At 43.8% G+C, this 57,671-nt stretch carries 52 protein-coding genes (2 of these 52 running past the window's edge); 21 read left to right on the top strand and 31 right to left on the bottom strand.

Annotated elements, in window-relative coordinates:
* The 3 genes in view from I8J31_RS01620 to I8J31_RS01610 are tightly spaced (each overlapping or abutting the next) and all read left to right on the top strand, a layout consistent with a single transcriptional unit that may run on beyond the window.
* Positions 1-52 carry the final stretch of an MFS transporter gene (locus I8J31_RS01620; RefSeq protein WP_199466440.1) on the top strand. It extends 1,202 nt beyond the left edge of the window, so 52 of the gene's 1,254 nt are visible here — the last part of the coding sequence; its start codon lies beyond the left edge, outside the window; its stop codon occupies positions 50-52.
* A complete protein-coding gene (locus tag I8J31_RS01615; protein ID WP_199466439.1) occupies positions 42-1,727 on the top strand; it encodes an ABC transporter ATP-binding protein in 1,686 nt (561 codons plus the stop codon). The genes I8J31_RS01620 and I8J31_RS01615 overlap by 11 nt, the downstream gene beginning before the upstream one ends.
* The gene (locus I8J31_RS01610; protein WP_199466438.1) at positions 1,728-3,425 is read left to right on the top strand and encodes an ABC transporter ATP-binding protein; all 1,698 of its coding nucleotides are present in this window, start codon (positions 1,728-1,730) and stop codon (positions 3,423-3,425) included.
* 121 nt (positions 3,426-3,546) lie between these two features.
* On the opposite strand, the gene I8J31_RS01605 is transcribed toward I8J31_RS01610, so the two are convergent.
* Complete coding sequence (locus I8J31_RS01605) at positions 3,547-4,395, bottom strand: SDR family oxidoreductase (protein ID WP_199466437.1); 849 nt, start codon at positions 4,393-4,395, stop codon at positions 3,547-3,549.
* A 95-nt stretch (positions 4,396-4,490) separates the two neighbouring features.
* Between I8J31_RS01605 and I8J31_RS01600 the strand changes: the two genes are divergently transcribed.
* The gene (locus tag I8J31_RS01600; protein WP_199466436.1) at positions 4,491-4,901 is read left to right on the top strand and encodes a winged helix-turn-helix transcriptional regulator; all 411 of its coding nucleotides are present in this window, start codon (positions 4,491-4,493) and stop codon (positions 4,899-4,901) included.
* Between the two features lie 18 nt (positions 4,902-4,919).
* Here the strand turns inward: I8J31_RS01600 and fhuB are convergent, their stop codons facing one another.
* The 13 genes from fhuB to def all read right to left on the bottom strand — a co-directional run bounded on the left by fhuB (position 4,920) and on the right by def (position 20,013).
* Positions 4,920-6,905, bottom strand: a complete 1,986-nt coding sequence (gene fhuB, locus I8J31_RS01595; protein WP_199466435.1) for a Fe(3+)-hydroxamate ABC transporter permease FhuB — start codon at positions 6,903-6,905, stop codon at positions 4,920-4,922.
* Entirely contained in the window at positions 6,902-7,837 is a 936-nt protein-coding gene (locus I8J31_RS01590) for an iron-siderophore ABC transporter substrate-binding protein (RefSeq protein ID WP_199466434.1), read from the bottom strand. The genes fhuB and I8J31_RS01590 overlap by 4 nt, the downstream gene beginning before the upstream one ends.
* Positions 7,831-8,598 carry an ABC transporter ATP-binding protein gene (locus I8J31_RS01585; RefSeq protein WP_199466433.1) on the bottom strand — a complete coding sequence of 256 codons (768 nt, stop codon included), beginning with the start codon at positions 8,596-8,598 and terminating at the stop codon, positions 7,831-7,833. The genes I8J31_RS01590 and I8J31_RS01585 overlap by 7 nt, the downstream gene beginning before the upstream one ends.
* A complete protein-coding gene (locus I8J31_RS01580; RefSeq protein ID WP_199466432.1) occupies positions 8,586-9,314 on the bottom strand; it encodes a siderophore ferric iron reductase in 729 nt (242 codons plus the stop codon). The genes I8J31_RS01585 and I8J31_RS01580 overlap by 13 nt, the downstream gene beginning before the upstream one ends.
* Before the next feature lie 18 nt (positions 9,315-9,332).
* Complete coding sequence (locus I8J31_RS01575) at positions 9,333-11,450, bottom strand: TonB-dependent siderophore receptor (RefSeq protein WP_199466431.1); 2,118 nt, start codon at positions 11,448-11,450, stop codon at positions 9,333-9,335.
* A 92-nt stretch (positions 11,451-11,542) separates the two neighbouring features.
* Positions 11,543-12,436: an AraC family transcriptional regulator gene (locus I8J31_RS01570; protein ID WP_199466430.1), complete on the bottom strand. Its 894-nt coding sequence runs from the start codon at positions 12,434-12,436 to the stop codon at positions 11,543-11,545.
* Between the two features lie 159 nt (positions 12,437-12,595).
* Positions 12,596-13,153 (bottom strand): D-glycero-beta-D-manno-heptose 1,7-bisphosphate 7-phosphatase, encoded by a 558-nt coding sequence (gene gmhB / locus I8J31_RS01565; protein WP_199466429.1) that lies wholly within the window; start codon positions 13,151-13,153, stop codon positions 12,596-12,598.
* A gap of 71 nt (positions 13,154-13,224) precedes the next feature.
* Entirely contained in the window at positions 13,225-13,698 is a 474-nt protein-coding gene (gene ybaK, locus I8J31_RS01560; RefSeq protein ID WP_199466428.1) for a Cys-tRNA(Pro) deacylase, read from the bottom strand.
* Positions 13,699-13,709: 11 nt separating this feature from the next.
* Entirely contained in the window at positions 13,710-15,158 is a 1,449-nt protein-coding gene (locus tag I8J31_RS01555) for a TrkH family potassium uptake protein (protein WP_199466427.1), read from the bottom strand.
* Positions 15,159-15,220: 62 nt separating this feature from the next.
* The gene (trkA, locus tag I8J31_RS01550; protein WP_199466426.1) at positions 15,221-16,594 is read right to left on the bottom strand and encodes a Trk system potassium transporter TrkA; all 1,374 of its coding nucleotides are present in this window, start codon (positions 16,592-16,594) and stop codon (positions 15,221-15,223) included.
* A gap of 456 nt (positions 16,595-17,050) precedes the next feature.
* Positions 17,051-18,403, bottom strand: coding sequence for a 16S rRNA (cytosine(967)-C(5))-methyltransferase RsmB (rsmB, locus tag I8J31_RS01545; protein ID WP_199466425.1), 1,353 nt, complete (start codon positions 18,401-18,403; stop codon positions 17,051-17,053).
* 10 nt (positions 18,404-18,413) lie between these two features.
* On the bottom strand, positions 18,414-19,406 hold the full coding sequence (gene fmt, locus I8J31_RS01540) for a methionyl-tRNA formyltransferase (RefSeq protein ID WP_199466424.1): 993 nt from the start codon (positions 19,404-19,406) through the stop codon (positions 18,414-18,416).
* A gap of 88 nt (positions 19,407-19,494) precedes the next feature.
* Positions 19,495-20,013, bottom strand: coding sequence for a peptide deformylase (def, locus tag I8J31_RS01535; RefSeq protein WP_199466423.1), 519 nt, complete (start codon positions 20,011-20,013; stop codon positions 19,495-19,497).
* Positions 20,014-20,359: 346 nt separating this feature from the next.
* On the opposite strand from def, the gene dprA reads away from it, so the two are divergent.
* Positions 20,360-21,670 carry a DNA-processing protein DprA gene (dprA, locus tag I8J31_RS01530; RefSeq protein WP_233402527.1) on the top strand — a complete coding sequence of 437 codons (1,311 nt, stop codon included), beginning with the start codon at positions 20,360-20,362 and terminating at the stop codon, positions 21,668-21,670.
* 7 nt (positions 21,671-21,677) lie between these two features.
* Here the strand turns inward: dprA and I8J31_RS01525 are convergent, their stop codons facing one another.
* On the bottom strand, positions 21,678-22,097 hold the full coding sequence (locus I8J31_RS01525; RefSeq protein WP_199466422.1) for an RNA-binding S4 domain-containing protein: 420 nt from the start codon (positions 22,095-22,097) through the stop codon (positions 21,678-21,680).
* A 46-nt stretch (positions 22,098-22,143) separates the two neighbouring features.
* Between I8J31_RS01525 and cysQ the strand changes: the two genes are divergently transcribed.
* Positions 22,144-22,983 (top strand): 3'(2'),5'-bisphosphate nucleotidase CysQ, encoded by an 840-nt coding sequence (gene cysQ / locus I8J31_RS01520; protein ID WP_199466421.1) that lies wholly within the window; start codon positions 22,144-22,146, stop codon positions 22,981-22,983.
* 39 nt (positions 22,984-23,022) lie between these two features.
* Here cysQ and I8J31_RS01515 read toward each other — a convergent pair whose 3' ends face one another.
* The 3 genes from I8J31_RS01515 to I8J31_RS01505 are packed head-to-tail and all read right to left on the bottom strand — an operon-like array spanning position 23,023 to position 24,377.
* On the bottom strand, positions 23,023-23,604 hold the full coding sequence (locus I8J31_RS01515; RefSeq protein WP_199466420.1) for a DUF4865 family protein: 582 nt from the start codon (positions 23,602-23,604) through the stop codon (positions 23,023-23,025).
* A 14-nt stretch (positions 23,605-23,618) separates the two neighbouring features.
* Positions 23,619-24,032, bottom strand: a complete 414-nt coding sequence (locus tag I8J31_RS01510) for a tautomerase family protein (RefSeq protein ID WP_199466419.1) — start codon at positions 24,030-24,032, stop codon at positions 23,619-23,621.
* Between the two features lie 9 nt (positions 24,033-24,041).
* Positions 24,042-24,377, bottom strand: a complete 336-nt coding sequence (locus I8J31_RS01505; RefSeq protein ID WP_199466418.1) for a carboxymuconolactone decarboxylase family protein — start codon at positions 24,375-24,377, stop codon at positions 24,042-24,044.
* Positions 24,378-24,522: 145 nt separating this feature from the next.
* On the opposite strand from I8J31_RS01505, the gene I8J31_RS01500 reads away from it, so the two are divergent.
* Positions 24,523-25,398, top strand: coding sequence for a LysR substrate-binding domain-containing protein (locus I8J31_RS01500; RefSeq protein ID WP_199466417.1), 876 nt, complete (start codon positions 24,523-24,525; stop codon positions 25,396-25,398).
* A 33-nt stretch (positions 25,399-25,431) separates the two neighbouring features.
* Here I8J31_RS01500 and I8J31_RS01495 read toward each other — a convergent pair whose 3' ends face one another.
* On the bottom strand, positions 25,432-26,022 hold the full coding sequence (locus I8J31_RS01495; RefSeq protein WP_199466416.1) for a TetR/AcrR family transcriptional regulator: 591 nt from the start codon (positions 26,020-26,022) through the stop codon (positions 25,432-25,434).
* A 126-nt stretch (positions 26,023-26,148) separates the two neighbouring features.
* On the opposite strand from I8J31_RS01495, the gene fabF reads away from it, so the two are divergent.
* Positions 26,149-27,417: a beta-ketoacyl-ACP synthase II gene (gene fabF, locus I8J31_RS01490; RefSeq protein WP_199466415.1), complete on the top strand. Its 1,269-nt coding sequence runs from the start codon at positions 26,149-26,151 to the stop codon at positions 27,415-27,417.
* Between the two features lie 105 nt (positions 27,418-27,522).
* Here the strand turns inward: fabF and I8J31_RS01485 are convergent, their stop codons facing one another.
* The 4 genes from I8J31_RS01485 to I8J31_RS01470 all read right to left on the bottom strand — a co-directional run bounded on the left by I8J31_RS01485 (position 27,523) and on the right by I8J31_RS01470 (position 32,804).
* Positions 27,523-28,845, bottom strand: a complete 1,323-nt coding sequence (locus I8J31_RS01485; RefSeq protein ID WP_199466414.1) for a TRAP transporter large permease — start codon at positions 28,843-28,845, stop codon at positions 27,523-27,525.
* Positions 28,845-29,396, bottom strand: a complete 552-nt coding sequence (locus tag I8J31_RS01480; protein ID WP_199466413.1) for a TRAP transporter small permease subunit — start codon at positions 29,394-29,396, stop codon at positions 28,845-28,847. Before I8J31_RS01480 ends, I8J31_RS01485 begins: the two co-directional genes overlap by 1 nt.
* Positions 29,397-29,484: 88 nt before the next feature.
* Positions 29,485-30,510, bottom strand: coding sequence for a TRAP transporter substrate-binding protein (locus I8J31_RS01475; protein WP_199466412.1), 1,026 nt, complete (start codon positions 30,508-30,510; stop codon positions 29,485-29,487).
* Between the two features lie 410 nt (positions 30,511-30,920).
* Positions 30,921-32,804 (bottom strand): methyl-accepting chemotaxis protein, encoded by a 1,884-nt coding sequence (locus I8J31_RS01470; protein WP_199466411.1) that lies wholly within the window; start codon positions 32,802-32,804, stop codon positions 30,921-30,923.
* A gap of 401 nt (positions 32,805-33,205) precedes the next feature.
* Between I8J31_RS01470 and I8J31_RS01465 the strand changes: the two genes are divergently transcribed.
* The 3 genes from I8J31_RS01465 to uxuA are packed head-to-tail and all read left to right on the top strand — an operon-like array spanning position 33,206 to position 36,863.
* Positions 33,206-34,144: a LysR family transcriptional regulator gene (locus I8J31_RS01465; RefSeq protein WP_199466410.1), complete on the top strand. Its 939-nt coding sequence runs from the start codon at positions 33,206-33,208 to the stop codon at positions 34,142-34,144.
* A gap of 33 nt (positions 34,145-34,177) precedes the next feature.
* A complete protein-coding gene (locus I8J31_RS01460) occupies positions 34,178-35,665 on the top strand; it encodes a mannitol dehydrogenase family protein (protein WP_233402526.1) in 1,488 nt (495 codons plus the stop codon).
* Positions 35,666-35,678: 13 nt separating this feature from the next.
* On the top strand, positions 35,679-36,863 hold the full coding sequence (uxuA, locus tag I8J31_RS01455; RefSeq protein WP_199466409.1) for a mannonate dehydratase: 1,185 nt from the start codon (positions 35,679-35,681) through the stop codon (positions 36,861-36,863).
* A 44-nt stretch (positions 36,864-36,907) separates the two neighbouring features.
* Here uxuA and I8J31_RS01450 read toward each other — a convergent pair whose 3' ends face one another.
* From I8J31_RS01450 to I8J31_RS01440, 3 genes are all read right to left on the bottom strand, one after another.
* A complete protein-coding gene (locus I8J31_RS01450; protein ID WP_199466408.1) occupies positions 36,908-37,858 on the bottom strand; it encodes a LysR substrate-binding domain-containing protein in 951 nt (316 codons plus the stop codon).
* 411 nt (positions 37,859-38,269) lie between these two features.
* The gene (gabT, locus tag I8J31_RS01445; RefSeq protein ID WP_199466407.1) at positions 38,270-39,547 is read right to left on the bottom strand and encodes a 4-aminobutyrate--2-oxoglutarate transaminase; all 1,278 of its coding nucleotides are present in this window, start codon (positions 39,545-39,547) and stop codon (positions 38,270-38,272) included.
* A gap of 84 nt (positions 39,548-39,631) precedes the next feature.
* Positions 39,632-41,098, bottom strand: a complete 1,467-nt coding sequence (locus I8J31_RS01440) for an NAD-dependent succinate-semialdehyde dehydrogenase (RefSeq protein WP_199466406.1) — start codon at positions 41,096-41,098, stop codon at positions 39,632-39,634.
* A gap of 382 nt (positions 41,099-41,480) precedes the next feature.
* Between I8J31_RS01440 and I8J31_RS01435 the strand changes: the two genes are divergently transcribed.
* Positions 41,481-42,149, top strand: a complete 669-nt coding sequence (locus tag I8J31_RS01435) for a GntR family transcriptional regulator (protein ID WP_199466405.1) — start codon at positions 41,481-41,483, stop codon at positions 42,147-42,149.
* Positions 42,150-42,261: 112 nt separating this feature from the next.
* Here I8J31_RS01435 and I8J31_RS01430 read toward each other — a convergent pair whose 3' ends face one another.
* The 3 genes from I8J31_RS01430 to I8J31_RS01420 are packed head-to-tail and all read right to left on the bottom strand — an operon-like array spanning position 42,262 to position 45,459.
* Positions 42,262-43,512 carry an NAD(P)/FAD-dependent oxidoreductase gene (locus I8J31_RS01430; RefSeq protein ID WP_199466404.1) on the bottom strand — a complete coding sequence of 417 codons (1,251 nt, stop codon included), beginning with the start codon at positions 43,510-43,512 and terminating at the stop codon, positions 42,262-42,264.
* A gap of 46 nt (positions 43,513-43,558) precedes the next feature.
* Positions 43,559-44,494, bottom strand: a complete 936-nt coding sequence (locus I8J31_RS01425; protein WP_199466403.1) for a 4-hydroxyproline epimerase — start codon at positions 44,492-44,494, stop codon at positions 43,559-43,561.
* Positions 44,482-45,459, bottom strand: a complete 978-nt coding sequence (locus tag I8J31_RS01420) for a dihydrodipicolinate synthase family protein (RefSeq protein WP_199466402.1) — start codon at positions 45,457-45,459, stop codon at positions 44,482-44,484. The genes I8J31_RS01425 and I8J31_RS01420 overlap by 13 nt, the downstream gene beginning before the upstream one ends.
* A 200-nt stretch (positions 45,460-45,659) precedes the next feature.
* On the opposite strand from I8J31_RS01420, the gene I8J31_RS01415 reads away from it, so the two are divergent.
* Positions 45,660-46,013 carry a hypothetical protein gene (locus I8J31_RS01415; protein ID WP_199466401.1) on the top strand — a complete coding sequence of 118 codons (354 nt, stop codon included), beginning with the start codon at positions 45,660-45,662 and terminating at the stop codon, positions 46,011-46,013.
* 85 nt (positions 46,014-46,098) lie between these two features.
* Here the strand turns inward: I8J31_RS01415 and lpdA are convergent, their stop codons facing one another.
* A complete protein-coding gene (lpdA, locus tag I8J31_RS01410) occupies positions 46,099-47,490 on the bottom strand; it encodes a dihydrolipoyl dehydrogenase (RefSeq protein ID WP_199466400.1) in 1,392 nt (463 codons plus the stop codon).
* A gap of 151 nt (positions 47,491-47,641) precedes the next feature.
* Here lpdA and I8J31_RS01405 point away from each other — a divergent pair, with 151 nt between their 5' ends.
* The 7 genes from I8J31_RS01405 to I8J31_RS01375 all read left to right on the top strand — a co-directional run bounded on the left by I8J31_RS01405 (position 47,642) and on the right by I8J31_RS01375 (position 55,539).
* Positions 47,642-48,205 (top strand): TetR/AcrR family transcriptional regulator, encoded by a 564-nt coding sequence (locus tag I8J31_RS01405; RefSeq protein WP_199466399.1) that lies wholly within the window; start codon positions 47,642-47,644, stop codon positions 48,203-48,205.
* A gap of 89 nt (positions 48,206-48,294) precedes the next feature.
* Positions 48,295-49,236: a lauroyl-Kdo(2)-lipid IV(A) myristoyltransferase gene (gene lpxM, locus I8J31_RS01400; protein WP_199466398.1), complete on the top strand. Its 942-nt coding sequence runs from the start codon at positions 48,295-48,297 to the stop codon at positions 49,234-49,236.
* A gap of 79 nt (positions 49,237-49,315) precedes the next feature.
* Entirely contained in the window at positions 49,316-50,251 is a 936-nt protein-coding gene (gene hemF, locus I8J31_RS01395) for an oxygen-dependent coproporphyrinogen oxidase (protein WP_199466397.1), read from the top strand.
* A gap of 28 nt (positions 50,252-50,279) precedes the next feature.
* Positions 50,280-51,089: a shikimate dehydrogenase gene (gene aroE / locus I8J31_RS01390; protein WP_199466396.1), complete on the top strand. Its 810-nt coding sequence runs from the start codon at positions 50,280-50,282 to the stop codon at positions 51,087-51,089.
* Positions 51,090-51,122: 33 nt separating this feature from the next.
* On the top strand, positions 51,123-52,280 hold the full coding sequence (locus I8J31_RS01385) for a GNAT family N-acetyltransferase (protein ID WP_199466395.1): 1,158 nt from the start codon (positions 51,123-51,125) through the stop codon (positions 52,278-52,280).
* A gap of 797 nt (positions 52,281-53,077) precedes the next feature.
* Positions 53,078-54,655 (top strand): AAA family ATPase, encoded by a 1,578-nt coding sequence (locus I8J31_RS01380; RefSeq protein WP_199466394.1) that lies wholly within the window; start codon positions 53,078-53,080, stop codon positions 54,653-54,655.
* Positions 54,652-55,539, top strand: a complete 888-nt coding sequence (locus tag I8J31_RS01375) for an HNH endonuclease (RefSeq protein WP_199466393.1) — start codon at positions 54,652-54,654, stop codon at positions 55,537-55,539. Before I8J31_RS01380 ends, I8J31_RS01375 begins: the two co-directional genes overlap by 4 nt.
* A 671-nt stretch (positions 55,540-56,210) precedes the next feature.
* Here the strand turns inward: I8J31_RS01375 and I8J31_RS01370 are convergent.
* A complete protein-coding gene (locus I8J31_RS01370) occupies positions 56,211-57,170 on the bottom strand; it encodes a helix-turn-helix transcriptional regulator (RefSeq protein ID WP_199466392.1) in 960 nt (319 codons plus the stop codon).
* A gap of 165 nt (positions 57,171-57,335) precedes the next feature.
* On the opposite strand from I8J31_RS01370, the gene I8J31_RS01365 reads away from it, so the two are divergent.
* Positions 57,336-57,671 carry the 5' portion of a glutathione S-transferase family protein gene (locus I8J31_RS01365; protein WP_199466391.1) on the top strand. The gene runs 333 nt beyond the window's last position, so only the first 336 of its 669 coding nucleotides appear in the window; the start codon lies at positions 57,336-57,338; its stop codon lies beyond the right edge, outside the window.

The raw sequence follows: 57,671 nt of genomic DNA, 5'->3' as shown, positions 1-57,671 counted from the left end.
TTACATTTTCAATGTAGTGAAAAGTATAGGGAATGGCATTAATGAGGCTTGAGGACATCAATACTCAAAGTACCTACGCTTTTTTATGGTCGCTGATTAAAACTGAACATAAAGCTTTCACCTTAGGACTGATAACTGCCATTCTTGCTTGTGGTGCTGAGGTGGCTGTTTATTTCATTGTCTTTTTTTCAGCCCAAGCGGTACTCGACAAAGATAGCCAAGAGTTGTTTTGGCTTGCCGGCGTTATAGGTCTGTTGATCATTAGCCGATTGGCGTTAATGAGTGGCGCTTATTGGCTGTGTCACCTTGCGGCTTATCGTATTGTACAAAGAGTGCGTGAGTTGTCCGTGCGTCAGCTAGCACGAGCGCCGTTGGCAGAATTAACTAAATGGCACCGATCTGATCTTGAAAAGCGGGTTCTTAGAGACAGTAACCGTTTGACCCTGTTGCTTGCCCATTATGGTGTAGAAACCCTGAGTCTATTACTGCAGCCTATTTTATTCATTGCCTTAATTGGTTGGTTAGATTGGCGCTTGGCGCTGGTGGCATTGGCGCCATTACCTATCGCCCTGTGGTTGCAGGTGCATATTATGAAAGCCTTTCCGGAACGCCAAGTCTTATACAATCAAAGCGTTGCACGCATAGACAAAGCGGTATTCGATTTTGTTCAAGGTGCTTCTGTTCTAAAGCAGTTCTTGAAGGATCAGGACTCTCTGCAGCAACTAGATACCGCTATTCACACACATCATGCCCTTCTACAGACCTACACTCGACAATTGATACAAGGCTGGACAAGCTTTACTACAGTATCACGATGTTCGGTATTTTTTGTCGTTCCTTTTGGTGGGTGGTTGTGGAGTGGACAACAAATCTCCGATATGGCATTTGGGTTAACAGTCATATTAAGCTTGGCATTAATGAAACCTTGGTTGCTGGCTACACAAATGTTCGGGAAGACTATGGAGGCACTTGATGCTCTTAATCAGTTGTTACCCCTTTTAAATATTGTTGAAGAAGTCTCTGAAATGCATCCTTCCCCGACGCAGTTTACTCTTTGTGCCGACCATTTAACGCTAGGATTAGCAGACCGAGTGTTAATCAATGATCTTTCTTTGGAGTTAAAGCTTGGTATGCGCCTTGCTGTCATCGGAGAGTCCGGCTGTGGTAAGTCTACGTTTGCGCAGAGTTTAATGGGGATGATTGCCCTAAAAAGTGGTGCTTGGAGGCTAGATAACGTCTCACTTCAAACATGCTCGGCACAGCAAAGAGCACAGTGGATCGCTATGGCTGCACAACAGACTTTTCTTTTTCGTGGTAGCTTGCGAGATAATTTGCTGCTGGATCGAATTAACTCGACTTCGCAAGAGTTTGTAGATCGCGTGCTTCAGGTTTGTGAGTTGACGTCAGTTATTGAACAGATGCCACAAGGTTTGGATACCGATGTAGGTGAGGCAAGCCGATTACTTAGTGGAGGAGAAACACAACGTCTTGGCCTAGCTCGTGCTCTGTTAAGAAATACACCTATCCTTATTTTAGATGAAGTTACCGCTCATTTAGATACTGTTACTGAGCTGCGGTTATTGGATAATTTATCGCAAGCCTTCCCAAATCAAACACAAATCATTATTTCCCATCGAGCCAATGTTCGTGATTATTGTCATGCCACTTTGGAATTACCGAGTACAACTTTCCAACAGCATTTTTACCTCGAACAAGTGGAGGTTTAAATGTCATATATTTATAAACTCATCAGAAACAACCAGAGTGTGAACCGTATTGTTTTACTTGGTTGGGTATTACGGGTAATGGAAGAGCTGGTCGACCTTGTTCCTGTTGTGATGTTTATCTGGATGGTTAATCAAGGTGATGTATTTAGCCTTTTACAAATAACGGCCCTTTCTGGCCTTTCTATTTTTGCTCTACTCCTTAAGTTTGCCTTTGCTCAAGGTGGTTATTTTAATTTTGTTGGTGCGTATCAATCGACAAATCAACTACGTGTCACATTATTAGATCGGTTACGACGTCTCCCATTAAATCTATTATTAGGTAAGCGATCTGGTCAGTGGCAGCACCTTTTCACAACCCAATTTAAACAGTTTGAAGAGGTTTTTTCACACTTGCTTGCGGATATCATCGCACAGCTTATGTTGTTTATTGCGTTGATAACAATACTGGTTTATTTACAGCCAATGCTGGCGTTAGCCACCCTTCTTCCATTACCAATTGCATGGCTTTGCTATCGCCTATTGAGTCAATTTTTCACACCAAAAATCACTGCGGATCATCATGAACAAGCATTGGCTAGCAGCCAACTATTTGAATATTTGCAAGGGCTCACTATGCTTAAAAGCTATGCTGTGACGGATTTGCTATTAGAACCATTGGTTATGCGACTGCAAATATTACGTCGTTCAGGGCTAACATTGGAAAAATCTGGAGGCATCGCGAGTCAAGTTCCCAATCTGATTAGCCAATTTGGACTTGTTGGTTTTTTGGTGATGAGTGGTTGGTTGATCTCTAATGATGTTTTAGCCATTCAGACATGGGTTTTTACCGCACTTATTGCGCTGTATCTGATGCAAGTTCAACACACACTCAGTATGTTGTTGCCAGAATCAAAAGTACTTTTGTCTTCAGCTAAAGCGTTGTATGACATTCAAACTTTGCCTAACCAAACTATTGAAGGGAAAGGTGTTTCATATGGAAGATTCGTATTAGATCATGCCTCGTTTAACCATGGCCTTGAAACGGACACATTGCACGGCCTGTCGGCCTCCATTAATGAAGGCCAATTTTGCGCGATTATTGGCCCTTCTGGCAGTGGTAAAAGTACCTTACTTAATTTGTTAGCTGGTTTTCAGGCTCCTTCATCAGGGAGTATTACCTTGGGAGGTATTGATATAGCAGATATAGGTACTAAAAACCTGTATCAATCGTTACTTCATGTTGGTCAGCATGTTCAGTTATTTAGCGGTACCATACGAGAAAATCTCTTAATTGCCGATAGTTTGTCGACAGATAACGCATTAATATCTGTTTTGGAGGACGTTGGGCTACATCAATGGTTTACTAACTTACCACTTGGTTTGGATCAGCAAATCGGCGAGAACGGTATGTATCTCTCAGGAGGCGAAAAGCAACGTTTGAGCATTGCCAGAGCATTATTGCGTCGGGCGGATATTTTACTGCTGGATGAACCTACATCGGCGTTAGATAGTGAAACCCAAAAGACGGTGTTACAGAGTCTGCATAAGGTTTATCAGAATAAAACCATTATTATGGTGGCCCACCGTCTTGATACCATAGTGCAAGCGGATCAAATAATATTGATGGAATATGGCCGCATCGTTGCTAAGGGCTCTCATCAGGCGTTGCTTAAGAAATCACGTTTATATCGGGATATGTGGCAATATACGCCAGAATGATATTTTCAAGATCAAAGCCCTTTAAAGGATTCAGAAGATAATAGGAACAGAAAAAGTCTCACTCAATGATTTGAATGAGACTTTTTGGTTTAAAACGGTAGGTGATGTGTTCTAAAAGCGATTAAAGCGCCGCTTTAATGGTTTCCATGATCGGAGTGGTTGGACGGCCAATTAATGCGCTCAAGCTTTTGTTGTCGCTGTAAAGTCCGCCAATTGCAGCGCCTGCTTCTGAGTTAGCAAATAAACTTGCTAAGCCTTCAGGTAAACCTGCGCCCAGTAGCATTTTTTTGAACTCTGCTTCAGGGAGGTTTTGAAATACCACGGTTTTGCCGGAGGCTTCCGTAATGGCTGCGGCGTACTCTGTTAGAGTGAAAGCGGCGTCGCCTGCTAATTCATAGACCTTACCAGCTTGATTGTTGCTGGTCAGCACAACTGCAGCGGCTTCGGCATAGTCTGCGCGTGTTGCGGTAGAGAATTTACCATCCGCAGCACAACCTAATACTGCACCGTGCTCTAGTGCCATAGGTAAGCCCATTACGTAGTTTTCTGAGTACCAGCCATTGCGTAGCAATACGTGAGGGATACCAGACTCTTCAAGTAATTTTTCAGTTTCAAAATGCTCGTCGGCGAGTGCTAATGGTGTATTGTCAGCCTTTAAAATACTTGTGTAGGCGATAAGAGAAACACCGGTTTCTTTTGCGGCATTGATCACATTGGTGTGCTGAGGTGTTCGTTGTCCGATTTCACTTGATGAAATCAGCAGTAATTTCTCTACGCCGGCAAAAGCCTTCACTAAGGTTTCTGGTTGAGAGTAGTCGGCTTGTCGTACTTGTACGCCTTTCTCAGCAAGGTCTTTAACACTGTCTGGGTTACGAACCGCTGCGATGATGTTACTTGCCTCTGTCTTCTCTAATAGGGAAGCAATTACCAAACGGCCAAGTTGACCTGAAGCGCCTGTTACTAAAATCATTGTTTTCTCCTTTGAGTTTTAAGTTGATAGGGCTACAATAAACCACTAACAAACTTTTAGTAAGTACATACCAAAAGGTAAGTATGGAGAAAATTATGGAAGAAAAAGTCAACTTGGTGAAAGAGGCTCTTTCAGAAAGGTATCGTCGTGGTGATGTTTTATCAGACCAATGCCCTGCCCGTGAGGTTTTAAAGCATATATCAAGCCGTTGGGGCGGATTAGTGCTGATCGCCCTTCACGAAGGTGACACATTTCGCTTTAGTGAACTACGCCGTATTATTCAAGGCGTTAGTGAAAAAATGCTGGCTCAAACCTTACAGGTATTGGAACAAGATGGTTTGGTTTTACGTACTTCTTTTCCTGTTGTGCCTCCCCATGTGGAATACAGTTTGACAAAACTTGGTTCAGAAGCGGCTGTGCATGTCGTCGGCTTGGCTAATTGGATAGAAGAAAATCTTTCAGGCATCCTTGCCGGAAATAAAGATTCAATAGAAGAAGCCCCTTAGTTCCCATGCTTTTATGAATTAGAAAGAATGCTTGTTTGCTTTGCTTTTTATTAGCAATATCACAAAGTACCCACCGCCAATGATCGCCACCATGGTGCCTGCAGCCAGTTGGTTGGGATATATTAGTGTTTGCCCTAGCCAGTCAGAGGCTTGTAATAAGGTGGCACCAAGTAAGGCGGATAAAGATAATTGAGCGACCACATGACGTGCTCCTAATAAGCTAGCTAAATGGGGAGCAACAATACTGACAAAGGTAATGGGCCCAACCAGTGCGGTCACTAATGAGCATAGGGCGGCGGCTAACATTAATAGCAAGATGAAGGCAGGCTTTACGGCGATCCCTCTTGCGGCGGCGGTAACTTTTCCCATTGACAGTAATGTGAGCCAGCGATGTAGGCTTAACGCTAATATCATCAACCCACAACTACAAAGCATCAAGATGATGGCCTGATTTGGTGTGACTCGATAGGTCGATCCGGCCAGCCAGCGAAGAATATCGAAAACATCCTCTGTACCTTTAATTAAAACAAACTGTACAAGTGTTTCTATCAGGGCAGACAAAGCCACCCCAGTTAGAATCATTGGCGCGGCGGCGAAGCGAAAGCGGCGGCCTAGCAATAACAAAAGTCCCAACACAGCCATACTGCCGGAGAAAGCCACAAGTGACCCCATTTCTCCTAAACGGATACCGAAAAAGGTACTGGTACCTATGAGGGCTAATATGGCTCCTGCCGACAAGCCTAATAAATCAGGGCTGGCTAAGGGGTTATGAATCAGTCTTTGTAAAATGACGCCTGAAACCGCCATCGCCGCACCCGCAAAGATACTGGCGGTGATTCTAGGCCAACGTAAAGGCCAACTTAGGTCATTTGGCCATTGCAACAGGTAGTTGTTTTGCTCGATGTGAAAGAAAACACCGAGCAAAATAAAAAGCAGGAATGCGGCCATGACGATGAAAATGCGCTCACGGCTTAAAGTCTGTTTCCCATGAAGCATTTGGAATACTGTATTGTCAGCTTGATTTAGCCGTTGTCGGATCAACCAAATTAACAGTGGCGCGCCAATTAATGCGGTTGTCAGCCCGGTTGGTACAAGAGTAAAAGTAAAGATGTTCGCCAGAATGGCTAAGTTATCAGCAGCAACTAATAACATGGCACCAAGTAAGCTTGAGAGCCAAAGTTCAAATGTGGCCGTTCTAGCGCCCAATAAACGCGCTAAATTCGGCGAAACCAAACCTAGAAAACCGATAATGCCAACCATGGTGATGGCGGCAGATAACATCCATAGACCTGACACCATCAAGATAAGAAACAGAGCCGTAACGTTTAAACCGCGTCCTGCCGCCGCACTTTGACCTAACTTTAACAGAGTGAGAGGCTTGCCAGCGTAAGCCAAAATGGCAATGCCAATTAGACAGTGAGGCCAGAGCCAATGGACTTTCTGCCAGCCATTTTGACTCAGATCGCCAGCGCCCCAAATGAACAAGTTTTGTGCGTATTGGTCGTTGAGCAAGATTAACGCCGTAGTAATGGCACCAAATAATAAGTTAACCGCCATGCCTGCCAGTACGATAGACAGCCCAGTAAGCTGTCGTATACCACTGATCAACAAAACTAAACCAAGTGCAAGAAGTGACCCGATCATGGCGGCCATGGCTTGATAATGGGCTTGCCCTTCTGGCCAGACAATGGCGAGAATAATTAGCCCCATCCAAGCGCCGCTGGATGTCCCCAGCGTCACGGGAGACAACAAGGGGTTGCGTGTTAATTGCTGAATGACACTACCAATTAATCCCATAGCAGCGCCAACTAATAACGCCATGGCTAGCCTAGGCAAGCGAGAAAACGCCCAATCCACTTGATCGAAGTCTTGAGTGATATTTCCCTGAACAATGGCCCACTGTGTTGCAAAGGTCAGTGGTGAGTCCGTTTGTAGAAACGAAAAGACCAATAAGGTGAATAATACAATTACGACGAACGGTATCAATAAAGAAGATCGGTTCATTGTGTACGTGTTACTTTTAATAAAGCCTCAGTAATGGATTCAGCTAGGTATTGCAGAGACATAGCACCACCATATGTCCAGGTTGATTCAATGGAAGCGACCTTGCCCTGTTGAACAAACGGCATGGCTTGCCATAAAGGTGATCTGTTGAGTTTGTCTTCTTGATAAAAGGGTTGGAAGTACAGCACCGTACCCTGATTAATGGATCGTAGGAACTTTAGACGCTTTTGTATAATACCCCATTGGCTACTTTTCAATGAGATTGCGTTCTCGATACCGATCGCTTCTAACGCATATTGTGGCATAGAGTTATCAACGTATAGATAAGCCGATGTCGTGTTGGCGAAGCGCATGGTGGTGACTTTTGGTAAGCCATCTGGAAAGGCTTTATTAAGCTGGTTTTTTAGTCGTTGATAAGTGCTTTCCCGTTGTTGTAATTTGACCTCGGCCTGTGCCTTTCTATCTAGCAAGGTCGCAATGCTTAGAAACACTTCATCGGCTTTGGTGGCATTATTGTGATCGGCACGGTAGGTATCAAAAAATATCACTGGCGCGATTTTTTCTAATTTTGGCTTTATGTCTTTTAACGTTGTGGTGATTAAGATGACATCAGGCTTTAACTGTGCGAGCTTCTCGAAATTTGGTTCTGCTCGACTGCCAATATCTTGGCTGGTGGCAGGAATGGATGGCTTACTGACCCATTCCTTATAAAGCGTTATTTCAGGGACGGCGATAGGTGAAACCCCTAACTCTATAACATTTTCGGCCAGTTCCCAACTTAACGCGGCTACACGTTTTGGTGGCTCTGAAAAAATGCTTTCACCCAGATCGCCTTGTATTCGAATCTCGGCGTGCCCTTGCATTACCCAAGTGCAGGCGATGAAGAGTATCGCTTTAAAATCTCTCTTTTTCTTTGAAGTAAGTACTAACATACAAGCGCCACCTTGCTGCTGTTGTCTGGGTGTTGGATAAGCGACATGGGGATGCCGTAAAGCGCTTCTAATCGGTCTGGCTGCATGAGTGCTTCTGGGGAACCTTGGAAAAAGCAGCGACCTTGCTTCATGGCAAAAATGCAGTCGGCGTAGCGTGCGGCAAGATTAATATCGTGCAGAATAATGACCATCCCTTGTCCTGTTTCTTGATTGAGCTTTTTCAGTAAGCTCATTAACTCGTATTGATGGGCAATGTCTAACGCTGATGTCGGTTCATCAAGCAGTAAAACGGGTGATTCTTGCGCTAATAACATGGCAATCCATGCTCGTTGCCGCTCTCCTCCTGATAAATCTTCGACAAATTGATTCGCATACTGATCTATTCCAACCTGCTCTATTGCAGACTCTATGATGGTATGGTCGTCTCTTTTTAACTTTCCCCAGGTACCCCGCCAAGGAAAGCGACCCAGTTGAACGAGCTCACGCACTGTGAGTCCAGAGGATATCGGCAAGCTCTGAGGTAAAAAGGCAATATTCTGTGCCAGCTTGCGTTGTGAGAAGCGACTTAATGACTGGCCATTGAAAGTAATCTCACCTTGGTCAGGAGAAAGTTGACGAGCGAGGCATTGCATCAGCGTGGTTTTGCCTGAACCGTTGTGACCTAGAATTACACAGACTTGATCGCTTGGTAACTGTAAGTTTGGAATGTCGAGAATTTTTCGATTGTTGCGTTCGACGAGCACTTGGTTTAATTCAAACATGAAGTACCTTTTTTACTTTTCAACGCTCTGGGGCAGTTGTTACACAGTTCGCCATCGTTACGACGGAAGTGTAAGCAGCAACTACGACGAAGAAAGGTTATTTCCTCTGCACCCTGATTGAGTCGATTTAATGGATCTGTCGTTAAATCCAAATGTTTGGCCCACAAACGGTATTCTTTTTGAATATCAGCAAGCGTTGCAGGGGGCGTCGCAGCAGCTACCATTACCATCATTATTTGATCGGCTAATAAGCCTTGATATAGGGCTTCTCGTCCACCAAATTGCTTTAGGTGAGCGGTTTGTAAGGCGTCAAATAAGATTTTGAGTCGTTCTGCGGTTTGTTGAACTAATGCTTCATGGTTGCCTGAAAGCCATTTTCCATCCGGTAAAGCGTATCCTGCGACATAATCTTGTTGCTGCTTTTGGTGTAATTTGCCTAAATTTTCTGGAACAAGTTTCAGATGATAAACACAAATTAGTGCCAAATATATCGGCTGCCAGCAACTTAGTCCCCAAGACCTTACACGCCAATAAGGCGCACCCGCTTCCGGGTGAGCCTTATTCAGTTCGAGATGCAAACTTGCTAAGAAAGGTTCAGCACAAGCCGCTGATAAAAGCTGACTACTTTCTTCTAAATCAGTATCTAGCTCACTTCCTTGTAACAGTGCTAGATACTGTTCGCTCTCTGAGAAAAGATGGTGTAAAGGTTCTTCCATCGTATTTATGGGTTTCCTTTAAAATTCATAGCGTCCGCTTATTTCGAAAGATCTGTCTGCGCCAAACCAGCAATTCGATTCGTCATAACAACTGTAATAGGTTTCATCTAAAGCATTGGAAACGGCTAACTGTAAGCTTGCTCCCTGCCATTGTGGTGACAATTGAGCCAAGTCATAGCCGATCGACAAATCGACAAGGGTGGCAGATGGTACGGCCCCCGTGTTAGCAGCGTTTAGCTCCATTTCACCTATATAGCGTAGTCCGGCTCCAAAAGAGGTTCCTGATAGCTTGCTTTGTGTGGGGGCATAATGTAGCCAAGTTGATAGTTGCTGGTCTGGCACCCAGATAGGTGTTTTACCTTGAATACCACTGTTGTCTTTCGTTACTTCTACATCTTGATAGGTATAAGCGGCATTTAATGTTAATTCTTGGCTGATGCTTTTTTGTATTTCCAATTCAAGTCCACGAGAGCGAATTTCGCCCACCTGTATCTTGTCGTAAGCTGATCCATTCGGGTCACGAGTTAATACATCTTCTTTTATTATTTGGTAGCTTGTGAGGCTTGCTGTTGTATTGCCTCTGTCATACTTTACGCCGACTTCCCATTGATTCGCTGTTGAGGTGTCGTAGGGGTCGCCATTACGGTCACTACCTGAAACTGGTTCAAAGCTTTGTGCATAGCTAATGAATGGAGAGAAACCATTATCTAGTTCGTAGAGTGTTCCGATACGTCCCGTAAATTGTTTTTGATCGATTTTTGTGTCTGTTTGAGCGCCATATTTGATACCTGTTTCTGTCGATTTGTATACATCATAGCGTCCACCAGCAATGAATACCCATTGATTTAGGCGCATTTGATCTTGGAGATAAAGTCCTGTCTGTTGCTTTTCTATTGTGAAGTCACTTGTATAGCCTGATGCAGCAAAGTCTAGATTGCTTCGAATTATCTGGCTGTGGTTAGGGTTATAGAGGTCAATAGTAGGCGCAATAGCATCTTCGTATTTGATGTCCGATGTCAGTTTTAGGTAATCCAAACCGACTAATATGTTGTGTTCTATATCACCTGTATCGAATATGCCTGAAAATTGGTTATCTACAGTGATGCTCTTGCTAGCTTCGTCAGTAAGGTAAGCCCTACGAGACAAGGTTCTTTCATCACTTGCTAAACTAGATGAATAGGTATTTTCTTGATATGCGGTCGCATCCATGACACGGGCATTTTGTAAGAAGTTCCATGTATCGTTTATTGTATGGTCTAATTTATAACCTAATAGAAGTACTTCTTTATCAAATGTTTCCCAGTTTTCATCACCTGCATAGGTATCTTTATTTAGGTAACCATTAATGCTTTTAAAGACCGTTCCTTTTGAAGGTAAAGAGCTATAGATGCCCATACTTGGATCTTTTTGGTAATACATGTTTAGGTTCAGCAATGTATTTTCACTGATTTTCCAATCAACAGACGGCGCAATCATGACTCGCTCTTCTTTTGAAGTGACGGCTTGCCCATCTTTTTTACGAACTAATCCAACAACTCGGTAGTTCATTGTGTCTGATAATGCACCAGTGCTATCAAATTGGGCTTGTTGTTTGTTATCACTACCTAAGGACAATTCTACACTGTGTTTATCTGCTTGCTGAGGCGCTTTGCTGATGAGGTTTACCATTCCGCCAGGTGCAATTGATCCGTATAACGTAGAAGTTGGTCCTTTAAATACTTCAACTTGTTCAAGGGCAGAAACATCAATTTGTGGCTGTAAATTCCAATCGTTAAAGATTAGCTGCAAACCATCGTAATAATTCTGATCATTTTTAAATCCTCGAATGCTAAAAAAGTCTAAACGACTGACCGCACCACCTCGAAGTTCGGTATTTATGCCTGAAGTATAGCGTACGGCTTCAGCGATACTTTCTACGCCTTTTTCTTCAAGTTCTTCTTTAGTGCTGATTGAAATTCCCTGGGGTGTTTCCTCTGGATCGAGTAACGTCTTTGTGGCTGTATTACGATAAGTCTGTCCTTGGACTTCTAAGGTATCAAGGACATTATTTGTCTCTGATGCTGCGATGGATTGAGCGGATGCCGCCGCAATAGCGACAGACAGCATAGCAGGGTGATATTTCACGGACAGTTTCATTTTATCTCCAAGAGCATACAATGAGTTATTGATAATGACTCTCATTATGCTTTTGTAACAAAATGAAAACTTAACCTTTTGGTGCATCTGTACTAACGAGGCTTAATAGGTAGCCAAAATTCCATATAGCTATTGCTGGACATTGGGTCGTATTCGGGTGAATAGAGCTCCAATTCAAATCCAGATACGCTTGAGTAATCCGACTCAGGCAACCAATGATGAATAAACCAATCGACAGCCGTTTCTACAGCACTGACTTCACCGTGAACAGGAATCACCGCATATTCTTGTTCGGGGACGTCTAATGTTTCTAACTTTATTGGGTTGTTCCTTTGTGACTGCGGATCGGTTTGATAACCGGCCCAATAGATAAGCTGTTCTGGGTCTTCTACTTTTTCTCGCGTATCAATTACCCCAATAGGGTTTTGTTTAGTGGCATCGATTTTTGTGTCTTTTTCAAGGTTGTTCCAGACTTCTGGAACGCGTTCTACAAAGTTAGGAGATTTCGAGAAAGGGCCGTATATCCAATTTGATAACCCATGGATACGAAAAGCAGGTCGATTTTCGATACGAATTTGAGTGAATGCTTTTGGTATTTTCCATGTGCTGCGTTTTGGCGTGCAGTATTGTAGCGGTGTTCTAAGGCCGATACGTTTGCCTCGTTGGCGATATTCTCGTGGAGAGCATTGAAACATTTGTCTAAAAGCACGGCTGAAGCTGATCTCTGATTCAAAACCGCATTCTAATGCGATATCCAGATGACGACTTTCATTTTGTAGCAATAATTCGGCCGCTTTACTAAGCCGTAGTTCCCTAACGTATTGCGCTACGGTGAGTCCTGTTGCATCGCCAAAGACCCGCTGAAATTGCCAACGTGACCAGCAGCTTTTTTCGGCTAATTCGGCCACATGAATCGCTTCATCCAGATGTTCATGAATGTAGTCGAGTACTTTTTCGATGCGAGTGAGTCGGGCTGTTTTTGTCATGGTGAATAACCAATCATCATCAAATGAGACCGATTATCATTTATTTCAAATGATTATTCTATGTTTGTTTGTATTTTTTGAAATTCAAATGAATTAATTTCTATAAAGATACACAAAGTATGTGAATACTTACCTACTTTTTGATCTATGCATATTGGGTTATGAGTACTTTTGCAATGTCGCAATGGTGAAGGCAGCAAGGTCTGTGTAAACCTCAAAGTGGAAATCAATCTTCTTGTATTGAGTTTCACGACCTTTCCCTGTTAATACTAATACAGGTGAACAACCTCTGGCTTTTCCTGCCTGAAGGTCTCTCAGAGAGTCTCCGACCATAATAGCTGGGTAGTCCTCGAACGATAAATCCAGTTGCGCTTCAATGTTTTCAATCATGCCGCTTTTTGGTTTGCGACAAGTGCAGTCGTCATCAGGTCCATGTGGACAATATTGAATGCCAGCAATAGAACCGCCTTCTTCTTTTACAAGCAAGTTCATTTTATCGTGCATGGCTTGGAGCGTGTTTTCATCATAGTAACCACGAGCAATTCCTGATTGGTTGGTAACGATGAAAATCTGAAAACCTGCTTTAGATAAAGCCGCAATGGACTTAATACTGCCCGGAATAGGCAGCCATTCATCAACGGATTTTACATAGGCGTCCGAATCTTGGTTAATGACACCGTCTCGATCTAATAAAATGATGGGTTTGATTTGCGCCATGATGTTTCTCTTTTGAAATTTTTAAGGGATAAAGACAGTGATTATGTATTGAGGTTATTCTTTACTTCTAACTATTTACTTTCACCTATTGGAGCAAAAGCGGCGTTACGGCAAACAAGGCTTAGATCATTAGGCGCAAGGCCGATATCTAATCCTCTTTTTCCGCCGCTGACATAGATTTTTTGTTGAGATTGAGCACTTGCATCGATACAAGTAACTAAGCTTTTCTTTTGTCCAACGGGACTAATACCACCCACTAGATAGCCAGTTAACCTTTCGGCTTCTTTCGGTTCTGCCATACGAAGTTTTTTTACACCAAAAGCGTTCGCTGCCTGCTTTAAATTTAATGTACCTGTTACTGGAACAATAGCGACAAAGAAGTTTTTATCATCACTAACCAATAAGGTTTTAAATACACTGGTGGCATCAAGGCCGAGCTTTTGCGCGGCCTCTTCGCCAAAGTTTGTACAGTGTGGGTCGTGTTCGTATTGATGGATAGTGAACTCGATCTTTTTCTTTTTAAGCAGGTTAATCGCAGGTGTCATTGTTGTTTTATTTACCTTTGCCAGAACATAGGAGTAAACAATACTAGTAAGGTGAAGACTTCTAGACGGCCTAGTAACATAGAAAAACACAGCATCCATTTTGCGGGATCGCTGACACTGGTAAAGCTGGCAGAGACCTCTCCTAAACCCGGTCCTAAGTTATTCAATGTAGCGGCTACGGCAGACCAAGCCGTGACTTGATCTAACCCTGTCGCCATTAGGCCAATCATTAATATGACATATACTAATAAATAAGCTGAGAAAAACCCCCAAACCGCCGAGATGACCCGCTCGTGGATTGCCTTTCCACCGACCTTAACGGGAATGACTGCATTAGGGTGAATCAGGCGCTGAATTTCTCGCATACCTTGCTTGAGGATCAATAGAATTCGTATGACCTTCATCCCGCCACCTGTTGAACTGGCACAGCCGCCAGCAAAAGACGTCACGATTAATAAGAACGGCAGAAAGTTCGGCCAACTAGAAAAGTCTGACGTTCCGAAGCCAGAGGTTGTGGCAATGGAGACACTTTCAAACACGGCGTATCGTACCGATGTACTCCAGTCGTAAGTTGATGTCATGGCCAAAACCAAGGTGGAAAGGATGACAGTACAAGATAAAATAAATAGGAAGAAACGAGCTTCTGGGTCTTTAAAATAATGCCAAACGCTTTTATGGCGCCATGCATAGAAATGTAGGGCGAAGTTAAAAGCGGACACAATCATGAAAAAAGTACATATCATTTCTATGGCGACACTGTTGAAGTAACCAATACTTTCGTCATGGGTTGAGAAACCGCCAATCGCCACTGTCGAAAAGCTATGGCAGATGGCATCGAATAAACTCATGCCAGCAACCCAATAGCCTAGTGCACAGATGGTCGTTAAGGTGGCGTAGATATACCAAAGCGCCTTTGCTGTTTCTGCAATTCGTGGTGTTAGTTTGGTGTCTTTTACTGGGCCCGGTGTTTCGGCGCGATATAACTGCATACCACCGATACCTAAGATTGGCATGATGGCGACGGCCAAAACGATAATTCCCATACCACCTAACCAAGAGAGTAGCTGGCGATAAAATAGAATGGATTTGGGAAGAGCATCAATGCCTGTAAGTATGGTCGCCCCAGTTGTCGTCAAGCCTGAGATAGATTCAAATAAGGCATCAGTAAAGGTGAGTTCTGGTGTTTCGGCAAGGAAGAAAGGAACGGAACCGAACAAGCCCAATACCGTCCAGAATAAAACAGTGACCAAGAAGCCATCGCGTATTTTTAGTTCACCTCGCTCTTTACGAACAGGAAACCAGAGGAAAAAACCACCTAATAAGTTGATGCCAAATGCATATAAAAACGCATCTAGTACGCCGTCAGAATAGATAAGGGAAACGATGATTGGCGGAATCAGCGAGACACTGAACACCATCACCAATAAGCCAATGACACGTAAAATAACGCTAAAATGCATGTTAGTTTCCTAGAGCCTGAGAAGGAGATTATTACTCAGGCGCCTCTGTTTATATAAAGATCTTAAAAGAAAGTTAAGCCAACTTGGAACATTTGCTCCACCGCTGGGATTTGCTTCTTGTTAGTGACAAAGATAATGACATGGTCTTCAGCCTGAATGACCACATCACCAGTTGCAATAATGACATCGTCTTCACGGACGATAGCACCAATGGTTGCCCCTTCAGGAAGGTGTAGGTTTGCAATGCTTCGTCCCACTACTTTGGAAGAACGATGGTCACCGTGAGCAATCGCTTCTAATGCCTCTGCGGCCCCTTTTCGCATAGAGTGAACGTTCACCACATCTCCGCGTCGTATGTAACTTAGTAGTGAACTGATGGTAGTTTGTTGAGGAGAGATGGCAATGTCGATCATGCCCTCTTGCACTATGTCTACATAGGCAGGATTGTTGATGATGGTCATTACTGTTCGTACACCTAGCACCTTGGCCAGCATAGACGACATGATGTTGGCTTCATCATTATTTGTTAAGGCACAGAATACATCCGTTGATTCAATATTTTCTTCGAGCAAAAGCTCTTGCTTAGAAGCGTCACCGTTGAGCACTATGGTGTTGTCTAACGTCTCGGAAAGGTAGCGACAACGCTCAACACTCCGCTCGATGATTTTTACGCGATATTCCTTTTCTAAGCTACGTGCTAGACGTTCACCTATGTTACCGCCGCCGGCAATGATAATGCGTCGATATGGGGTGTCTAATGGTCGTAACTCACTCATTACATCCAATACATCACGCTGAGCTGCTAGGAAAAAGACTTCGTCATTAGCATAGATGTGAGTGTTGCCGTTAGGTGAAATGGATTGTCCATCTCGATAAATTGCTGCAATGCGTGTAGTGATCGACGGCATATGTTCTTTCAAGAAGCTGATTGGTTGGCCAATTAGAGGGCCACCCTTTTCCGCTTTCACAACGACTAGTTGAACTCGGCCTTCGGCAAATTCCATTACCTGTAATGCGCCCGGATAGCGAATCAATCGACTTAGGTGTTTTGTTACTTCTTTCTCTGGACTGATTCGAACATCCATTGGCAGTGCTTGGTCACAGAATAGCTGTGGGTATTTTGCATAAGCACTTGAGCGAACGCGGCCTATTTTTGTTGGCGTGTTAAACAGGGTATAGGCAACCTGACAAGCTACCATATTGGTTTCATCTTGGTTACTTACGGCAATCAGCATGTCAGCATCATTACAGCCAGCCTGATCTAAAACGTCTGGGTGCGATCCGCTGCCTTCTACCGTTTGAATATCAAGCCGATCTTGTAGTTCTCTAAGGCGGGTTAAATCGGTATCGATAACCGTAATGTCGTTGTCCTCACTTGCTAGATTCTCAGCCAGTGTTGCGCCTACTTGGCCTGCGCCTATGATGATGATTTTCATATTCTGCCTTAGAGCGGAGTTTTATTGTATCGGCTCTGTGTATGGTCAAAGTGATTTATTTAGCCATTCAGACCAATGACTTTTTCTATTTGATGTTGTCTGAAAATAGGCTTTTGTCTAGTGATATAAGTTTAACCACATAAGTAACATTATTTAACTTGATCTTGGTAAATACCCATAAAAAAGTGAGTTATTTTTCAAATAGGATTTATTCAGGGGATTTGATCTGTGACTTCATTAGTCTGGTGCTAATAAAAGCAAACGAGTTGTTTATTGATTTGCTTGACTCAATAAACAACTCATTTTTATCCGGTATAAAATGCCTAACAAAATGCGTTTCATGTGAAACAATTTGTTAGGCGTTGTCTCGGTTCATTAAAGAAAGGGAAAAGGTCTACGAGTCCGATCTATATTCATTGGATGTGATCTTGTCTCGGTTCGAAAAAAATCTTTTATCTATTGGCTGCTCTTTTCAAGCAAGCAGTAATAAAAACCATCCTGTCCGTTTAGGGTTGGAAAGAGTTGTCTGCCATGACTGACTTGGGTTCCCCAAGTCAAATCAAGCTCGGCCGCCAAAGTATTTAACGGGGCTTCTTTTGCATCAGCTTGTTCTGCTATAAATTTAGCCATTTGTTGTTCATTTTCTTCAGGCATTAATGAGCAGGTAGCGTATAGCATGAAGCCCCCCGGTTTTAATGTTTTCCAAACGGCTTGAATGATCTCTTGCTGAATCTCTACCAGTTCAACAATATCGGCAGGCTTACGATTGATCTTGATATCTGGATTTCGGCGAATGACCCCTGTCGCAGAACAAGGTGCATCAAGCAAAACTTTATCGAATGTTTCTTCATCCCACCAGTCTTCTAGTTTGCTTGCATCAGCACAAATCAAATGCGCTGGATACCCTAGTCGCACTAAGTTCGATTCGATTTTTTCCATGCGCCATGGCTCTAATTCAACAGCGGTCAGTTCGATACGAGAAGATTTTTCTAATAGGTGGCCAGTTTTTCCTCCTGGTGCTGCGCAAGCATCAAGAACCTTCTCGTCTTCTTTGGGGGAAAGTATGTGAGCAGAAAGCTGAGCCGATTCGTCCTGAACACTAACGAAGCCCTCCTCAAATTTAGGGAGCTGATCAACGCGGACAGCTTTTCTTAGGTACAAAGAAGAGGCTGAAAACTCACCTGCTTCGGATTTTATACCCTCTTTCATAAGCAGTTCTTGGTATGTTTCACGTGAAACTCGATCATCATTCACCCGAATACACATAGGTGGGTGCGTGTTGCTGGCTTCGATAATTTGCTCGAATTGTTCCGGCCAATGTTTTTTGAAGCGCTTTACTAGCCATTTTGGCTGATTGAATTCAACCGATGGCATGGCCTCTAGGTTAGTAACTATCTCATCAGCCTCTCTTTGATAACGACGCAATACTGCATTCATTAGCTTGGTTGCCCAGTCTTTTTTAAGAAGACGGCAGGCTTCTACTGACTCATTCACTGCCGCATGATCTGGTGTGTTCATATGGGTGAGTTGGTATAAACCCAAAAGAAGTGTGGCATACAAATCTGTGTCTTTTTCTTCAAACGGGTGACTTAGCAAACTTAAGGCGATGCTGTTTAGCGTTGGGTAATGGCGACAAACACCAAAGCAAAGTTCCTTAAGGAGAGGAATATGTTCGCTGGCAACGTCTGCTTGATAGCGTGCAAGTTGAGTACTTAATGAGCCTTGCTGAAGCAGGATATTAGCAATGACCTTGATAGCCACTTGGCGAGCGCTATGCTGAATAGATGTTGTGTCAGATGTTTGATTCATGATTTTTGGCTCATAGTGTTTGCTCGATTAGGCTCAGTTGTTGGCCAATTTCTAAGGCGGCTTTGTGTTTACCATTGAGAGCATCTTGTACTTTCATACGCTTGCCTCCAGCAAATTGTACCTCTGTAATTTGGATTGCCCCTGCCCCAGTTGTGACGATAATACCATCTTTGCTGGTGGCTATAATTTTCCCCGGAATGTTAGAGTTGTTGTCGCCCTCGGTTGCTAGTTGTGCAGCATGGATTTTCATAGTACCTGCAAGGCTATTTGTGTAGGCTACAGGCCAAGGCGATAAACCGCGAATTTGTCGTTCGATCAACTCAGCAGACATTGACCAATCCACATTGCCTTCTTGTTTTGTAAGCTTTGCCGCATAACAAGTAAGACTTTCGTTTTGTTTTTCCGGTATCAGTTCATTGGCTTGGAGCTTATCTAGTGAGGCAATCAAGGCTTCACCTCCCAGAACAGCTAGACGGTTGTGTAAGCTAGCAGAGGTGTCAGAAGGTTTGATATCACAGTGAGCTTTGAGCAGCATGTCCCCTGTGTCCAAGCCTACATCCATTTGCATGATGGTGATGCCTGTCTCTTTGTCTCCTGCAATTAATGCACGATGAATAGGTGCTGCACCACGCCAGCGGGGTAATAAAGAAGCGTGTACGTTGATGCAACCAAGCTTTGGCGTATCGAGTACGATTTTAGGCAGAATGATTCCATAAGCGGCGACTATCATCAGGTCTGCTTTTAGACTTGCAAGCTGAGATTTATCTTCTTCTTGCTTGAAATTTACTGGCTGGAAAACTGGAATGTTATTAGCTATGGCAAGTTGCTTTACTGGGCTTTGTACTAGTTTCTGACCACGCCCTGCAGGACGATCAGGTTGGGTGTATACACCAACTAATTCATATTGTTTCTCTGCTTGCTGATCAATAATAGCCTGTAGGCTAGCGGCAGCGAATTCTGGTGTTCCGGCAAAAACAATGCGAAGTGGTGAAAAAGTCTGCATAAGGTTTCCTTAAAGAAAAAATCAGGCCATGGCCTGATTTTGTAATAAGAGATTTTTGGTGCCTTGTGAATAGGCTAATTATAAATGGTTACTTAGTTTGTTTAAGCGCGAGTTTGTGTGCTTTTTCCAACTTACTTTTTATGCGATTACGTTTTAATGGAGAAAGGTAATCAACCATAAGTTTACCATCAAGGTGATCGACTTCATGTTGCACGCATACCGCCATCAGTTCATCCACTTCTAATTCGAAAGCTTCGCCATGACGATCAAGTGCTTTTACCTTCACTTTGGCTGCACGGTATATATGTTCGTAAAAACCGGGTACAGATAGGCAACCTTCTTGGAACTCATTTGCTTCATCATCAAGAACTTCAAACTCAGGATTAATAAACACAAGAGGTTCATTACGTTCTTCTGAAAAGTCCATCACAACGAGACGATAGTGGTAGTCAACTTGGGTTGCCGCTAGGCCCAAACCATTCTCTGCGTACATGGTATCAAACATGTCGTCGATTTGAGTTTGAAGGGCATCCGTAAACTCTGTGATTGGCTTGGCTACCTTGCGTAAGCGTTTGTCTGGGAATTCGAGTACAGTTAAAACAGTCATGATCTTTTCTTTTCCAACGAAATATTCAGGGAAGCTTGAATCGCTGTAAGCTTGTGTTACTGGCTCTCAGCTTCTCCTGTTATATTGATGCCTTATATTGATGAGCAATAGAAGACTCCCCACCACTCTTTTCATTTCTTCTATTGTAACGTAACTGGGCCTATTGAGCAGTCATCTGATGGCGGTTTTTTAGTCAATATGATTGAATAGTTTTGCAGATTTTATTATTTATGACTATTTGATGTTTTCAGTCTTGTTAAGAGCATTTAGCTAGGATGGCTAAACCAAGCGATGACTTATCCTTTTGTGGTCGTTCTTATCAGCAGCAGAGTTGCAAGGAAGCAGTATGATGGATCAATTTTCTTATGTTGGAGGTCTTAGCCAAACCGATTGGCTATGTTTTAGTTTCTTATCTGGAATCGGCCCTGCCCGCCTATCTCGCCTTTATACTTATTTAAATCAACTTGAACAACTTGGCTCTGGAGAACTTGTTGGTGACTCTTTGCCCGATGTGGATGGGCTTTTGTTAGAGAGTGGTAGAGCATCAGACATTACTTATGAACTGTTAAGGGCTCTCAAGTGGCCTGATGTTACGGCTCGACAAGCCATAGATTATCTATCGTCTGGAAGTTTAAATGATGAACAACAGGAGAAACGAGACCAGACACTCGACTGGCTCTCGGAACCTCATCACCATTTACTGCTCCAACAGAACGAGCATTATCCACAGGCTCTAAAAGAAATAGATACCGCTCCTGCATTTTTATACGGACAAGGAAGTTTAACTTCTTTAGGTTTACCGAAAATAGGCATTGTTGGCGCGCGAAAATGTACTGGCTATGGCCGTGATATTACTTTGCAGCTTGCTGAGCAATTAGCATCGCGTGGCATTTGTGTGGTGAGTGGAGGGGCCATTGGAATAGATACTGCCGCACATCAAGGGGCATTGCATGATGGTTCAACACCGACACTTGCCGTAATGGGAACAGGGCTACAGCATAGATACCCTAATAAGAACTCGATTCTATTTGATAACATTCTTTATCAAGGTGGCTTATTAGTTAGTGAATACCCACTAATGACGAGTGCTCGACCTCATCTCTTTCCTCCTAGAAATCGTATTATTAGCGGACTGAGTATTGGCGTTTTGGTGGTGGAAGCTTCCACCAAAAGTGGTTCTTTGATCAGTGCAAATTATGCGATTGAACAAAATCGTGAGGTCTTTGCTGTGCCAGGACGTTTGTTTGATACTCAGTCAGAGGGCTGTCATCAGTTATTACGACAAGGTGCGACATTGGTTCGAAACATAGATGATATCTTGTCTGAGTGCTCTGAGAGAAGCCTACAGGCCGGTAATCAGTATGACAAGAAAGCATCGGTTAAGTTTATGAAAGCAAAGCCTGTGTCCCGTGCTGATGAGGCTAGCCCCTCTCTTTCATCTTCATTTAGCAATAACCGATTTTCTGATTTACCACTAACTGTATCAAGTGCAGCGAAAGAACTCGCTCAATTATTGGAAAGAGAATCTCAACCTTTAGACTTTGATGCATTAATTCGACATACGAAAATGCACACCGAAATTCTTATGCAGGGGCTAATGGAGCTGGAGTTATCGGGCTGTGTGGAAAACCGCCATGGTGCTTATTCCCGTTGCTAATATGAAATTAGTCATTACCACTGAAGATATCTTTCTTGAGTTGCTTAATATCTCGGCGTTCTTTTTTGTTAGGTTTGTGATCTGCCATGATTCGGCCACCAAAAGATTTATGCTCAAGCGCTCTGCGTTCACGTTTCTCTATGGACTCTGGTGTTTCTTCATATAAGAGTTGTGCTTCTGGTGCCCCGCGACGTTGGCCACTAATGGCTTTAATTTCAATCGTCTTCTCATCCCATCCTAAGCGTATGCCGATCATGGCACCGACTTCTACATTACGACTCGCTTTACCCTTGCTACCGTTATATGTCACCTTGCCGCCATCAATGGCGTCCTTGCAAAGAGAGCGTGTTTTATAGAATCGTGCGGCCCATAACCATTTATCTAAACGAACGGCTTGTGGTGCTTGCTGTTTTTCTGCTTTACTCATAAGGAATGCGTTGATCCAATTTTGTGTTTTCATGTTTGAGGCTGTTATGCAGGATGTTAGTCATCACCCTATTTTCCAAGCACTACAAAAAATAATACACGATGCAGCAGATGCAATCATGGATATTTATCAACGTGCGGATTTAGGGATTGAGCAAAAGTCTGACGATAGCCCAGTTACCGCCGCAGATTTAGCTGCACATCGAGTGATCTTAGCGGGTTTGCAAGTACTCACACCAAACATTCCTGTGCTGTCAGAGGAAGCGGTTGTTTCATTTGAGGAGCGTTCTAAATGGCCTATGCTGTGGGTGGTTGATCCGTTAGATGGCACAAAAGAGTTCATTAAGCGTAATGGTGAATTCAGCATTAACATTGCACTCGTCGAAAACGGTGCGCCTATTTTAGGTATCGTTTACTTGCCTACTACGAATGAAGGCTACATTGGGGTGACAACAGGTTGGCAAGACCTACCTGTTGGGGCTTTCAAATGGCATGAAGATGACTTTGAAAGCATTAACGTACGAGAGCCGCGTGAACCTATTATTGTGATGACGAGTCGCAGTCATGGGCCCGCATTACCGAGTGAGCTGAAGGACACCCTCAAGTTAACTTATCAGCAAGTTCGGGAGCTACCTAAAGGTAGCTCAATAAAGGGTTGTCGAATTGCAGAAGGTATTGCCGACTTACACCTACGTCGTGGACCGACGAGTGAATGGGATACGGCGGCTCAGCAAGCCATTATTGAAGCCGCTGGCGGAATGCTGGTAACGCCGACAGGCAAACCTTTTTGTTATAACCAACGTGAAACCTTGTTGAACGGACACTTCTTTGTGTGTGGTCCTGAACTCGCACCCAGTGTAATGGATTGGTATAAAAAGCAAGACTAAGGTTTGCTGACTTAGTCTCCCCCTTTCCTCTCAGTCGCTTTATTGAGCAACGTAACCAACTTGATACGTGCTGAACTCAGCTTGTTTATCATGAATTAGCTTTTCTAGCGCTTGTTGCTCTACCTCTGACCTGAAAAATAGCCAGCTATGTAAACACCATTCTTTTGTATCTAGTGCGATAACATAGGCTGTTATGTCTGGATGATCGAATGAACTTACCAATGCTTCCTGTTGTGCTGACAAGGCTTCAATACTTGTGTCACGTGAAACATTTTCTTTAATAACCCAAGCGTACTGAGTGTCACAGATGTTATTTTTTTGTTCATAAACAAAAGGCAAGTAGGTACGAACTTCAGGGCGACCAAAGTCATGTTCTAGATTGTTATAGCCACCTGACGTTAAGAAAGACTTCATACCTTCACTCGAATTCCAAAAATAGAAGGGAGCATAACTATTTTCTCGTTGATAAATATCGTCATTGCTTTGCTCTTGATATAGGTAGGCCTTGAAACCCAAGTGAGGAAAGCCATTCAATTTATGAGCACTTTGTTCTATGCGCTGACGAATGATGGCCATATCAAACTGCGCCGGAAGTGTGAATTGATACTGCATGATAATCATAGTGTTTTCTCCTGCTAGTTTGCTGGATTAGAGTTGAGGTTTTTAGAAGAAGGGATCTGACCTTCACTAAATGACCAGTCATTGAGCTGGTTAAAAGAAATAACAATCATTAGATCCGCTGGAACTAAACCAAGCTGTACTTTGAAGTGATTAGACAAAGCTTGATAAAGCGCCTGCTTTGCTTCTAAAGACCGAGGTTTACCTGCCAATATTTTGATGAGCATCCAATTCTCAGAACGTTGTCCATTTGATACGCCGTAATGCAAATCGAAAAACCGTCTCCCCGAAGTGATACGGTGAAAAACGTGAAACTTATCTTGAATAGGTACATCGAAATGCGCGACCAATTGCTCGTGCAAAATATTAGAAATACGTTCAAGTTCAGTCGAAGACTTATGTTCAGGAACAAATAGCTCGATGAATGGCATATGCGTCTCCTATTGATTTGACTGGATTAAGGTTTCTAACTGAGATATGGCTGCGGCTGCAGAAGGCCAACCTGCATAGAAAGCCAAATGTGTCATCACCTCGGCTAACGCTTCATGGCTAACTTTATTTTCTTGAGCTTTTTTTAGATGGAACATTAGTTGTTCTGGACGAGACTGAGTGATCAGACTGGCCACAGTGATAAGGCTACGCTCACGGGGAGTCAGATACTCGGTACGCTGCCAGATCTTATCGAATAAAATTTTGTCAGTTAATTTTCCGAATTCTGGTGCTATATGACCAAAATGAATTTCCCCATTATTTGATGGGGATGTTTTAGTAGACATATTTGATACTCCTAAGGCTTGTCTTGTAAGGCCAACAAAACAAGATTAAGCTCTACATATGGTTTTGAATATCAAAACATATCGTACAAATAGTCCCAATAAACGGGATTGTTATGGTGATAATTGGAAACGAGAAATAATAAAGATGCGTAAACCCACACTCGATTTAGAAGCCTTACGTTCATTTGTGATGGGAATAGAACTTGGTAGCTTTGCAAAAGCGGCCGATCATTTGAGTCGTTCGACGTCTGCTGTCAGTGCTCACTTAAAAAAACTGGAAGAGCAGATAGGACAAGCATTGGTTCACCGCGATGGTCGGCATTTAAAACTGACATCTGCGGGTTTACGCTTGATGAAATCGGCTAAGCAACTATTAGCAGTTAACGATGATGCTTTTTTGCAACTCAAAAAAGGCCAAATTAATGGTCGAGTACGCCTAGGCTTACAGGAAGACTTTGGCGAGCAAGTACTCACAGAAACCCTTGCACGTTTTAGCCGAGCTTTTCCTGATGTAGAGATTGCAGTGAAGGTCACACGTAATGCGCAACTACAAGAAGGCATTGTGGCTGGTAGTATCGATTTAGCGCTTGTTTGGGCGTTAGATACACCTCAGGTTTCATCGATATTAGGAAGGTTCCCAATGCAATGGATTGCTCCAAAAGACTACGTAATAGCACCAGATAAAGCCCTGCCTCTAGTGTTGTTTGAACAGCCCTGTTTAATGCGCGAGCATGCGTTACAAGCATTGGATCAGCATGCTTGCGATTGGCGTATTGCTCTGACGAGTCATAGTTTATCGGGAGCTTGGGCTGCCGTTGAGGCAGGTTTAGGCATCACCGTTAGAACGCTTGCTGGGATGCCAAGTAGCTTGTCAATCATCGAGAGTGAGCACTTACCTACTCTACCAGTTCTGAAATTATTAATGCTAAATGCGGAAGGGGAAAAAAGTGACGCTGTTCAGGCGTTGCAAGACACCCTAAAAGAAGCACTCCATCAACATTTTTCTGCTTATGGGTGTTAAAGGGATTGTTAGATAAAACGTTCTAGCCTTGTACTACGTAGCATTCTTTAACCCACTATTGAGTCGAGAGACGATGCGGACTTTTGCTCGCTTTAGAAAATCGTTTTGCAGTGGTTGGGCAAAAGATCGTGCGATGGCGACGGTACCTACCAAAGACACCACGGTTTCTTCGGCCAAGGCTTTCGCTTCTTGGCTACCGCGCTTTTTTAAAATCCCTGCTAGACGGTCAACCAGACTATCGAAACAAGCTTGATAAGCTTGGCGGACTTTTTCTTCCTTGTGTGCCGCATCGGTCACTAAAAACTCTAATGGCGAAGGATGCTCTTTGTCACTTTTACTCCAGCTTAAATAACGCGTCACTAGGGCTTTGATGTGAGTTTCTTTGCCTTCGGTTTGTTTATCATCTCGAGCCCAGAAGGCATGGGAGGTAGCAAATTGCATAGCAGCTTCGTATAAGCTGCTCTTGCCTGAGAAATGGGCGTAAAACGCACCATGGGTCATGTTCGCTTGCTTCATAATCTGCGTTAGGGTGACGCGATCAAAGCCGTGTGAGCAAAACAGCTTCGCGGCGGCTTGTAATATCCGTTGGCGAGTTTGTTCTTTGTGTTGCGATGAATAAGGCATACCTAACCTCTTTGACAAAATCTTTATATGACATCCTAGCAAAGGATCTGAATATTATCTTGATCATATAAAGACTCACTTTAGCATGGGGACTTTCTTTTTGCTGAAACCGAAGGGAGTTATCTCATGTCGCACAAAGAACGAATTGTCATTACAGGTATGGGCTTGGTATCGCCACTTGGGCTGGGTGTCGAGTCTGTATGGGGCCGACTGGTTCGTGGTGAATCGGGTATTCGAGTGTTGCCGACTAGGTTGACAGAAGGGTTAAGTACACTTATTGCCGGACAAGTACCAAGTCACACAGAACAGGACAATGGTTTAAACGAATTCGACTATCTGTCCCCTAAAGAGCGTAAGCGTGTCGATCTGTTTACCTTATTTGCTCTTGCTGCGGCCGATGAAGCCTTAGCGCAAGCAAATTGGAAGCCAACAACAGAAGCCGACCAAGAAGCAACGGCAACCATCATTGCAACTGGTATTGGCGGTTTGCCGACCATCACTCATGCTCAGTCAGTTTTAACCAACCAAGGTACACGTCGGTTGTCTCCTTTTACTGTACCTGCTTTTTTAGCGAATCTGGCAGCTGGTAACGTCTCCATCAAATATGGTTTTAAAGGGCCGATTGGTACACCGGTAACAGCATGTGCTGCTGGGGTACAAGCGATTGGTGATGCCATGCGTATGATTCGTAGTGGTGAGGCAAAAATTGCTTTGGCAGGTGGAACAGAAGCCTGTATCGATCCATTGTCTCTTTCAGGGTTTGGAGCATTAAAAGCACTGTCGACTAGAAACGATGACCCAACAAAAGCCTCTCGTCCTTTTGACAAAGACCGTGAAGGCTTCGTCATGGGCGAAGGTGCAGGCTTAGTGGTATTAGAAACCCTTGAGCATGCGCTGGCACGGGGCGCGACGCCGCTGGTCGAGATCGCAGGATACGGCACCAGCGCTGATGCTTACCATCTTACGTCTGGGCCCGAAAATGGTGAAGGGGCTGCTCGCGCCATGACGACGGCTTTAGTGATGGCGGACATATCCGCTGAGCAAATTGGTTATGTGAATGCCCATGCAACGTCTACCCCAGTGGGTGACCGTGGGGAGATCAATGCACTAAGACGAGTGTTTGGCGAAAAAATCAACGAGGTGGCTATTTCATCAACCAAATCGGCGACAGGGCATTTGCTAGGCGCCGCTGGTGGTGTGGAAGCAATTTTTAGTGCCCAAGCGATACGAACAGCTATTCTGCCGCCAACGCTGAATTTAGAACAACCGGAAGAAAGCATGGCGGACCTTGATCTTGTGCCATTAGTTTCACGTGAAAAAACAGTAGATTACGTGCTTTGTAATGGGTTTGGCTTTGGTGGGGTTAACGCGGCTTTGATTTTAAAACGATATTGAGGAGTGTTCACGCCGTTAGTTAAGAGTATTAAATAGTTAAACAAAAAGGCGACTTAAATGAGAGTCGCCTTTTTCATGCTTAAATGTATTTCAACGACTAGGACGTTAAGAATCCATGATGTAGTTAGGTAACCAAGTGACTAATTCTGGGAACATCATGACGACAATTAAGACACACAGCTTGAGTAGCACAAATGGCAGGATGGACTTGTAAATATCCAACATGGTAATTCCCGGAGGCGCTATGCCTTTTAGGTAGAACAAGGCGAAACCATAGGGCGGTGTTTGCACTGCAATCTCAATATTAAGAATCATCAAGATACCAAACCAAATCGGATCATAACCCAGTGATACAGCAATCGGTGTGAAGATAGGTGCGCACATTAGAACGATGATGAACTCATCGATAATAAAGCCCAACAGCAGCATGATCACTTGGAACAGGATGATCACCATAATTGGAGGTAAACCCAAATCTTGAGTAAAACCAGCCACCATGTTTTGTACGCCCATTAGCAAATGGAAGTTACTAAACACAGAAGCGCCAACTATGATCCACATGGCGACGCTGACGAGCAAGGCGGCTTGCATGCCCGCCTTCTGGACCATACGAGGTTTGAATCGCTTAAAGAGGATGGCAAGGATAATGGCGCCAACAACACCGATCGCACCGGATTCTGTTGGTGTCGCGATTCCCATGATGATGCTGCCTAATACCGCAACAATTAGCATCAGTGACAACAGGCCATCACGGGCCGTCATGAACTTCTCTTTTACTGTTGGCTGCACCTCAGGGATCTTATCCATTGGCGCGCGATTAGGATTCAACTTACAGGAAATCACCACATAGGCGATTAGCAGTACGATAGTAATGAGTGCAGGAATTAACGCACCAATGAACATACGGCCAACGGAGTTTTGTGTAGAAGAGGCAAACATGATCATTGGGATACTGGGTGGAATTAAAATACCTAAACCACCACCGGCCATGATAACGCCTAAAGCAAGACGCTTGTCGTAACCGCGTTCCAACATAGGGCGAAGTGCGATACTGCCCGATGTCATGATACCAGCACCTATGATACCTACCATGGCACCAATCATTGAACATACTACGATGACACTAATGGCCAATGAGCCACGTACGCGACCGATAAGCATTTGGCTCGCGGCGAACATGGCGTCACCTATGCCTGAGCGTGTTAAGAGTTGCCCCATATAGATGTACAGAGGAATCGCCAATAGGATAAAGCTAAAATGGGTTGCTTCTAAGGTAGTCGGAATAACGTTAAATAACGCATCCCCCCAAGTGATATAACCAACTCCCATTGCGATGCCGCCCAGCGCCATGCCAACAGGTGCACCTAAAGCAAAAGACACGATAATACAGACAAATAAAATGCCAGTTAATAATTCAATGCTCATCATTAGGCGTTTTCCTCTTGGTGTCTAATATCGTCTGGCAGGAAGGGTTTGCCTGTAATGGCATGATAGATTGATTCGATCCAATCGCTGGAAAGTTGCAAAATAAGTAGCCCACTGGCAATCGTCATCATTAACCAGTAGTGGTGAACGTGAGGCCCCCATTCACTTTGGCGGCGATAGTTAAACTCGAGTGCTTCTTCAAACTTACCTATGCTCATTTTGCAAACTATGACCATAAAGAGCATAGCGAGAGCGAATGAAAATAGGTTAAATATGCTTTTCGTTCGAGCAGAGACTTTGTTGTAAAGAATGTCGACGTTGATGTGTGCACGTTGCTGCTGAGCATAGGCTCCACCTAGTGCGGCGATGTAGCCAAACATGAACAAAGAGGTGTCGTAGGCCCAAATAGTTGGCTTATTTAAGATGTAACGAGAGAAAACCTCAAAAGCAACCACAAATGCCAAGATAGGCATTAAATAGGATACGGATTTTCCAATGAAAGCCACTACTGCGTGGACGCTTAGGCAATAGCGCCTAATAGCAGTCATAATCATGGTTTTATACCTGTGTGGGAGGGGAAGAAAGCAAATAAAAATAAAGGCGGTCATAGCTGACCACCTTTATTTTAAACACGAAATTGATCTAGTTCGCTTCTTTACGAAGAACGTCGATCAACTCTTTGCTGTACTTATCTGCCGCAGCGTATTCGTCCCAAAGCTTAGAGCCTGCTGCAGTCCATGCGGCTTTATCAGCGGCACTTGGTTCAGGGCTCCACTTAAGACCTTTCGCTTGCATTTCTTTAACTGCTTCACTTTCCCACAATTTAGACTTAGTTAATTGTGCTTGAGCATGAACGGTAGTTGCTGCTTGAACGATTGCTTGTAGGTCAGGTGTTAGTTTGTTCCAAGCATTTCTGTTCACTATGATAGGCAATACTTGTGCACCAGCGAGTGGAAGCTTGTACATGTATTTTGCCACTTCGACGTGGTTACCATCACGGTGGTCGATCATATTAGAACCGATAGAACCGTCGATTACACCCGTTGAAAGGCTTGTGTAGATCTCACCCCAAGCAAGAGAGACAGGTGATGCGCCTAGGTTACGTAGGAATTTACCATAAGCACCCGGAGCACGAATTTTCAAACCTTTGAAATCGTCAATCGACTTGATTTCTTTTTTGGTGATAACGTAAACAGCAGGTTGAATGTAAGGGTCTAACCAAACTAGGCCTTGTTCGCCATAGGCTCTTTTCAGTATTGGAGCCCAGCCTTTTTCATTGAACAAGGTGGTTAACTCTGTTGCATCGCTGGTGCCACCTGGTAGACCGATTTCAACCAAACCGGCAGGAAGTTCACCCGCATTCAGTGATTGGAAAGTCGCGCCCATGGTAACAAGGCCAGTTTTAACCGCACCAAAAATGCCAGTAGAACCGACGCCTTCACCAGCGTACAAGACTTGTACCTTGATACGGCCATTAGACATGGTCTCAATGTTTTTCGCCAAACTTTCGTAAACAGCACCAAAAGCTGACCCACGGCTGTATAGGTTAGCAAAACGCCAGTTGTGATCTGCTGCATGGGCAGTCGATGAAATTGCTCCTAAGCCTAGAGCGGCGGCCATCGAGCCTACAACTAGTTGCTTTTTAATTTTTTGTATTGTCTTTAACATGAACTACCTCGTTAACAAGTTTGCATATAAAGGTCACGTCACTTTACAGACTGTGACACCTTGTCATCGATACTTTCAAAAAGGTTGCGCCAATTAAAGCGCGCAAAATGCATCTAAAGTTTTGTGAATATCAAACAATAAAAAATCAAAAGCCTTTATAAATCAGACAAATAGATTTTTATCCATGCGCAAATAAAGGGCATATCAATCAATGATGGTGCAAAGTGTTTAATGAGCAACGAATGAAGAGATGAAAATGATTTCTATCTATGTCACTGAAAACGTGAATTTTTTTGCACTTTTTAATCGGTTTTTATAAAGGGGAGACGTTATAAAAAAAGGCTAAGTGCGCACAGACTTTGTGCGCACTTAGATTTACATTTATTGAAGGCGAGCTTTTCTGCTTTAACTTAGGATATTTCAAAACGTTGAATTTGATGTGCTAATTCGTTTGTTTGATGATGAACATTCTTATTTGCCCGTTGGATTGATTGAGTTGCTTGATAGTTGTCTGCTATATCATGGGCGATTTTATCCATATCCTGAGCCATTTGAGCTGTGGTCAGCGCGACTTCTTTTATTGCTTGAGTGATTTCACGGGCATTATCCATGGCGTCTTGGGTGTTTTGTTCAACCTGATGAATGGTAGTGACAGCGTTTTCCCCTAGCTGTTTACTTTGCTCCACCTTTTTCAGGCTTAGATTCATTGATTTAATGACCGCTTGAGTTTCCTGCTGGATTGCCTCTACTTTCGTGGTGATATCTCCAGATGCTTTAACGGTTTGCTCTGCTAATGTTTTGACTTCGTCAGCGACGACGGCAAAACCCCTACCAGCCTCTCCTGCCCGTGCGGCTTCAATGGCGGCATTGAGAGCAAGTAAGCTGGTTTGCTCCGCAACGCCAATGATTAGATCGATGACTAAATCGATTTCTTTAGACTGTTTGCCCAATGTGGCAACGCGTTCATTCGTTGTATTGATGGTACTTGCCACATCACTGATGCTCATCATGGCATCTTGCATTGCATTGACACCACTTACGGCTGATTCATAGGATGTTTGAGCGGCACTTTGTACCGCTTGAGTCATATGTTGCACGGTATCGGCTGTCACTGAGATTTCTTCTGTCGAAGTCGCTAGCGTGTCGCTTCTATCGCGGATTCTTTCACTACCATCCACAATGATCTGAATGCCGCTGTCCAGTTCATCGGCTGTGGTGATAAGTTTTTGATTACTGTTGAGTAGATGGCCTACCAAATTACGTAACCCTTCAGACATCTTATTAGAGGCAATAAATAATTGTTGAAACTCATCTTTATTTGATGTTGTAGAATTGAGTTTGTGAACACTGAGTTTACCTCGCGCCACTTCTGTAAGTACATTGAGCACGCCTTGAAGGTTACGGTTTAGCGAACGGATCACCGTTATCAAAATAAAACCAATAACAACCGCCAGCGTAATGCAGCCAATGATCAATGATTGACGAGCTTGAGAAGCAGTATCTAATGAACGATTTTGGGCATTTTTTAACAGCGTGTTTTGTAAATAGTGAACACTCTCGTCCATAGCCTTGGCAATGCTTTCACTCAATGTTGAAAAGATCATCTGCTGTTGGTTTAAGGCAATAGACAGCTGGATAACGGGCGCTAAAGCATCTTCATAGTTTTTCAGAATAGGATTAAAGAAATCGCCAAAGCCAAGGTTATTGATATTGTCTTTCAGCGCGTTTAGTGACGTCATTAATGCTTCTTTATGGGCTTCATTATGGTAAGCAAGGAAATCTTTTTCGTGATTTCTTATATCCTTGAAACTTGCACCGAAACTTGCCAGAGAGCCAAATTTCTCAGTTAACTCTGTTGCGGATTTATTTAATGTGCCTAGGGCGCCAGATTCAGCATTAAGTCCTAGTGTTTGCTTAGTCGCTAGGTATTTTTCGAGGGCAGTAATATATTCAGGCAACAACTCTTGGTTTTTTGTTAACAATGAACTGCCTTCAGCATCAATTAGTGAAGGGTGGGTTTGAAAGCCTGCCGCAATATTTTCTTTAATATTAGTAAGCTCTTGGTTGAGTGACGCGATATTATCCGGTGTTAGCACTGCTATTTGTCGTTCAAACTTTAGCCGTGATATCTCTAAGTTTGTCACCTGAGTGGTGAGTTCACTCAAATTACTGGCATCGTCAGAAGCATTCGACATTAATGACAGGTTATAAACAGAATAAGCGCCAAACCCGGCATAGCCGATGCTGACAAGGAGCACAATGGCCATTAATTTTTCACGAACAGATAATGACATAGAAAACTCCTGATATTTATCTTTCTAAAAGACCGAACAATGGGTTGTCATAAAAAAAGCCCGTCTATTAGTTATAATAAACAGGCCCAAAATAAAGCTGGAAGTATCAAAATAAAATGCTCAAAAGCGGATTTTATTTCTAGGGTGAGATAGCGTCAGATACATATTGTCCTTAACCCAGATTAACTTAGCGGTAACAAGTTAATCCGTTGTAACTGATAAAAAAATTTTATAGACATATCAATCTAAGTGACATCTTGGCATATCAATGTAAAGTTGTGTTAACAGCAAACTTATTAGAATAATCTTGCATTACTCTGGTGTAGTTTAGGTAAAGCATATTAGATGATGGATGTAATAACCCCACTCCCTATGTAAGTTAGAATGAATTTGGAGACGTTATGAGTGCAAAAAACTACTCGCTAGGCCAAGTGGGTGATTATGAGATCAAGCAATTAAAAGTATTTAAGACAGTCGTTGATTGTGGTGGTTTTTCGGCAGCAGAGACCTCTCTTAATATCGGTCGATCTACCATCAGTTTGCATATATCTAACTTAGAATCGCGTCTTAACCTTGTATTATGCAAGCGAGGCCGTGGCGGTTTTTCGTTAACTGAGGAAGGGGTGATCATCTACAAGATGACAGAGAATCTTATAGAGTCTCTTGATGCTTTCCGCACCACGGTAAACAACTTGAATGCTAGTTTGACAGGTAAATTGAGAATTGCGCTTTCTGACAAGGTAAGTCTTGACCCACGTAGCCATTTCCCTGAACTGATTCAACGTTTTTCACTTGCAGCATCGGAGGTTTCTATTACGACAAATGTTTCTTCTATGTCGAATATAGAACGTATGATTTTGAACGATGAGGCCGATGTTGGTTTTATCCCTTATCACCGTAAATTAGATGGTTTAGATTACGTTCACCTTTATCGTGATGATTGTTATTTGTATTGTGGTAAAAACCACCCACTTGCGACCATGTCGAAAATGGAGCAGTCAGCTGAAGCCGACAGTTATCCTGCCACCCATGCGGGCTTGAAGCCCCATGAAGCCGTTAGTGATCAGATATCTCATATGAAGTTAACCGCTATTTCTTATTTTTATGACAGCCGATTAGCATTGATTTTATCAGGACAATATATCGGCTTTTTACCAGAGCAATATGCGCAGGCTTATTTAGAAAGTGGTGACATTGTGGCCGTGGCACCGGATGACCGTTCTTATACGTTAGGTGTTGCAGTAATTTGTAAAAAAACCACTCAACCTAACAAACCTCGAGAGCTATTTCTTAAAGTATTACACCAAACTGTTGAGGAATTGGCTGTTGCTCCTTATTAAACTGATTGTTATCAAGTGGTAAGTAACCTGTTTATGCAAACAAAAGCGATGCAAATACAACATATTGATAGTGTTTTAGAGCCGGGCCTCCATCAGATTGGCATTGTCCACATCGGTTTAGGTGCCTTTCATCGTGCTCATCAGGCGGTTTATATGGAGCAAACCTTGGCTCTACACGGAGGTGATTGGATGATTGCCAGTGCCAATATTCGCTCTAATCATAAATTGGTTGAACAACTGGAAGCGGCTCAACACCGCTATCATGTAGTGGAATATGCAGACACAAAAACAGCAAGAGTAAGAGAAATAAAGTCGATTAAAACGTCTTTCTTTAGTGGTTCTGATGATGGGCAAATCGGGTTGATTGCCCAAATGACAGCGCCTGAGACTAAGATTGTTACCTTAACAGTGACAGAAAAAGGCTATTACCTATCCCCCTCCTCTGGCGCTTTATTAATAGACCATGCGGACATTCAACATGATTTGCGACAGCCATCCCAGCCAAGGACTGCTTTGGGGCTGATTTTAGCGTCTTTAAAGCAGCGTCGTGAGCAAGGTATCGAGCCCTTTACTGTGTTGTCCTGTGACAACATGCCACACAACGGTCTGCGGTCTAAAGGTGCTGTTGTTGCATTGGCGAAAGAACAAGATACAGAATTAGCGCAATGGATTGAACAAAAGGTGGCCTTTCCAAATTCCATGGTAGACCGCATTGTGCCTGCTGTTACGACAGAAGATTTAGCCATGATCAAAGCGGATACAGGTATTAATGAACCCACTGTGGTTAAGTGCGAGCAGTTCAGTCAATGGGTAGTGGAAGACAATTTTCCTACTGGTCGTCCACGGTGGGAATCCGCCGGAGTACAAATGGTTGCGGATGTTTCTCACTATGAAATGATGAAATTACGCATGTTAAACGGCAGTCATTCACTACTCGCCTATTTGGGAAGCCTAGCTGGATATCAAACGGTAGCAGAGGCGATGAAAGAGGCCGATATTCGAACCTTCCTTGAATATTATATGCTGCAAGAAGTTGTCCCTACCTTAGCAAACTTCCGTTATGAGGCGTTAGCGACATACTGCCAACAACTGCTGGTACGTTTTGAAAATGACAGTTTGCAGCATCAGCTGAAGCAGATTGCCATGGACGGCAGTCAAAAACTACCACAGCGCTGGTTAAGTGGTTTAACCGAACTTCAAGCACAGTCGCTTCCTGCGTCAGCCATTGAGTTGGGAATCGCTAGCTGGATGACCTTCCTTTGTCGAGCCCAGCATAATCAACACAGCATCAATGACCCCCTTGAAAATGAATTATTTGATCTGGTTCGTCGTTATCGTGATGTTTCTACGGATTCATCTATTGAGTTAGTGACCGCATTGTTACAACGCAATGATATTTTCCCTGCTTCTCTGTGTAGCAACCAAGCTTTTATTAAACGACTTAGTGTTTTGGTTGAGGCTTTACTATCCGGTGTTGAGGCACAGAATTTAATGCGTGCTTCTTTTTCAATACAAAAATAAGAGCGACTTTTATATGGAACACACATGGCGTTGGTTTGGAGCAAATGACTCCATTAGCTTACAGGATATCCGTCAAGCGGGGGCCAGCGGTATAGTGACCGCTTTACACGATATTCCTAATGGTGAAGTGTGGCCAGTGGAAGCCATACAGGCAGTGAAAGAAAGCATAGAAAATGCAGGGTTACGTTGGTCTGTTGTTGAAAGTATTCCAGTGCACGAAGACATTAAACAGCGAACGGGTAGCTATCAAAAATACATCGATAACTACGGGCAGAGTATTCGTAACCTTGCCCAGTGTGGTGTCCATACTGTGTGTTATAACTTTATGCCAGTACTGGATTGGACACGTACTGATTTGATGTACGCCTTACCCGATGGTTCACGGGCTTTGCGCTTCGATCAAACCGCGTTTGCTGCGTTTGATTTATTTATTTTACAACGTCCAAATAGCGAAGATAGCTACAGCAAAGCAGAAATTTCCGCTGCTAAAGAGTGCTATGATGCTTTAAGTGAAACACAAAAAGAGCAATTGGTCGGTACTATTCTGGCGGGTCTTCCGGGGGCTGAAGAGAGCTATACGTTAGACAACTTTCGGGCGGCCTTAGCGGCTTATGATGGCATTGATAAAAGTGTATTAAGAGAAAACTTCGCTCACTTTCTAGAGCATGTTGTTCCTATTGCAGAGGCGTGCGGTGTGAGTTTAGCGGTTCATCCTGATGATCCACCACGTCCTATTTTAGGCTTGCCACGTATTGTTTCGACCAAGCAAGATATTGAATGGCTAGTACAGCGTATCCCTTCCCCTGCGAATGGTATTACCTTCTGTACAGGGTCTTATGGTGTGCGTGAAGATAACGATTTGTGCGATATGGCGACGACCTTTGCGGATAGAATTTATTTTACCCATTTGCGCTCTACCCAGCGGGAAGAAACAAGAGGAAGCTTCCATGAAGCCGCGCATCTGGAAGGCAATGCAGATATTTCAGATGTGATTCTAGTACTACTGAAAGAAGAGCAGCGTCGTAAAGCCTCGGGTGAGGGGCAAATGATTCCATTGCGCCCAGACCATGGACACCAAATCATGGATGATTTACGCCGCGATGCGAAGCCGGGTTATTCAGCACTTGGGCGGATGAAAGGTTTGGCTGAAATTCGGGGGGTGGAATTCGCTTTGAAGAAATACGTGCTGAAAGATTAGGTGAATTAATAGACGAGTTTTCTAGCGGATATCACTGCGCCAATCTAAGGCCAAGGCAGTGGGTTGTGTTCGATGGATGCTTGGGAAGGCTTAATACTTGTATTTGCTTCATGGTTTAACCACTCGACAAAGGCTTCTATTCTTGCTTTTCGGGGAGAGCCTTTAGCGTAATAAGCATAAAATTCAATTTTTGTGTTTAACGCTTTAGGATGTGCCTGAACGAGTGTTCCTTCATTGAGCTCTTCTTGCACCATAAATTGCGGACACAAGAAAATTCCATGGCCCGCTTTAACTGCACTAATCCCCATATACCAAGAGCTTACCTCTGCCCAAAGAATGTTTTTATTGCGAATGGGACAAATAGCCAGCTCCTTAAACCAAACACTCCATTGATAAGACGGCTCGTCTACTTGTAGCATCCAACACTTTAATAAGTCGGTAGGGAGCAAAAAGCCAATTCTTGCGGCTAGAGATGGGGAGCAAACGGGAATAATATTAGACGACAGTAGTGGCCGTTGAAGCGTATCTTCTCTATCGCTAACTAGATGAATATCATCATCAATCCCAACGTCGATCTTACCTGAATGGATATCTCTTCGTTCATCTGATGAGGAGAGTTTGACTCTGATGTCTGGTTGAAGGTCGGAAAAGCGCCACAGTCGTGGCATAAGCCATAAGGATATAAAGCTTTGTAGTCCTGATACTTCCAGAATACCTTCTCGCGGTTCTAGCTTGACGCTTTCCAACCCTTTTTCAATATGATCAAACGCCAGAGTGAGATGTTCTGCAAGCTGCTGCCCTTGTCTGGTTAAGCGCATTTCTCGGCCAGATCGATAGAATAAAGGCACGCCAAGATACTCTTCTAATAAACGAATCTGTTGGCTGACGGCTGCCTGTGACACATGCAACTGTTCTGCTGCTTTGGTATAGCTTAAGGTTTGGCTGGCCACGGAAAAGTAATGGGTTGCCTTCAGATGAGAAACGCGAGTGCTCATAAAGCCCCTTCTATAAGATTTTCTAATCTAATGAGTAAGAATATAACGTTCGTTTTTACCCTTTTTTAGCACCACAATAAAGCTCTATCGAATATGGAGGTGCAGTTATGTGGGCGTTATTGTTGTGGCTAAATCAAAAAATATTGATGATTAACAGCAAGTTAAGAGAGAATTCTCAAAAGAGGAAAAGACGGCAAGAAGCGCGAGACATGAACCTTTATACAAAAAATTTACCGGACTATTTAAGAAAGGATTTAGGATTCCCTCCTTATGATTCACGCCATAACAAGCATGATAAAGAATCATCTTGATGCTTTCTGGAGACCAAAAAAAACCGCTTCAAAAAGAAGCGGTTTTTATTTGACTAGCTCAATGACTCATTTTAAATGCCAGTCTTTAGATCAATGGAGCTTATACAAGCTCTTTAAAGCAGCGTTTGAAAATGTCCATACCTTCGTCAATGATGTCCATTTCTATGGTCAATGCGGGGAGGAAACGGATAACGTTGCCACGGATACCACAAGAAAGTAATACCAAGCCATTTTCGGCCGCTTTAGCGGATAGTTTCTTCGCAAGTTCTGGGAATGGTTTGTTTACATCGCCATCGTGCACAAATTCTACCGCGATCATGGAGCCAGCATTACGAATGTCACCAATAATTTGTGGGTACTCAGCTTGTATTTCTTTTAGGTGTTTCACGAAGTGAGAACCGACTTGAACCGCGCGATCACACAGCTGCTCTTCTTCGATCACATCGAAAACCGCTAATGCCGCCGCACAACCAACAGGAGAGCCACCGTAAGTACCGCCTAGGCCGCCAGGAATTGGGGCGTCCATAATGTCTGCTTTACCAACTACCGCCGCAATTGGGAAACCACCTGCGATGCCTTTTGCCGCCGTCATTAGGTCCGCTTCGATGCCAGCTTGCTCGTGGCAGAACATGGTGCCTGTACGTGCGAAGCCTGCTTGAATTTCATCTAGGATAAGCAGAATGCCATTGTCATCACATACTTTGCGAAGTTTCTGTAGGAAGCTAGCGGAAGCCATGTAGAAGCCGCCCTCTCCTTGCACGGGCTCGATGATAATAGCCGCAACCTTAGTTGCTTCAATATCACAAGTGAAACGCATTTGTAGATCAGCAAGCGCTTGTTCTTCGCTAATACCTAGGTAGTCATTCGGGTAAGGGACATGAAAAATATCACTGGGGAAAGGACCAAAGCCTATTTTATAGGGGTTCACTTTACCGGTTAGGCCCATGGTCATATTGGTACGACCGTGGAAGCCGCCATTAAACGCGATGATGCCAGGACGGCCCGTGTGCGCACGGGCAATCTTCACACAGTTTTCCACCGCTTCGGCGCCAGTGGTCACAAAGATGGATTTCTTTGGTGTATCGCCCGGTGCCGCCGCATTTAGCTTTTCCGCCAATTGCACCGCAGATTCGTATGGGCTTACCATGACGCAAGTATGAGTAAAGCGCTCAAGTTGAGCCTGTACTGCTGCCTTTACTTTTGGGTGGTTGTGGCCAGTGTTAACCACGGCAATACCCGCACCAAAATCGATGTGACGTTTGCCTTCAACATCCCATAACTCGGCATTGAGAGCGCGGTCAACATAGACTGGCGCCATGTTGCCTTGGCCACGAGCAATAGCCACTTCTTTACGTTTTTGTAGATCTGTATTTTTCATTGTATCTTTCACCTTGTACTGGGAAGCGACAGAATGATTCGCATCGTTTCCCTTTGTTTCGTATTGTGTTGTAAAGAAGATTGCTTATGCTAATCCACCCATGCATAAGTATTTCACTTCAACGTATTCATCTATGCCGTATTTAGAACCTTCACGGCCACTACCTGACTCTTTGACGCCGCCGAATGGTGCGACTTCACTAGAGATCAAACCTTCATTGATGCCGACCATACCGTACTCTAAGGCTTCAGAAACACGCCAGATACGACCGATATTTTGGGAATAGAAATAAGAAGCTAGACCAAATGGGGTATTGTTTGCCATGGCAACCGCCTCATCTTCTGTTTTGAAGCGGAAAAGCGGCGCCACGGGACCAAAAATCTCGTTAGAGAAAATGGCCATATCATCTGTCACGTCAGTCAGAATGGTTGGCTCAAAAAACTGAGCGCCTGCTTCTGCCGCTTTAGAGCCACCGACTAGGGCTTTTGCACCTTGACTGATAGCGCCTTGAACCAATTCTTCCACCTTATTCACAGCGGCTTGATTGATAAGCGGGCCAATAGTGACGCCTTGTTCAAAACCATTACCTGTTTTGAAAGTCGCTACACGTGCTGCTAATTTTTCAGCAAAGGCATCGTAAACACCGTCTTGAACTAAAATACGGTTAGCACACACACAGGTTTGGCCAGCATTACGGTATTTAGAATTGATGGCACCTTCTACCGCAGCGTCTAGATCTGCATCATCAAAAACGATGAAAGGTGCGTTGCCGCCTAATTCCATTGAAGTGCGTTTTACGGTTTGTGCACATTGTGACAAGAGTAACTTGCCAACAGGCGTTGAGCCTGTGAAGCTCAACTTACGCACCGTAGGATGGCCTGTTAGAACGCCACCAATGTCTTTCGCATTCTGACCGACAACCACGTTCAAAACACCTGCAGGAATGCCTGCTTGGTGTGCAAGCTCCGCCAACGCCAACGCACACAAAGGTGTCTCGTCAGAGGGCTTGATGACGATAGTGCAGCCAGCAGCCAATGCAGGTCCTGCTTTACGAGTGATCATGGCGATTGGGAAGTTCCACGGTGTAATGGCCGCCACCACGCCGATGCCTTGCTTAACGGTGAGTACGCGACGGTCTTTCGCAAAGGTTGGAATCACATCGCCATACAAGCGGCGTGCTTCGTCGGCGAACCAGTCGATGAAAGAGGCTCCGTAAGCCACTTCGCCTTTTGCTTCGGCAAAGGGTTTACCTTGTTCTAGTGTCATAAGAGTCGCTAGATCGTCTTGGTTATCTAGAATCAATTGATTCCAACGACGTAGCAGCGTCGCACGCTCTTTTGCCGTTAGCGCTTGCCATGCTTTTTGCGCTTTATCTGCTGCTTCAACCGCTAGTGTTGTTTCATCTGCACCCATGTCAGCAACATCAACAATGTGCTCGCCTGTAGCAGGGTTAATAATAGGAAAAGTCTTACCGGATTTAGCTTCTACCCACTCGCCACCAATATAAGATTGGCTTTTCAGTAGGGCAGACTTTGATAAAGGTGCTTGCATAGGTAACTCCAGGCTTCGATGCGGAGGATGATTGGTAAGTACTATCCTATGGGCAGTACTTCTTAGTATCAATCGATAGTAGGTAAAGACTAGAGAATTGAAAATGAAAAGCTACCAATTTAATGTTTGATTTTCGTCAAACATTAAGCAGGGTTTGGAGCCTTTTGAATCGAATGTATATATTTGATAAATATGGTTTTTCTGTTTTTTAAGAGGCGTTAAACGTTTGATCTAGATTGAATCATTTAGTTGTTGGGCATATTAGGCCTGCAAATAGGGGTTATAAAGTACTCTTTTGAGTATAATTACTCTCAATATCTTATTGATTGGGGTGTAATTCGCTCGATAAATTTGATGCTTATCGGTAAAGGAGAGTGGGAAATTGACGCAGAAAAGAGCAGTTGTTCGTCAGAGTTTACCTGATATTATTGTGGCGGATTTGCGCCAACGTATTTTGTCTGGTGACTTAGCGGAAGGAGAATTGATCCGTCAGGAACTATTGGCAGAAGAATACGATGTTTCCCGTATGCCAGTTCGAGAAGCCTTAAAACGTTTGGATGCTGAAGGTCTAGTGGTATTTACCAATAACCGTGGCGCTACAGTAACCAAGCACTCTCTAGATGAAATCGCTGAGATTTTTGATGTTCGTATACTGCTTGAAGTGGACCTGTTTACCAGAGCTATTCCTATGATGCAGGATGTTCACTTCGATGAATGCGAAACCTTACTGAATGAAATGAAAGCGTCTTATCACGCTGGTGATGTGGCAGCGTGGGGACCATTAAACGCTCGATTTCATCGTATTTTTTATGATGCGGCGAACAGAAAATTAACGTCAAATTTATTAGAACGCGCGAGCTTACAATCCAATCGCTATGTGAGCTTGCATATTAATGAGCTGAAAAACTCTGAAACCGCCCAGCGAGAGCATAGTGACTTACTGCTTTTGGCTCGGCAACGAGATGTAAAGGGAGCTGCTGCGAAGCTTCGCTCCCATATTGAAAGCACCAAACTACAAGTGCTTGAATGGATCTCCTCGACTCGTAGTTAATTATTCTTACCTCTGGGTATTGAGCGCAGGCGGTCACTGTCTAAACAAAGCGGCGTTTCTCTTCGAAACCTACTGCCTACCTCATAGAAAACGCCACTCTGTTTATCTGTCATCAAAAACGGCTAGCGGAAAAAGCGTCTAACGCAATGTCTGGTTCTTTCCCATTGGCCAGTGCTGCGACCAGCTCTGCCGTTCCTGCGGACTGTGTTAGCCCCAAGTGTCCATGGCCGAAGGCGTAAATAATTCTTTTAGATTTAGGGGAGAAGTCTATCACGGGCAAACTGTCTGGCATTGAAGGTCGAAACCCCATCCATTGCTTGCCTTTCGTTGGTTTTAAATCAGGTAAGAACTGGCAGGCTTTTTTTAATAAAACATCTGCTCGTTTGAAGTTTGGCTTTAACTCTAATCCACCGAGCTCCACGGCACCGCCTACACGAACCCCGTCACCTATCTTGGTGACCACAAAACCATGGTTGCCAAAGGTTAGGTGGGTTTTTAAGTCAAAATCAGTAACAGGAAAGGTTGTGTTGTAACCCCTTTCTGTTTCTAATGGAAAATTGTCACCTATGGATTGAGCTAAAATGTTAGACCAAGCACCTGCTGCAATAATGACCTGATTGGTATACAACTCATTGTCTTCAAAAGTTAACTCTACAGCATCGTCTTCATAATCAAGAGATTGAATAGATACAGTTTGAATTTCACCACCTAAGTTGGAAAAGACTTGGGCCAGGTATTGGGTCCATTCGGCTGGATCACACACATTTTTCCATTTAGGCGTAAAAGCCGCATGGGTAAAGCGAGGGTGAATACCTGCTTGTATCTTGGCAATGGCTTCTGGTGACGTTAATAAATCAAATTCCACACCATGTTCTTGTCGTACTAACCAACCTGCTAAACTGGCGTTGAACTCCTCTTCACCTTCATAAAGTTGCAATTGCCCTTCATGGCGAATCATGGCCTCACCGTTCACCGCCGCGACTTGTCGAGCAAGGGCCTCCTTTGAAAGTGCCATTAAGTTTGCTTGGGCAGACAGCGAAGCTTGATAGCGATCTTTCCAGCTTGCACGCCAGAATTTCAGCATCCAAGGGAGTATTTTTAATGCGTAAGCGGGTGGAATCGCCAATGGCCCCAAAGGGTCTATTAACCATTTTGGCGCTTTTCGCATAATCCCGGGCGTGGCTAAAGGGATAATATCCGCGAAAGCAAATGCGCCGGCATTGCCTGATGAGGTTTCGGCAGCAACGCCCTTTCGATCTAATACTAAAACTTGACGGCCTTCGGATTGCAGCTTCAACGCAATGCTAATGCCAATGATGCCGGCACCAATGACAACCACATCATGGCTTGTTGTTTTGTTCATTACTGTACTCTTAACCCAAAATAAATTGTTAACCGAGAATAAACTTTCACTCAGTCAACCTAATACCTGTTTTTAACGGATCGGTAGCATTAACTATCAGGTTCGCTTCTTTGGTCACAAAAGCTTGTCCTGTGATACTGGGAATAACCCCTATTTTTGCTGCTTGATAGCTTAACCGATAGCGGCTGCCAATGGTGCTTTCTTGGATGATATCTGTGTTGGGGGCAAGCCGACCGTCTGCAGCAAGGCAAGCCAAACGAGCCGAACTGCCAGTACCACAGGGCGAACGGTCATAAGCATTGTCTGGGCAAAGCACAAAGTTACGACTGTGACCGTGCTCTGTGAGTGCAGGCCCATAAAGAACAATATGCTCAATAGCGTCGTTATCTGTACCTGATATAGTATTTTCTTTAAGTGCATGACGAATCTTGATGGATACTTCGGTCAGATTTCTCAGGTTGTTTGGCTTAACATCGACAGGGCTTTTATCGACAATAAAGAACCAATTTCCGCCATAAGCCACATCGCCTGAAACTGTGCCTATTCCATCGATATCAAGATGAACATCTTTTTGTAATCGATAGCTTTCGACGTTTTTGACCGTCACCGTATTGGCATCGGATAGCGTCACTTCCACTACACCAACGGGGGTTTCTATTTTATGTGTGCCAATGTCAATTTTACCCAGATAAGCAAGTGTCGCTGCCACTCCAATCGTACCGTGGCCGCACATGCCAATGACTTCCGCCGCGTCAAAATAAATCACTCCGGCTACACACTCTGGGTCAACAGGTTCAACGAGCATGACGCCCACCATGGCTTCTTGACCATAAGGTTCCGAGACAACCGAGCGATAAAATGCTTCATGTTCTGTTGCCAGTATTTTAGCGCGCTCGGCTAAAGAGCCTGATCCAAGCTTTGGCCCGCCAGATAAAATGACACGGGTTGGCTCACCTTCTGTGTGACTGTCTATGACATGCATTGCGTGATCACTCCGCCTTGTTTTACCCAGTCCGTGAACCATGTTTTGAAGAGCACATATTGGTCTTCACAGTAATGGCGCTGCGCAGGGGTTAGTTCGTCGCTTTCATTGAAATGTAATCGATACTCTTCTTCGCCATTTAAGACAAGCAAATACTTAAAGAACAACACCAATTCAGGGCCTTCATCGAAACTGGCAAGAACGGAGAAAGCTTCTTCCAATTCTTGGGCTCGACGTCGTGCTTCGGCATTTCCCTTCGCTGCCATTCTTGCTAATTCGCTCAAGAGTAGGACTTCTTTCGGTAAGGCGGTACCAATACCCGTAATGGCACCAACCGCGCCACAATTCACAAAACCATGATAAACCGCTGTATCCACACCAATCATGAGTAATACGTCATCATCTTGATAGGTAATATTTTCGGCTGCATAGCGCAAGGCTTCTTTACTGCCGAACTCTTTAAAGCCAACTAGGTTTTTATGCTCAGCACGTAGCGCGAAAAATAAATCCGCACGGGTTGCAAAACCGTACACAGGGCTATTATAAATAATCGCAGGAATAGAAGGCGCTGCCTCTAAAATCGCCTTAAAGTGGTTTTTTTGTGCCGCAATGACCGACCCTCTAGAAAGAACACGAGGAATCACCATCAAGCCCGCTGCGCCAACTTTTTCAGCATGAGCCGCTAATGCAACCGCCGATTTAGTGTTAATTGCCCCTGTGCCAACGACGACAGGGATACCCGCATTAACCAAACGCTCGACCCCTTCCATGCGCTCCGTATCTGTCAACAAAGGCCAGTCGCCCATAGAACCGCAATACACCACAGCGGACATGCCCGCCGCGATCATCTCCTTGCCCTTCTTCACCAAGTTATCAAAATCGGGCGTACGGTCAGGCTTACAAGGCGTCATTAACGCCGGCATAATGCCCTGGAAAACACTCGTGTTCAAAACGGAGTTATTCATAATTTGATACCTTTTGAAAGAAATTAGCGGATGATCGCTTCCATAAATTAAAATGTATTTTGTATCCAAAATATACCTAGAGTAAAAACGAGTCAACAACTTATCTGTTTAGGTGATAATGCTGTAGTCTAGAGTATGGTTTAAAAGCCGGAATTCTTTGTGGGGTATTGAACTAAGATTGATTATGTAATGGAGTATTTTTGCCTTATTTAGAACCGTTCATACAACAATGGAAAACCTATTTAAAACAACAGCTTTCCCAATGTGGGCTGAACTATGTCGTTACAGACGTGGGCGATAGTTTTGATATCAAAGCCAATTCTGTCGCCTATTTCCGTTGGCTACGAACAGCCAACAAAATCAATAAGGGTTTACATGAGTCAAGGGATGAACTCGTCTGGATAATGCTGGAAAAGCAATTAAGGGCGCTTGCGAATAAAGCCGAAAAAGGGACATCGAACCTTGTCTCTAGGCTGCATTTTGATGAAAGCCAAATCCAGATTCGTCTTAACTTTAGCTATGATGACGAGCAACATATTTTCTATGTAAGCTGACCTCAGATTCGAGCACCCTTTTATCTCTGTTCTTCTCGTTACTCTTAAAATACGTAAATCTATTGAGTCATTTTCACTTTCTTATTTAGCCTTTATTCGGCAAATCCGTAATGGTTCCTGCGCCGAGCTCTGCGGCTAAGCCGACGGTTTCATGTAGGCTTGGGTGTGCGTGAATGGTGAGGGCTAAGTCTTCTAAAGTGGCACCGAACTCAATGGCGAGAGTGAGTTCACCGAGTAGTTCGCCTGCATGGGAACCCACCACACCAGCGCCTAATACCCGTTGCGTTGCGTCATCATAAATGAGTTTCGTCTTGCCTTGGGTGACTCCTGAGGCGATGGCTCGGCCACTGGCGCTCCATGGGAACACAGCGGTTTTGATTGGTGTGCCTTGTTGTTTTGCTGCGGTTTCGGTTAAGCCAACCCAAGCGACTTCTGGAAACGTATACGCAATGGAAGGAATGGCGAGAGGTTGGAAGTCCACCTTGTGCCCTGCAATCACCTCCGCTGCTATATGGCCTTGGTGTGAGGCTTTGTGTGCCAGCATGGGCCCATGAGTCACATCGCCTATCGCAAATATATTGGGTACAGATGTTCTGCATTGCTCATCGGTTAGCACAAACCCTCTTTCGTCTAACGCAACGCCGATTTCTGGAATACCGGCTTTCAGTCCATTAGGTGAGCGGCCTACCGCGACTAATACGGCATCGACAGCAAGGCTTCGTTCACCTTCTTTGTCTTGCAAGTGAACATTCAATGCTTCCGCTGTGGCTTCTATATTGGTGACTTGGGTGTTGGTTAAAAACGTCATTCTTTCTTTGTTGGCTTGTTCAAACACCCGCACCAGATCTTTATCTGCACCTGTCATGATTTGGTCGCCCAGTTCTGCCACTGTGATGGTCGCGCCGAGTGATTGATAAACCGTTGCCATTTCCAAACCAATAATACCGCCACCAAGGACCAATAAATGCTTTGGAATCCGCTCTAATTGCAGTGCGCTGGTGGCATCTAAAATACGAGGGTCGTCATAAGGCACGAATGGTAATTTAATCGCCCGTGAACCGACGGCGATAATGGCGTTTTTAAACTCTATTCTTTGTTCTGTGCCGTCTTTTTTCACGATAATCGAGGTGGTTGAATCGAATCGCCCTTCCCCATGAAAAACCGAGACATTGCGGCCTTTTGCCATCAACGCAAGATTACTGGTCAATGTGTCCACTGTGGATTGTCTATGGTGTCGAATAGCATCCAGATTGATATTTGGTTTCGTAAAGTTCACACCGTGGTCGGGTTCATCCGCCGTGCGAATTTTCCCTGCAACATGTAAAAGCGCCTTGGACGGAATGCAGCCCACGTTTAAACAAACGCCACCCAATGTACTGTGACGCTCAATCATAGCCACCTTCAAACCTAAATCGGCTGCGCGAAAAGCCGCTGCATAACCACCGGGCCCACTGCCTAACACAACAAGATCGTACATATTTTTCCCCTTAACGAATGGATTTATGGTGACAGAAAATAATCTATCTATCACTTGGTAGGTGAAATATAGCTTGTTAATTCCGACTTGGTCAATAAAATACCTATCACTAGGTAGATGAATTTTGATCTCTTAAAACATAAGGCTGGGCATGACAATCGATAAGGTCGATACGAAAAACAAGATACAAGACGTAGCAGAACGCTTAATTGTTCAAGGCGGCTATGGCGCATTTAGCTTTCGTGATATTGCCGAAGAGGTTGGCATTAAGAGTGCGAGTGTTCACTACCATTACCCAACCAAAGGTGACCTTGCCGCTGCTGTGATGGTTCGTTATACAGAAGTGTTTTCAAGGCGCTTACCTGACCCAAACGATGAAACCTTAAACCCTAATACAATGCTCAATGGCTTTATTGATGGCTTTAAAGCGAAGATTGTTGATCATCATAATATGAGCTTATGCACCATGTTAACGGCCGACAAACATAGATTGCCCGAAGCTGTTAGTACCGCTCTCGCCGATTTTTATCAGGTGAAACTGGAATGGTTAACGCAGGTCTTTATGCGCTTTGAGCCTTCTTTGGAAGATCAGGCTAAAATCCAAAGCATTCAATTCCTTGCGGCCCTTCATGGTGCCTCTGTACTAGTGCAAGCGACAGATAATGCTGAGTTTTTTGAAAAGGCAATGTCTTGTTGGCGAAAGGCTCATATTTAGCTTAGACAGGCGATATCAATGTAAGGTGTCTAGTGATTGATGTACCATTATGTTTTTTTACTCACAGTATGGGATAGGCATCTTTTTAAATGAGTACATCTGAGAAATTTTTACATAACCCTACCTTTCAGTGGCGCTTTCTTCATCCTCGTTTTTGGGCGACTTGGTTTATTATTTTTATCGCTTTTCTATTGGCGTTTGTCCCATTTCGTATTCGCGATAAATTGGCCTGCAAATTAGCGAAACTATTAGTTGGCAGGAAAGCCAGTACGCTAAAACGGGCTCGCTTAAATCTTGAACAATGTTTTCCTGAAAAGAGTCAGGAAGAACGTCAAGCCATGCTTCTTAGTAGTTTAGAAACCGGGCTGCAATTTTGTTTGGCTTATGGCGAACTCTTAGTTCGCAGTGAAAAGTATAAAAAAAGCCGTGATGAAGTGATTGGTGGGGAAAACCTGTTTCCTCTGCTAGACCGAGGTGACAATGTGATCTCGCTGACACCTCATTGTTGGGCGATTGATTATACCGGCTCCATGCTGGCGTCACGGGGTTATACCATTACGACTATCATGCGCCCACAAAAAAATCCCTTGATGGATTGGCTGATGCACACCCAACGTATGCAGTATGGTCGAGGCGTGGTTTACCCTCGCGATGCCAGCATTAAGCCTTTTCTTAAATCGGTGAAGGACGGCTGCTTAGGGTATTACTTACCTGATGAAGATCATGGCCCGCAACAGTCTGTTTTTGTTCCCTTTTTTGGTGCAGAAAAAGCAACATTAAAAGGTCTAGGTAAACTAACCAAGCTAACAAAAGCCAAAATTGTTCCTATGTTTCAGGCTTATAATGCCGAATCTGGAAAGTACGAGCTGCATGTACTTCCCGCTCTTGAGAACTTCCCTACGGGGGATGAAACACAAGATGCGTTAGTGATGAACAAGGCGTTAGAGGAAATGATCGCGTCTCGTCCAGAACAGTATATGTGGATCTTGAATATACTGCGCAGCCGCCCTGATGGATCTCGCCTTTATTAGCAGGTGATTAGCTTAGGGTTTATCCCATCAGATAGGCCTTTTACCCCATTTTTAGTGATGCCATGAGACGGAGTATGTCATGTCAGCAAGCTCATCCGCTTCGATAACTCTTCAAGATATTGAAGCCGTAAAAACCTACTTATTGTCCTTGCAGGACAGTATTTGCTCCTCGCTAGAAGGGTTCGAACCCGAAGTGCGCTTCCATGAAGACACATGGGATAGACCGCTTGGTGGCGGTGGTCGCACTCGCGTTATTGCCAATGGCAAGGTCATTGAAAAAGGGGGGGTTAACTTTTCCCATGTGAAAGGGGAAAACCTACCTGCTTCAGCAACAGCGGATCGCCCTGAGCTGGCGGGAGGGCGTTTTGAAGCCTTAGGTGTGTCTCTTGTCATTCACCCTAATAACCCTTTTGCAGCCACTTCGCATGCGAATGTGCGTTTATTTGTGGTGAACAAAGAAGGCATGGACCCAGTCTGGTGGTTTGGTGGTGGTTTTGACCTGACGCCATATTATGGCTTTGACGAAGACTGTATCCATTGGCATCAAACTGCTAAAGACGCATTGCAGCCATTTGGTGATGATCTTTATGGTCGTTTTAAGCATTGGTGCGATGAGTACTTTTATCTTAAGCACCGTGGCGAGCCCCGTGGCATTGGTGGCCTTTTCTTTGACGATTTTAATGAAGGCAGCTTCGAACATTGTTTTGCTATGATGCGCGCTGTGGGCGATGCTTACAGTAACGCTTATATGCCGATTTTAGAGCGCCGCAAAGATCTTCCTTTCACTGCACAGCAGCGCGACTTCCAGCTGCATCGTCGTGGTCGTTACGTAGAATTCAATTTGGTGTTCGATCGTGGTACCCACTTTGGTTTGCAAAGTGGTGTGGGTCGTACCGAGTCGATTTTGATGTCCTTACCGCCAGAAGTGCGTTGGACCTATGACTATCAAGTTGAGCCACACAGCGAAGAAGCCAAGTTGACTGAATACTACCTCACCTCAAAAGACTGGCTGTAAACTCGAATTTTAAAAAGGAATCAGAACCGTGGATCAATACGCCGTTGTTGGTAACCCCATTGCTCACAGTAAATCGCCTAGTATCCATGGGTACTTCGCAGAGCAAACAAAGCAAAGTCTAACGTATACCACCCTGTTAGGCGACGATATTGCATTTGAAGCGCAAGTTCGTGACTTCTTCGCAAAGGACGGCAAAGGTTTAAACGTGACTGTACCCTTTAAAGAACGTGCCTACGCCATGTGCGATGTACTGAGCAAACGGGCAAAACAGGCCGGTGCGGTGAATACATTGTTGATGGGGAAAAATGGCGAGCTTTTCGGCGACAATACCGACGGAATCGGCATGGTTCGAGACATTACCCATAACCAAGAGCAACCGCTAAAAGACAAGCGCATCTTAATATTAGGCGCGGGTGGCGCAGTGCGTGGCGTGCTTGAACCTGTTTTATCCGAAAAGCCAAAATCTGTCACCATTGCCAATCGAACGGTCGAAAAAGCTCAAGCCTTGGCCGACCATTTCGGTTGCCTCGCCTCCTCCTTCGAAGCCCTAGAAGGCGAGTTCGACATTATTATAAATGGCACCTCGGCGAGCTTGTCTGGCAGCTTACCGCCGTTAAAAGACGAGTTGGTCGGTGCTCAAACCTGGTGTTATGACATGATGTACGGGGCAGAACGCACCGTGTTTTTGCAATGGGCCCATGAACATGGCGCCAATGGCGCGGACGGACTGGGTATGCTGGTAGGGCAAGCGGCGGAGGCCTTTTATTTATGGCGTCAGGTACGACCAGATACCGCCAGCTTGGTGTCTATCATGCGCCAGCAAATGGAAGCTAACTAAGTCACTGACGTAAGCGTCATAAAGGAAAGCAATATGAAGGCACAATGGTTTAACTCAGTGGATCAAATAGGCGAAGCCAAATGGCAAGAAGCCATTGGAGAAACGCGTTATCCCTTTGCACAGTTCGCCTTCCATAAAGCCTTAGAGCAAAGCAAAAGCATTGGCGATGGCACGGGCTGGTATCCTGAATATTTATTGGTGATGGATGACGACGATACACCGCTGGCCATTGCGCCAACCTATTTGAAAACCCACTCCCAAGGGGAATTTGTATTCGATTGGTCTTGGGCAGATGCCTACCAGCGGCACGGTATGGCGTATTACCCTAAACGTATTTGGGCGATACCCTTCTCTCCTGTGACTGGGCTTCGGCTGTTTTCTCATATGGACCCAAAAGGCGACAACCTCGCCTTTGCTCATCTGTACCCAGCCCTTGCCGAGATCATGACGCAAGCGAACCAAGCGCGAGAGTTTTCAAGCTGGCATCTGTTATTCACCAAGCCAGAACATGCAGAATTATTCGCCCCAAATAAAGACCTCTTACACCGCATATCCTGTCAATTTCATTGGTTTAACCGTGACTATCAAGACATGGAACACTACCTTTCCCACTTCTCCAGCCGCAAGCGCAAGACAGCCCGAAAAGAGCGAGAGAAAGTCGCGAAACAAGGCATTAACCTAACCAGAACATTAGGCAGTGACCTCACACCTGCCGAGATAGACTTCTTCTACCTCTGCTATCAAGCAACCTACGCAAAGCGCGGTCAGCAAGGTTACTTAACCCGCGAGTTTTTTGGGCAACTGGCCGACACAATGGGTGATAAAATTCTTCTAGTGCAAGCCCATCGAGAGGACGAAGCCATAGCCGCTTCTTGGTGTTTCTTCGATGATCATTCTTTGTATGGTCGTTACTGGGGCTGTATGGAAGAAGTAGACTGCCTGCACTTTGAAGCCTGTTACTACCAAGGTATCGAGTTCTGTTTGGAAAAAGGGTTACAGCACTTCGATCCGGGCACCCAAGGGGAACACAAAATAGCCCGAGGTTTTGAACCTGTCTTCAGCCACAGTATTCATCATATCGCCCACCCGGGTTTTCGTGATGCCATTGGGCAGTTTTGTGAAGAAGAAGCGGAAGCCGTGCGGGGGTATCATCGGGATACCCATGGGTTGTTGCCGTTTAAAGAGAGTTAACTCTCGGGGCATCAGGTTAGCCAAGTTCCATTCAAACGCTTTGTATTTATTAGCATTTTTCCGCTCTGCTGAGCGGGTAACTTTTGCCCAGAGCCGCAAAAGTAACCAAAAGGTCTCTTTAGACATTTAATGCGTTGTTTTGCCATAAGCGCATGATTGTTCCCCTACGCTCGTTGTTACGTAAGGTATTAATGGATTCTTTATGTGTTTTAGAGTCTGTCTTTACTGTGTCACGTGAGGAGATCATGGTCGTTCAATCAGGATTGAATCGAATGATTTTTGTCTGGTTTAAGAGTCAGTAAGACCTTGAGACACCAAAGACCAAAGTCTCTTTTCCTTGTCTTTGTTACCTGAGTTAAAGAGTAAGGGGAAGACGGAAGATGGGGTTATGTCTTTTGGCTTTGTGGGGGGTTAGCAGCCCACCGCTTACATAACGGCTTGTTAGTAAAGAAAAGACACAAATATGAAGTGGTTATTTAAACCGCCTAATAGTATCGTCAAAAACAGTCAGGGAAAGGCGTGTTTTAGATGGAGTTTTCTTATCTAGTGCATCTCCTTAATTACCTTCCTTGAAATATTTAAATCGAACGCTCGCTTTTACTATTTTTTGTTTTTTAATAAAAAATTTAAAATAAATGCTTTATAGTAGTTCTAAGGTTTTTTGGTAGTCACCTACATTAGTATATTCGCTATTAAGTTGTTCAATAGTTTTACTGGGCTAATCGCTACGACTAAATAATAAATGTGAACTAAAAAGCTAAAGGGGTTTGTTAATATGTTTTATGGGATATGTAGAGATGAATTTTGTAGTTATAGATAATTATGGTCGAAAACCTCCTGCTTCTATAGATACCGCATATTTAAGTGTAGATAAGTGGAATGATTATTCCTTCATCACCATGTTTTATTTAACAGTCTTTGATAAGGAAGGAAAAGAACATGAAATTGGAAATGTAAAGATTGCTTTTAAAGGACAAACTACTGACAAAGCTACATACACGACATTAGGCCAAGGCTTCTCGCTTTTAAATGATCAATACTTCTCATTAGGAACTGATACTGAATATTACAAAAATTTAAATAAGTTAGACTCTGAAGTAAAGCGAAACTTATTAACTGCTTTAGAAGATATTGTTTATAAACCCGAAAAAATCAAAGACATTGAAGATGAAGAAGTCTTGAATACATCTCTTTTTCGTGGGGTTACATTATCTGATGTACATGGCCAGTTCTCTAGGGTACTCGATGGCCTTGCTGAGTTATCTGATTTTAAATTTAACTTTGTAAGAAAAAATCTAGATGGTTATTGTGATCTAAAAATACCATTTAAAGTAAAAGTAGGATCTATACCAAGCACAAATATTCATGCTTTTATTGGGCGTAACGGATGTGGTAAAACGACTATTTTAAACGGTATGATTGATGCGATAACCAATCCCGAACACGAATCATGTCTTTTTACAGAAAGTAGTATGTTTACTGAAACTCGTATTCCTAATGGTTATTTTCGTTCTTTAGTTTCCGTATCTTTTAGCGCATTCGATCCATTTACCCCACCTCAAGAACAACCAGACCCTGCTAAAGGAACGAAGTATTTTTATATTGGTCTAAAAAATAGAGAAAATAATGAAGCGCTAAATTCATTAGGTGATATTCGTAAAGACTTTGTTTCAGCTTTAATCGGTTGCTTAAGTAACGAAGGTAAAAAAGCTCTTTGGCTTGATGCTATTCATAGTTTAAGCAGTGATCAAAACTTCGAAAATATGGGATTAAGCATACTTAATACTAGATATACCAACCTTAAAGAAAATAACAAAAATATTCAAATTGATAATGACCAGTTTAAAGAGTTATTTTATCAGGATATAAATAATTACTTACAACGAATGAGTTCTGGGCATGCAATAGTACTGTTTACTATAACGAGATTAGTTAATACCGTTGGAGAAAAATCTCTTGTATTATTGGATGAGCCAGAAGGCCATCTGCATCCACCTCTTTTGTCGGCATTTTTGCGTACGTTAAGTGATTTGTTGTATATCAAAAATGGAGTAGCAATAATCGCTACTCACTCCCCTGTTGTTCTCCAAGAAATTCCCAAATCATGTGTATGGAAAGTCATACGCTCTAGGGAAGTTATAGCAGTTGAAAGGCCCGAAATAGAAACGTTTGGCGAAAACCTTGGAGTATTAACTCGTGAAGTATTTGTTCTTGAAGTTGCAAATTCAGGATATCACTCACTTCTAACTAAATCTGTTGAATCAGGGGATTCGTATGATGAAATATTGTTAAAATATAAGAATCAAATAGGCTTAGAGGGCAGAACTGTTTTAAAAGCAATGGTTTTAAGTAGGGATGAAAGCAAATCAAAATGAAAAGACTAGCTCTCCCTAATATATCTTTCAAAGACATGCTGGAAAAGTGCTCAGAAGGAATGGAACAAGTTAATGTTCGAAACAACTTTATTTCAGTTTTTCCAACTTTTTACACAAAAGAACAGCAATACCAAGCATTAAGTGTTGCTGGCAACTTATACACATACCCTAAAGTAACCCCTTTAGCTGATACAACCCAAGTTGTTGGGCATCTTACAAAAAGAAAATTAGTTAACCTGTATGAAAATAATTTGCGCGACAAAGACAAACCTGCAAGAGATTATTACGATATTTTGTTGGTTTCTTCTGGGGAGCGCTGCCCATTTTGTGGGGATATAGGTCATACTAAGAACTTAGATCATTTTCTACCAAAAGCTCATTTTCCTGAGTTTTCAGTAATGCCATTGAATTTAGTGCCATCATGCCGTGATTGCAATATGGGTGAGAAAGGCCAAGCTTACGCTACCATCGCAGATGAACAGGCAATCCATCCATATATAGATAAAGATCTTTTTTATCAGGAACAATGGGTTTTTGCTGAGTATATTGATGAAGATGATGGAGCGTTTCGGTTTTACGTTAATTGCCCTACCACATGGAGTCAGGAAGACAAAAATAGGGCGGCTAGTCATTTTAATGCTCTAGACTTAGCCTGTAGGTATAGGTTAGAAGCAGGAAAACATTTAAGTGAAGTTATTGATCAAAAAAATGCCTTTACAGAAAGTGTTCTAAGGCTTGCTCCACAAGTAACACCTCAAGCAATCAAGACAGAGTTTATTAGTTCAAATCTTATGCCAATAATAGAATCCACCCAATTTCCTAATCATTGGAAAAAAGTTATGTACCAATGTTTAGCAAATTCCGTCGCATTCTTTGAGGGATAGTTTAATAATTCAGGCCAGAGTAAAATTAAGGCACCGTAGTTGGAGTCTTTGGATTCAAGGGATCAGAGTCGTTGATTTCACAGTCCATAACAAGGCTAATCTTTAAGTCTGTTGATAGCTTTGTATTTTAGCTAGGCAGACTTCTTCGTCAGGACTTTTAGCTTCTCCACTTCACTTGCTACCAGTTGAGTTCTTCTTCGGTGATCCGCCGTGCGGAACGTCACTTAGTGACTCTCGGCCCAGATAAATCAAATTCGACGCAATCCTGATTGCGCGACCCTATGGTGTTTCCGAGTCATTCGATTACTGACTTATTTGCATCTAAAAATCACATCAACACCTTACGTAAAAAACCGTTGTGCTAAGGCTTATGTTAAACAAAGCCAATGAGACGTTTTGGGCTGAAAGTCCGATAAGAGACCTTTTGGTTACTTTTGTGTCGTTTGACAAAAGTTACACGCCCAGCAGGGCGGAAAAAAGGTTGGGAATACAAAATGTTTGAATGGAACTTGAATCAGCTAATGAACTAGACCCACGCCCAGCGGGGCGGAATAAACCTTATGAATACAAAGTGTTTGAATGGAAACAATATAACGAATAACTGGGGTTCAAAAGGGGCAAAGCCCCTTTAAACGAAGCTGAAAGCTTCCCTCTTACACCAAATATCTATTTCATTGATAAATCTTGGATAAGGACGATACGAGTTCTTCCATCGCTAGGCGTAGTGTTGGTGGGCCAATGACTTCGAGTTCTACGCCAAAGCGTAAAAGTTCAGTACAAGCGTGGGGTGTGTCGCCTACTGGCAGTTTGACACTATGCCAGCCTGAATCATCCATAGGTTCAATTTGTGCCTGATTTACCACATAAGAAGAACACACGTATTCCATGATTTTCACTCCCAACGCGGTTAATCGTACTTCGGCTATCATTGGGAATTGCAGTGCTTCCATACGACGTAGGCTGTCTTGCCAAAACGCTGTTAAGTTGAAGTCTTTTGGGCGTTCAAAGCGTTCTTCTAATACGGTGAGTGAGTCAATTCGGGATACGCGATACGTCCGAATGTCATTGTCTACTTTCGCTAATAAATACCACTGACCGCCTTTTAAGACGATGCCCAATGGTTGGGCTTGGCGGTTTCGTTCGCCTTTCCAGCTCTGGTATCGCATGCTAATACACTGTTGGTCTAACACGGCTGTCATGAGTTCTGGTAAGAAGGTTACGGTTTCATCGTCAGAAAACCAGTTTGGCGCATCCAGTAAAAATCGGCTCTGTAAGCGATCCGCTTCGTGTCGGATGTCTTCTGGTAATGCCGCTTTCAATTTCAATTGTGCATCGGCAAGCGTGGTTTGTAGTCCCATTTTTTGAGCGGAACCGGATAAACCCGCCAGAAATAAGGTTTCTGCTTCTTTGGCAGAAAGTCCGTTTAAGCGAGTGCGGTAGCCATGTAATAGACGGTAGCCGCCTTGTACGCCTTGTTCACTGTATACGGGGACGCCTATTGCACTTAGCGCGTCGATATCTCGATAAACGGTACGGATAGAGGTTTCACAGGCGTCTGCTAATGCTTGAGCGGTGACCTTTTCATGGGATTGGAGCATCATCAGAAGTTTCAGTACTCGGCTGGCTCGCATGGGGTTCTCCTTTGGTTGTTCTAAGTAGCCGTGTTAAGTCATAGCGCCAAGCGAATGTATTTTCCCAGTATAAAGTAAATACCTGACATAAGGTGGCAGGTTTCATCTCTAACATGGCTCATGCAGTAACCACTATTTCATTAACCAACTTTTAAGGTAGCGAACATGAGCGAGATTTTAAGCAACAACGACACTATTACCCTATATCATGCCCCACAAACTAGAGGAACTGGCATTTGGACTTTGCTGGAAGAATTGGGCGTTTCCTATGAAATGAAGGTTCTGAATTTCGCAGCAGGGGAAAATCAACAAGCGGAATTTTTGGCGATAAACCCTTTGGGCAAGTTTCCAACCCTGGTTCATAAGGGCACTGTTGTGACCGAACAAGTTGCCTGTTACTTATATCTGGCTGACCTGTTTCCTGAGAAAGGGCTGGCACCTGCTTTTAATGATCCTAAGCGCGGTGCCTATTTGCGCTGGATGGCTTTCCAAGGGAGCAGC

The organism is Marinomonas transparens (assembly GCF_016463975.1).
Taxonomy (GTDB): Bacteria; Pseudomonadota; Gammaproteobacteria; order Pseudomonadales; family Marinomonadaceae; genus Marinomonas; species Marinomonas transparens.
Note: the sequence above shows the minus strand (reverse complement) of the source record. Positions and strands in the feature narration are given on the sequence as shown.

What these genes read in the sequence shown, in the direction of transcription:
- trkA (WP_199466426.1), bottom strand. Translation starts at nt 16,594, where the DNA reads ATGAAAATCATCATCATAGGCGCAGGCCAAGTAGGCGCAACACTGGCT.
- I8J31_RS01575 (WP_199466431.1), bottom strand. Translation starts at nt 11,450, where the DNA reads ATGAAACTGTCCGTGAAATATCACCCTGCTATGCTGTCTGTCGCTATT.
- I8J31_RS01420 (WP_199466402.1), bottom strand. Translation starts at nt 45,459, where the DNA reads ATGAATAACTCCGTTTTGAACACGAGTGTTTTCCAGGGCATTATGCCG.
- I8J31_RS01495 (WP_199466416.1), bottom strand. Translation starts at nt 26,022, where the DNA reads ATGCCTTATTCATCGCAACACAAAGAACAAACTCGCCAACGGATATTA.
- I8J31_RS01475 (WP_199466412.1), bottom strand. Translation starts at nt 30,510, where the DNA reads ATGTTAAAGACAATACAAAAAATTAAAAAGCAACTAGTTGTAGGCTCG.
- I8J31_RS01555 (WP_199466427.1), bottom strand. Translation starts at nt 15,158, where the DNA reads ATGCATTTTAGCGTTATTTTACGTGTCATTGGCTTATTGGTGATGGTG.
- fhuB (WP_199466435.1), bottom strand. Translation starts at nt 6,905, where the DNA reads ATGAACCGATCTTCTTTATTGATACCGTTCGTCGTAATTGTATTATTC.
- I8J31_RS01375 (WP_199466393.1), top strand. Translation starts at nt 54,652, where the DNA reads ATGAAAAGACTAGCTCTCCCTAATATATCTTTCAAAGACATGCTGGAA.
- I8J31_RS01510 (WP_199466419.1), bottom strand. Translation starts at nt 24,032, where the DNA reads ATGCCATTCATCGAGCTATTTGTTCCTGAACATAAGTCTTCGACTGAA.
- I8J31_RS01610 (WP_199466438.1), top strand. Translation starts at nt 1,728, where the DNA reads ATGTCATATATTTATAAACTCATCAGAAACAACCAGAGTGTGAACCGT.
- I8J31_RS01580 (WP_199466432.1), bottom strand. Translation starts at nt 9,314, where the DNA reads ATGGAAGAACCTTTACACCATCTTTTCTCAGAGAGCGAACAGTATCTA.
- dprA (WP_233402527.1), top strand. Translation starts at nt 20,360, where the DNA reads ATGATGGATCAATTTTCTTATGTTGGAGGTCTTAGCCAAACCGATTGG.
- I8J31_RS01525 (WP_199466422.1), bottom strand. Translation starts at nt 22,097, where the DNA reads ATGAGTAAAGCAGAAAAACAGCAAGCACCACAAGCCGTTCGTTTAGAT.
- I8J31_RS01460 (WP_233402526.1), top strand. Translation starts at nt 34,178, where the DNA reads ATGCAAACAAAAGCGATGCAAATACAACATATTGATAGTGTTTTAGAG.
- gabT (WP_199466407.1), bottom strand. Translation starts at nt 39,547, where the DNA reads ATGAAAAATACAGATCTACAAAAACGTAAAGAAGTGGCTATTGCTCGT.
- I8J31_RS01380 (WP_199466394.1), top strand. Translation starts at nt 53,078, where the DNA reads ATGAATTTTGTAGTTATAGATAATTATGGTCGAAAACCTCCTGCTTCT.
- rsmB (WP_199466425.1), bottom strand. Translation starts at nt 18,403, where the DNA reads ATGAATCAAACATCTGACACAACATCTATTCAGCATAGCGCTCGCCAA.
- I8J31_RS01385 (WP_199466395.1), top strand. Translation starts at nt 51,123, where the DNA reads ATGAAGGCACAATGGTTTAACTCAGTGGATCAAATAGGCGAAGCCAAA.
- I8J31_RS01430 (WP_199466404.1), bottom strand. Translation starts at nt 43,512, where the DNA reads ATGAACAAAACAACAAGCCATGATGTGGTTGTCATTGGTGCCGGCATC.
- I8J31_RS01585 (WP_199466433.1), bottom strand. Translation starts at nt 8,598, where the DNA reads ATGTTTGAATTAAACCAAGTGCTCGTCGAACGCAACAATCGAAAAATT.
- hemF (WP_199466397.1), top strand. Translation starts at nt 49,316, where the DNA reads ATGTCAGCAAGCTCATCCGCTTCGATAACTCTTCAAGATATTGAAGCC.
- I8J31_RS01405 (WP_199466399.1), top strand. Translation starts at nt 47,642, where the DNA reads ATGACAATCGATAAGGTCGATACGAAAAACAAGATACAAGACGTAGCA.
- I8J31_RS01605 (WP_199466437.1), bottom strand. Translation starts at nt 4,395, where the DNA reads ATGATTTTAGTAACAGGCGCTTCAGGTCAACTTGGCCGTTTGGTAATT.
- I8J31_RS01370 (WP_199466392.1), bottom strand. Translation starts at nt 57,170, where the DNA reads ATGCGAGCCAGCCGAGTACTGAAACTTCTGATGATGCTCCAATCCCAT.
- I8J31_RS01480 (WP_199466413.1), bottom strand. Translation starts at nt 29,396, where the DNA reads ATGATTATGACTGCTATTAGGCGCTATTGCCTAAGCGTCCACGCAGTA.
- lpdA (WP_199466400.1), bottom strand. Translation starts at nt 47,490, where the DNA reads ATGTACGATCTTGTTGTGTTAGGCAGTGGGCCCGGTGGTTATGCAGCG.
- cysQ (WP_199466421.1), top strand. Translation starts at nt 22,144, where the DNA reads ATGCAGGATGTTAGTCATCACCCTATTTTCCAAGCACTACAAAAAATA.
- I8J31_RS01615 (WP_199466439.1), top strand. Translation starts at nt 42, where the DNA reads ATGAGGCTTGAGGACATCAATACTCAAAGTACCTACGCTTTTTTATGG.
- I8J31_RS01485 (WP_199466414.1), bottom strand. Translation starts at nt 28,845, where the DNA reads ATGATGAGCATTGAATTATTAACTGGCATTTTATTTGTCTGTATTATC.
- lpxM (WP_199466398.1), top strand. Translation starts at nt 48,295, where the DNA reads ATGAGTACATCTGAGAAATTTTTACATAACCCTACCTTTCAGTGGCGC.
- def (WP_199466423.1), bottom strand. Translation starts at nt 20,013, where the DNA reads ATGACTGTTTTAACTGTACTCGAATTCCCAGACAAACGCTTACGCAAG.
- I8J31_RS01470 (WP_199466411.1), bottom strand. Translation starts at nt 32,804, where the DNA reads ATGTCATTATCTGTTCGTGAAAAATTAATGGCCATTGTGCTCCTTGTC.
- I8J31_RS01515 (WP_199466420.1), bottom strand. Translation starts at nt 23,604, where the DNA reads ATGATTATCATGCAGTATCAATTCACACTTCCGGCGCAGTTTGATATG.
- I8J31_RS01465 (WP_199466410.1), top strand. Translation starts at nt 33,206, where the DNA reads ATGAGTGCAAAAAACTACTCGCTAGGCCAAGTGGGTGATTATGAGATC.
- I8J31_RS01600 (WP_199466436.1), top strand. Translation starts at nt 4,491, where the DNA reads ATGGAAGAAAAAGTCAACTTGGTGAAAGAGGCTCTTTCAGAAAGGTAT.
- uxuA (WP_199466409.1), top strand. Translation starts at nt 35,679, where the DNA reads ATGGAACACACATGGCGTTGGTTTGGAGCAAATGACTCCATTAGCTTA.
- I8J31_RS01500 (WP_199466417.1), top strand. Translation starts at nt 24,523, where the DNA reads ATGCGTAAACCCACACTCGATTTAGAAGCCTTACGTTCATTTGTGATG.
- I8J31_RS01425 (WP_199466403.1), bottom strand. Translation starts at nt 44,494, where the DNA reads ATGCATGTCATAGACAGTCACACAGAAGGTGAGCCAACCCGTGTCATT.
- gmhB (WP_199466429.1), bottom strand. Translation starts at nt 13,153, where the DNA reads ATGGCGCAAATCAAACCCATCATTTTATTAGATCGAGACGGTGTCATT.
- I8J31_RS01440 (WP_199466406.1), bottom strand. Translation starts at nt 41,098, where the DNA reads ATGCAAGCACCTTTATCAAAGTCTGCCCTACTGAAAAGCCAATCTTAT.
- ybaK (WP_199466428.1), bottom strand. Translation starts at nt 13,698, where the DNA reads ATGACACCTGCGATTAACCTGCTTAAAAAGAAAAAGATCGAGTTCACT.
- I8J31_RS01505 (WP_199466418.1), bottom strand. Translation starts at nt 24,377, where the DNA reads ATGTCTACTAAAACATCCCCATCAAATAATGGGGAAATTCATTTTGGT.
- fmt (WP_199466424.1), bottom strand. Translation starts at nt 19,406, where the DNA reads ATGCAGACTTTTTCACCACTTCGCATTGTTTTTGCCGGAACACCAGAA.
- fabF (WP_199466415.1), top strand. Translation starts at nt 26,149, where the DNA reads ATGTCGCACAAAGAACGAATTGTCATTACAGGTATGGGCTTGGTATCG.
- I8J31_RS01590 (WP_199466434.1), bottom strand. Translation starts at nt 7,837, where the DNA reads ATGTTAGTACTTACTTCAAAGAAAAAGAGAGATTTTAAAGCGATACTC.
- I8J31_RS01570 (WP_199466430.1), bottom strand. Translation starts at nt 12,436, where the DNA reads ATGACAAAAACAGCCCGACTCACTCGCATCGAAAAAGTACTCGACTAC.
- I8J31_RS01450 (WP_199466408.1), bottom strand. Translation starts at nt 37,858, where the DNA reads ATGAGCACTCGCGTTTCTCATCTGAAGGCAACCCATTACTTTTCCGTG.